The organism is Actinoplanes sp. NPDC051388 (assembly GCF_055586225.1).
The window spans coordinates 57672-114587 of sequence record NZ_JBVJIP010000025.1 but is presented as its reverse complement, the minus strand read 5'-3'; the positions used below and the strand labels follow the sequence as shown (position 1 = coordinate 114587).

General features: G+C 67.9%; 49 protein-coding genes and 6 pseudogenes (2 of these 55 running past the window's edge). 30 read left to right on the top strand and 25 right to left on the bottom strand.

Translation table 11 applies throughout. The annotated features are described in order from the left end of the window. Positions 1-285, top strand: the final stretch of a protein-coding gene (locus ACZ6TI_RS42700; RefSeq protein WP_465350995.1) for a response regulator transcription factor. It extends 405 nt beyond the left edge of the window; only the last 285 of its 690 coding nucleotides appear in the window; its start codon lies off the left edge, out of view; the stop codon is at positions 283-285. Positions 286-295: 10 nt separating this feature from the next. Here ACZ6TI_RS42700 and ACZ6TI_RS42695 read toward each other — a convergent pair whose 3' ends face one another. Beyond that, positions 296-649: a response regulator gene (locus tag ACZ6TI_RS42695; protein WP_465350994.1), complete on the bottom strand. Its 354-nt coding sequence runs from the start codon at positions 647-649 to the stop codon at positions 296-298. 169 nt (positions 650-818) lie between these two features. Here ACZ6TI_RS42695 and ACZ6TI_RS42690 point away from each other — a divergent pair, with 169 nt between their 5' ends. Further along, positions 819-1751, top strand: a complete 933-nt coding sequence (locus tag ACZ6TI_RS42690; RefSeq protein ID WP_465350993.1) for a serine/threonine-protein kinase — start codon at positions 819-821, stop codon at positions 1749-1751. Here ACZ6TI_RS42690 and ACZ6TI_RS42685 read toward each other — a convergent pair. From ACZ6TI_RS42685 to ACZ6TI_RS42670, 4 genes are all read right to left on the bottom strand, one after another. Continuing rightward, a complete protein-coding gene (locus tag ACZ6TI_RS42685; RefSeq protein WP_465350992.1) occupies positions 1744-1974 on the bottom strand; it encodes a hypothetical protein in 231 nt (76 codons plus the stop codon). The two genes, ACZ6TI_RS42690 and ACZ6TI_RS42685, sit on opposite strands and share 8 nt — an antisense overlap. Positions 1975-1977: 3 nt before the next feature. Continuing rightward, positions 1978-2703: a hypothetical protein gene (locus ACZ6TI_RS42680; protein ID WP_465350991.1), complete on the bottom strand. Its 726-nt coding sequence runs from the start codon at positions 2701-2703 to the stop codon at positions 1978-1980. 99 nt (positions 2704-2802) lie between these two features. Beyond that, the gene (locus tag ACZ6TI_RS42675) at positions 2803-3705 is read right to left on the bottom strand and encodes an NAD(P)-dependent oxidoreductase (protein WP_465350990.1); all 903 of its coding nucleotides are present in this window, start codon (positions 3703-3705) and stop codon (positions 2803-2805) included. Between the two features lie 108 nt (positions 3706-3813). Continuing rightward, positions 3814-4542, bottom strand: coding sequence for a YoaK family protein (locus ACZ6TI_RS42670; protein WP_465350989.1), 729 nt, complete (start codon positions 4540-4542; stop codon positions 3814-3816). A gap of 327 nt (positions 4543-4869) precedes the next feature. On the opposite strand from ACZ6TI_RS42670, the gene ACZ6TI_RS42665 reads away from it, so the two are divergent. Then, the gene (locus ACZ6TI_RS42665; protein ID WP_465350988.1) at positions 4870-5520 is read left to right on the top strand and encodes a signal peptidase II; all 651 of its coding nucleotides are present in this window, start codon (positions 4870-4872) and stop codon (positions 5518-5520) included. A 23-nt stretch (positions 5521-5543) separates the two neighbouring features. Further along, positions 5544-7502 (top strand): GAF domain-containing protein, encoded by a 1959-nt coding sequence (locus ACZ6TI_RS42660; RefSeq protein ID WP_465350987.1) that lies wholly within the window; start codon positions 5544-5546, stop codon positions 7500-7502. A 38-nt stretch (positions 7503-7540) separates the two neighbouring features. On the opposite strand, the gene ACZ6TI_RS42655 is transcribed toward ACZ6TI_RS42660, so the two are convergent. Both ACZ6TI_RS42655 and ACZ6TI_RS42650 read right to left on the bottom strand, forming a co-directional pair. Next, entirely contained in the window at positions 7541-8446 is a 906-nt protein-coding gene (locus tag ACZ6TI_RS42655; protein WP_465350986.1) for an NAD(P)-dependent oxidoreductase, read from the bottom strand. Beyond that, complete coding sequence (locus ACZ6TI_RS42650) at positions 8443-8577, bottom strand: hypothetical protein (RefSeq protein ID WP_465350985.1); 135 nt, start codon at positions 8575-8577, stop codon at positions 8443-8445. The genes ACZ6TI_RS42655 and ACZ6TI_RS42650 overlap by 4 nt, the downstream gene beginning before the upstream one ends. Before the next feature lie 272 nt (positions 8578-8849). On the opposite strand from ACZ6TI_RS42650, the gene ACZ6TI_RS42645 reads away from it, so the two are divergent. The 5 genes from ACZ6TI_RS42645 to ispH all read left to right on the top strand — a co-directional run bounded on the left by ACZ6TI_RS42645 (position 8850) and on the right by ispH (position 13645). Then, entirely contained in the window at positions 8850-9350 is a 501-nt protein-coding gene (locus ACZ6TI_RS42645) for a hypothetical protein (protein ID WP_465350984.1), read from the top strand. Positions 9351-9401: 51 nt separating this feature from the next. Beyond that, complete coding sequence (locus ACZ6TI_RS42640; protein ID WP_465350983.1) at positions 9402-9770, top strand: response regulator transcription factor; 369 nt, start codon at positions 9402-9404, stop codon at positions 9768-9770. A 74-nt stretch (positions 9771-9844) separates the two neighbouring features. Further along, positions 9845-10816, top strand: coding sequence for a PrsW family intramembrane metalloprotease (locus tag ACZ6TI_RS42635; protein ID WP_465350982.1), 972 nt, complete (start codon positions 9845-9847; stop codon positions 10814-10816). Beyond that, the gene (locus ACZ6TI_RS42630) at positions 10777-12363 is read left to right on the top strand and encodes an MFS transporter (RefSeq protein ID WP_465351025.1); all 1587 of its coding nucleotides are present in this window, start codon (positions 10777-10779) and stop codon (positions 12361-12363) included. Before ACZ6TI_RS42635 ends, ACZ6TI_RS42630 begins: the two co-directional genes overlap by 40 nt. A gap of 310 nt (positions 12364-12673) precedes the next feature. After that, entirely contained in the window at positions 12674-13645 is a 972-nt protein-coding gene (gene ispH, locus ACZ6TI_RS42625; RefSeq protein WP_465350981.1) for a 4-hydroxy-3-methylbut-2-enyl diphosphate reductase, read from the top strand. A 117-nt stretch (positions 13646-13762) separates the two neighbouring features. Here ispH and ACZ6TI_RS42620 read toward each other — a convergent pair whose 3' ends face one another. Continuing rightward, entirely contained in the window at positions 13763-16630 is a 2868-nt protein-coding gene (locus ACZ6TI_RS42620) for an ATP-binding protein (RefSeq protein WP_465350980.1), read from the bottom strand. Positions 16631-16916: 286 nt separating this feature from the next. On the opposite strand from ACZ6TI_RS42620, the gene ACZ6TI_RS42615 reads away from it, so the two are divergent. Continuing rightward, entirely contained in the window at positions 16917-18281 is a 1365-nt protein-coding gene (locus ACZ6TI_RS42615) for an IS4 family transposase (RefSeq protein WP_465350979.1), read from the top strand. Positions 18282-18516: 235 nt separating this feature from the next. Here the strand turns inward: ACZ6TI_RS42615 and ACZ6TI_RS42610 are convergent, their stop codons facing one another. Continuing rightward, the gene (locus ACZ6TI_RS42610) at positions 18517-19206 is read right to left on the bottom strand and encodes an alpha/beta fold hydrolase (RefSeq protein WP_465350978.1); all 690 of its coding nucleotides are present in this window, start codon (positions 19204-19206) and stop codon (positions 18517-18519) included. A 255-nt stretch (positions 19207-19461) separates the two neighbouring features. Here ACZ6TI_RS42610 and ACZ6TI_RS42605 point away from each other — a divergent pair, with 255 nt between their 5' ends. Then, a complete protein-coding gene (locus ACZ6TI_RS42605) occupies positions 19462-20397 on the top strand; it encodes an AraC-like ligand-binding domain-containing protein (protein ID WP_465350977.1) in 936 nt (311 codons plus the stop codon). Between the two features lie 192 nt (positions 20398-20589). On the opposite strand, the gene ACZ6TI_RS42600 is transcribed toward ACZ6TI_RS42605, so the two are convergent. Further along, positions 20590-21456 carry an LLM class flavin-dependent oxidoreductase gene (locus tag ACZ6TI_RS42600; protein ID WP_465350976.1) on the bottom strand — a complete coding sequence of 289 codons (867 nt, stop codon included), beginning with the start codon at positions 21454-21456 and terminating at the stop codon, positions 20590-20592. Positions 21457-22158: 702 nt separating this feature from the next. Further along, a complete protein-coding gene (locus tag ACZ6TI_RS42595; RefSeq protein ID WP_465350975.1) occupies positions 22159-22707 on the bottom strand; it encodes an NADPH-dependent F420 reductase in 549 nt (182 codons plus the stop codon). 333 nt (positions 22708-23040) lie between these two features. Here ACZ6TI_RS42595 and ACZ6TI_RS42590 point away from each other — a divergent pair. Further along, positions 23041-24160, top strand: a pseudogene (locus ACZ6TI_RS42590) (IS30 family transposase); the annotation flags it as partial. 867 nt (positions 24161-25027) lie between these two features. Here ACZ6TI_RS42590 and ACZ6TI_RS42585 read toward each other — a convergent pair. The 3 genes from ACZ6TI_RS42585 to ACZ6TI_RS42575 form a co-directional block, all read right to left on the bottom strand. Continuing rightward, positions 25028-26062: a lysylphosphatidylglycerol synthase transmembrane domain-containing protein gene (locus ACZ6TI_RS42585; protein ID WP_465350974.1), complete on the bottom strand. Its 1035-nt coding sequence runs from the start codon at positions 26060-26062 to the stop codon at positions 25028-25030. Between the two features lie 16 nt (positions 26063-26078). Beyond that, positions 26079-26348 (bottom strand): DUF5999 family protein, encoded by a 270-nt coding sequence (locus ACZ6TI_RS42580; protein ID WP_465351024.1) that lies wholly within the window; start codon positions 26346-26348, stop codon positions 26079-26081. 446 nt (positions 26349-26794) lie between these two features. Continuing rightward, positions 26795-28198 carry an MFS transporter gene (locus tag ACZ6TI_RS42575; RefSeq protein WP_465350973.1) on the bottom strand — a complete coding sequence of 468 codons (1404 nt, stop codon included), beginning with the start codon at positions 28196-28198 and terminating at the stop codon, positions 26795-26797. Between the two features lie 593 nt (positions 28199-28791). Between ACZ6TI_RS42575 and ACZ6TI_RS42570 the strand changes: the two genes are divergently transcribed. Both ACZ6TI_RS42570 and ACZ6TI_RS42565 read left to right on the top strand, forming a co-directional pair. After that, complete coding sequence (locus ACZ6TI_RS42570; RefSeq protein ID WP_465350972.1) at positions 28792-29007, top strand: hypothetical protein; 216 nt, start codon at positions 28792-28794, stop codon at positions 29005-29007. 235 nt (positions 29008-29242) lie between these two features. Further along, positions 29243-29611: a hypothetical protein gene (locus ACZ6TI_RS42565; RefSeq protein ID WP_465350971.1), complete on the top strand. Its 369-nt coding sequence runs from the start codon at positions 29243-29245 to the stop codon at positions 29609-29611. A 27-nt stretch (positions 29612-29638) separates the two neighbouring features. Here the strand turns inward: ACZ6TI_RS42565 and ACZ6TI_RS42560 are convergent, their stop codons facing one another. After that, positions 29639-31777 carry a GAF domain-containing protein gene (locus tag ACZ6TI_RS42560; RefSeq protein WP_465350970.1) on the bottom strand — a complete coding sequence of 713 codons (2139 nt, stop codon included), beginning with the start codon at positions 31775-31777 and terminating at the stop codon, positions 29639-29641. Positions 31778-32542: 765 nt separating this feature from the next. On the opposite strand from ACZ6TI_RS42560, the gene ACZ6TI_RS42555 reads away from it, so the two are divergent. From ACZ6TI_RS42555 to ACZ6TI_RS42530, 6 genes are all read left to right on the top strand, one after another. Beyond that, positions 32543-33019 (top strand): hypothetical protein, encoded by a 477-nt coding sequence (locus tag ACZ6TI_RS42555; RefSeq protein WP_465350969.1) that lies wholly within the window; start codon positions 32543-32545, stop codon positions 33017-33019. A gap of 76 nt (positions 33020-33095) precedes the next feature. Further along, the gene (locus tag ACZ6TI_RS42550) at positions 33096-33434 is read left to right on the top strand and encodes an STAS domain-containing protein (RefSeq protein WP_465350968.1); all 339 of its coding nucleotides are present in this window, start codon (positions 33096-33098) and stop codon (positions 33432-33434) included. 321 nt (positions 33435-33755) lie between these two features. Next, complete coding sequence (locus ACZ6TI_RS42545) at positions 33756-34724, top strand: aldo/keto reductase (RefSeq protein WP_465350967.1); 969 nt, start codon at positions 33756-33758, stop codon at positions 34722-34724. Between the two features lie 249 nt (positions 34725-34973). Continuing rightward, the gene (locus tag ACZ6TI_RS42540) at positions 34974-35648 is read left to right on the top strand and encodes a sensor histidine kinase (protein WP_465350966.1); all 675 of its coding nucleotides are present in this window, start codon (positions 34974-34976) and stop codon (positions 35646-35648) included. 102 nt (positions 35649-35750) lie between these two features. Continuing rightward, positions 35751-36404, top strand: a complete 654-nt coding sequence (locus tag ACZ6TI_RS42535; RefSeq protein WP_465350965.1) for a DedA family protein — start codon at positions 35751-35753, stop codon at positions 36402-36404. A gap of 432 nt (positions 36405-36836) precedes the next feature. Then, positions 36837-38924, top strand: a complete 2088-nt coding sequence (locus ACZ6TI_RS42530; RefSeq protein WP_465351023.1) for a heavy metal translocating P-type ATPase — start codon at positions 36837-36839, stop codon at positions 38922-38924. Between the two features lie 556 nt (positions 38925-39480). Here the strand turns inward: ACZ6TI_RS42530 and ACZ6TI_RS42525 are convergent. Both ACZ6TI_RS42525 and ACZ6TI_RS42520 read right to left on the bottom strand, forming a co-directional pair. Next, positions 39481-39873 (bottom strand): annotated as a pseudogene (locus ACZ6TI_RS42525) (transposase); the annotation flags it as partial. Positions 39874-39895: 22 nt separating this feature from the next. Then, positions 39896-40993 (bottom strand): IS110 family RNA-guided transposase, encoded by a 1098-nt coding sequence (locus ACZ6TI_RS42520; RefSeq protein ID WP_465350964.1) that lies wholly within the window; start codon positions 40991-40993, stop codon positions 39896-39898. A 359-nt stretch (positions 40994-41352) separates the two neighbouring features. Here ACZ6TI_RS42520 and ACZ6TI_RS42515 point away from each other — a divergent pair, with 359 nt between their 5' ends. Then, positions 41353-41817 carry a hypothetical protein gene (locus ACZ6TI_RS42515; protein ID WP_465350963.1) on the top strand — a complete coding sequence of 155 codons (465 nt, stop codon included), beginning with the start codon at positions 41353-41355 and terminating at the stop codon, positions 41815-41817. Positions 41818-41845: 28 nt separating this feature from the next. On the opposite strand, the gene ACZ6TI_RS42510 is transcribed toward ACZ6TI_RS42515, so the two are convergent. Further along, complete coding sequence (locus tag ACZ6TI_RS42510) at positions 41846-42541, bottom strand: hypothetical protein (RefSeq protein WP_465350962.1); 696 nt, start codon at positions 42539-42541, stop codon at positions 41846-41848. Continuing rightward, positions 42538-42939: a carboxymuconolactone decarboxylase family protein gene (locus tag ACZ6TI_RS42505; protein WP_465350961.1), complete on the bottom strand. Its 402-nt coding sequence runs from the start codon at positions 42937-42939 to the stop codon at positions 42538-42540. The genes ACZ6TI_RS42510 and ACZ6TI_RS42505 overlap by 4 nt, the downstream gene beginning before the upstream one ends. Before the next feature lie 319 nt (positions 42940-43258). On the opposite strand from ACZ6TI_RS42505, the gene ACZ6TI_RS42500 reads away from it, so the two are divergent. Continuing rightward, on the top strand, positions 43259-44353 hold the full coding sequence (locus ACZ6TI_RS42500) for an integrase core domain-containing protein (protein ID WP_465350960.1): 1095 nt from the start codon (positions 43259-43261) through the stop codon (positions 44351-44353). A gap of 14 nt (positions 44354-44367) precedes the next feature. On the opposite strand, the pseudogene ACZ6TI_RS42495 reads toward ACZ6TI_RS42500, so the two are convergent. The 3 genes and pseudogenes from ACZ6TI_RS42495 to ACZ6TI_RS42485 form a co-directional block, all read right to left on the bottom strand. Further along, a pseudogene (locus tag ACZ6TI_RS42495) lies at positions 44368-44559 on the bottom strand (transposase); the annotation flags it as partial. Between the two features lie 87 nt (positions 44560-44646). Continuing rightward, positions 44647-44829, bottom strand: coding sequence for a ferredoxin (locus ACZ6TI_RS42490; RefSeq protein WP_465350959.1), 183 nt, complete (start codon positions 44827-44829; stop codon positions 44647-44649). Positions 44830-44840: 11 nt separating this feature from the next. Further along, complete coding sequence (locus tag ACZ6TI_RS42485; protein ID WP_465350958.1) at positions 44841-46034, bottom strand: cytochrome P450; 1194 nt, start codon at positions 46032-46034, stop codon at positions 44841-44843. Positions 46035-46354: 320 nt separating this feature from the next. On the opposite strand from ACZ6TI_RS42485, the pseudogene ACZ6TI_RS42480 reads away from it, so the two are divergent. Continuing rightward, positions 46355-46543: pseudogene (locus tag ACZ6TI_RS42480) on the top strand (IS110 family transposase); the annotation flags it as partial. Positions 46544-46600: 57 nt separating this feature from the next. Here ACZ6TI_RS42480 and ACZ6TI_RS42475 read toward each other — a convergent pair. Next, positions 46601-46885 carry a DUF6881 domain-containing protein gene (locus tag ACZ6TI_RS42475; protein WP_465350957.1) on the bottom strand — a complete coding sequence of 95 codons (285 nt, stop codon included), beginning with the start codon at positions 46883-46885 and terminating at the stop codon, positions 46601-46603. A gap of 122 nt (positions 46886-47007) precedes the next feature. After that, positions 47008-48753 carry a DUF6119 family protein gene (locus ACZ6TI_RS42470; protein WP_465350956.1) on the bottom strand — a complete coding sequence of 582 codons (1746 nt, stop codon included), beginning with the start codon at positions 48751-48753 and terminating at the stop codon, positions 47008-47010. Positions 48754-49292: 539 nt separating this feature from the next. On the opposite strand from ACZ6TI_RS42470, the gene ACZ6TI_RS42465 reads away from it, so the two are divergent. The 4 genes and pseudogenes from ACZ6TI_RS42465 (at position 49293) to ACZ6TI_RS42450 (ending at position 52000) form a co-directional block, all read left to right on the top strand. Next, complete coding sequence (locus ACZ6TI_RS42465; RefSeq protein WP_465350955.1) at positions 49293-49478, top strand: hypothetical protein; 186 nt, start codon at positions 49293-49295, stop codon at positions 49476-49478. Between the two features lie 162 nt (positions 49479-49640). Beyond that, positions 49641-50627, top strand: a complete 987-nt coding sequence (locus tag ACZ6TI_RS42460) for an NAD(P)-dependent alcohol dehydrogenase (RefSeq protein WP_465350954.1) — start codon at positions 49641-49643, stop codon at positions 50625-50627. 231 nt (positions 50628-50858) lie between these two features. Beyond that, positions 50859-51740: pseudogene (locus ACZ6TI_RS42455) on the top strand (IS630 family transposase); the annotation flags it as partial. Positions 51741-51799: 59 nt separating this feature from the next. Continuing rightward, complete coding sequence (locus ACZ6TI_RS42450; protein WP_465351026.1) at positions 51800-52000, top strand: hypothetical protein; 201 nt, start codon at positions 51800-51802, stop codon at positions 51998-52000. A 46-nt stretch (positions 52001-52046) separates the two neighbouring features. On the opposite strand, the pseudogene ACZ6TI_RS42445 reads toward ACZ6TI_RS42450, so the two are convergent. Continuing rightward, positions 52047-52172 (bottom strand): annotated as a pseudogene (locus ACZ6TI_RS42445) (transposase); the annotation flags it as partial. Positions 52173-52715: 543 nt separating this feature from the next. Between ACZ6TI_RS42445 and ACZ6TI_RS42440 the strand changes: the two are divergent. The 3 genes in view from ACZ6TI_RS42440 to ACZ6TI_RS42430 are tightly spaced (each overlapping or abutting the next) and all read left to right on the top strand, a layout consistent with a single transcriptional unit that may run on beyond the window. Beyond that, entirely contained in the window at positions 52716-54227 is a 1512-nt protein-coding gene (locus ACZ6TI_RS42440; RefSeq protein ID WP_465350953.1) for a hypothetical protein, read from the top strand. After that, a complete protein-coding gene (locus tag ACZ6TI_RS42435; RefSeq protein ID WP_465350952.1) occupies positions 54214-54981 on the top strand; it encodes a hypothetical protein in 768 nt (255 codons plus the stop codon). Before ACZ6TI_RS42440 ends, ACZ6TI_RS42435 begins: the two co-directional genes overlap by 14 nt. Beyond that, positions 54978-56916, top strand: the beginning of a protein-coding gene (locus ACZ6TI_RS42430; RefSeq protein ID WP_465350951.1) for a hypothetical protein. The gene runs 2450 nt beyond the window's last position; the window shows 1939 of its 4389 coding nt (coding positions 1-1939); its start codon is at positions 54978-54980; its stop codon lies beyond the right edge, outside the window. Before ACZ6TI_RS42435 ends, ACZ6TI_RS42430 begins: the two co-directional genes overlap by 4 nt.

The window sequence follows — 56916 nt, the reverse complement described above, 5'->3', positions numbered from 1 at the left end:
CGGATCGCCAAGGGCGGCTCGGTGGTGGACCCGGCGCTGGTCCAGGAGCTGGTGGGCGCCCGCCGTCGCGACGACCCGCTCGCGGTGCTGAGCGTGCGGGAGCGCGAGGTGCTGGCGCAGATGGCCGAGGGGCGTTCCAACGGGGGTATCGCCCGCCGGCTATGGGTTACCGAGGGCACGGTGGAGAAGCATGTGCGCAGCATCCTGGCCAAGCTCAGCCTGCCCGAGACCGATGACGATCATCGCCGGGTCCTCGCCGTGGTGGCTTTCCTCGACGCCCGCTGAACCCGTCCGGTCAGGCCGGTCGGCCGAGCAGATCACGGATGGCGTCGGCGGACAGGGTGGCCTTGGGCAGGAACCCGATCGCCGGGCTCGCCGCGATCAGCTCGGCGTAGTCCTGTTTGGCATGAGTGGAGATCAGGATCACGGGCCCGGTGGACCCGTTCGAGCGGCGGTGGAGTTCCCGGGCGACCTCGAAGCCACTCTCAACGCCGAGCTCGATGTCCAACAGCGTGACGTCGGGTCGCAGATCCCTCACTCGCCGTAGTGCCTCGGCCCCCGTCGAGGCCACTCCGACAACTACGATCCCCTGGCCTTCCAGGACGTCACGGGCAGCGTCAAGGAAGAGCGAGCTATCGTCGACGATCACGCAATGAAGCATGTCCCCAGGATGCCAGGCCCCGGCGCCGGCGGCCTTGCAGCTACCCGGACACTCCCTCGGCACCGAGGCTGGCCTGTGCATATACCGGCCAGCCGGTAGTCAGGTTGGGCGCTCGCCGTGACGACAGGCGACCCGCCGATCGCCATCGTGATAGAGCATGAAGGCCCTCTCGTACGAAGCCGGCCGGAGCTCCCGCCGCACGGAGCGCCCGCGTCCGGGCGACCGGCTCACGGTCGCCACCATCGCGGCGGATCAAGCAGGCGGCTCGGTGCCCGAGCCTGCCGGCCGGCTTGTGGCCGGCCGTTACCGGCTCTGGTCCGTGCTGGGCCGCGGCGGCATGGGATCGGTGTGGCTCGCCGAGGACGAGCTGCTGGAACGCCCGGTCGCGCTCAAGCAGGTCACCTCGATCGACTCGCTGTCCGAAAAGTCCGGGAAGGCGGCCCGTGCGCTTGCGCTGCGGGAGGCGCGTGCCGCCGCCCGGGTCGACCATGTCGGTGCGGTGCGGATCCACGACGTGGTCAAGGAGAATGGTGACCCGTGGATCGTCATGGAGGCGCTGTCCGGGCGGACGCTGGCCGAGACGATCAACGACAAAGGGCCGCTGCCGGTCGACCACGTGACGACGATCGGCCTGTGCCTTCTCGACGTGCTGCAGGCGACCCACCGGGCCGGCGTCATCCACCGCGACGTCAAACCCGGCAACGTGCAGCTCTGCGACGACGGCCGGGTCGTACTCACCGACTTCGGCATCGCCTACACGTCGGCCGGCGAGTCCGGCCCCCCGACCGGCGGTCTCGCCGGCAGCCCCGGCTATGTGTCGCCGGAGCAACTCCACGGCGCCGAGCCCGAGCCGGCATCCGACCTGTTCTCACTCGGCGCGACGCTGTTCGCGGCTGTCGAGGGAAAGTCACCCTTCGACAAGGGCGACCTGTTCGCCACGATTCTGGCCATCATGGACGCCACGCCGGCGCCGTTCCGGCGTGCCGGTCGGCTGCGTCCGGTCATCGAAGGTCTACTCGCCACGGAACCCGATCGGCGGTGGAGCATCGACCAGGCCCGTGCCGCCTTGCGGGCATCCGGCGCTAGCTGACGCGGCGAAGGCTCACACCGACCACGGCGACCGCGGCCAGTGGCGGTAACCACCAAGCGGGCACGGCAACCGTCCGCAGCAGCCAGGTCAGCACCAAGGCGGTCGTCACCGTCGCGGCGATGGTCCAGTCGTCGCCGATGATGAAGCGGTACCAGAACCTTCCGAAGCCCTTGAGCCAGGTCAGGCCGCGGGCACCTGCGCGGTTGAGCGGGGGAGGAGCCATGGTTCACCTCGAGTACTGGGAGACGGTCTTGCCGGAGCGCTGCCGCAGACGCCCGATGTACCAGCCGGCAGCGAGCACGTACCACCCGATGAGGGCGAGGAGCGCCTGGTCGCCGCCTGGCCACGCCACCCCGAGCCCTTGCACCGCCCAGAACGTCCCGAAGCTCGACAGCAGCGTTCCCACCAGGAGTTGCAGGGCGCTGCGGGGAATGCGCTGCACGGCCCCGCGGGCGAGCACCCCGGCGCCCGCGATGATCACAAAGGCGGCGGCCGCGCCGAGCAGCGCGGTCGGGAAGGCCTGCGCGGTGGCGCCGAAGCTGACCACGATGAGCGCGATCTCCAGGCCCTCGAGCAGCACACCCTTGAACGACAAGACGAACGCGGTCCAGTCGACCCCGTGATCGGGGATGTCCTCGGTGGACGCGGAACGAGCACCCATGCCGCGGAGACCGTTGGCGCTGACTCGGCTGATGCCCTTGCGAAGCCACTGCAGGCCGAACACCAGCAGAAGTGATCCGACCACGAGCCGCAGGGCGCCGATCGGGACGAGGGTCAGCGCCGTGCCGAGCGCGGTGACGAGCACGGCCAGGACGGACAGGCCGGCGGCGGCGCCGAGCCAAGTCGACCGCCACCCCCGGACGCTGCCGACACCGACCACGATGACGACCATCTCGATGACCTCGACGGCCGCAGCCAGAAATGTGGTGACGAAGACCGACGAGGGACTCACCGGAACTTTCCTTTCGCACGGTCGACGGGAGCGCAGTGCTAGGTCCTGTTTCAAATTCGGTCGCGTGGCTGGTTCCCCGGAGGTGAATTTGAACAGGGCCTAGGCGCGGTGGCTCGTGTCGCCCAGTGCCAGCCGGGCGGCGCTGATGTCCTGGCGGCCGTGACCCGCGGCCACGGCGGCGTGCCACTGGCTGGAGAGCGCGGCGAGGAGCGGCGGGGCATCGCCGGGCGCGGCGCTGATCGCAAGATCGACGTCTTTGAGCGCCCATTCGAGCGGGAACTCGGCGCCGAAGTCGTTCCGGTCCATCTTCTGGAGTTTGGCATCGGCGATCGGCGCGTCGAGTGGTCCGCCCTCGATGACCTCGGCCAGTTGCTGGTGACCGATGTGGAGTCGATCGGCGAGTTCCATGGTCTCGGCAACCCCCTCGATGAGGATGGACATGTAGGCGTTGACGACCAGCTTCATCTGGCTGCCCTTGCCGGCCTCACCGAGCCACACGGTCCGACGCCCGAGGACGTCGAAGACCGGGCGCGTCCGGTCGGCCGCCGCGGTGGGTCCCGACGCCAGGATCAGCAGACGACCCTGCTCCGCCGGTCCTTTGCTCCCCGACACCGGGGCGTCCACGAACATGACCCCGGGCCGCTGCCCGGCCAGCCGGTCCCTCGTCCGCAGGGTCGCCTCGACGCCGATCGTGCCCATTTGCGCCCACACACATCCCTCCGCGAATGCGCCGATCACCCCGTCGTCGAAGATCACCGAATCCAAAGCGTCGGCCGTGGGCAGCATCGTGATCACCACCGCAGCGCCCCGGATCGCGTCCCTTGCGGACGAGGCGACCACCGCGCCGGCGTCCGCGAGGGGACCGGTCGCAGCCGTCGACCGATCCCATACCCGGGTGTTCAGGCCCGCGGCGACCAGGTTCCGGGTCATCGCCGAACCCATGATCCCGGCGCCGATCACCGCGACCGTCGCGGGTGTCTTCCGGCCGTCGATTTCTGCCATGACAGCTCCCTTCGCTCTGTGCTGACCTGTCCAGAGTTGCGGAGCGTTGTGCGGACCCGCATTGCAGCTAGCCGTGATTTCGCGGCGGCCGGCAGTCCGGACCGTTCGCTATCGCCAGACTTCGGACCCGGGCGAGCGGGCGCTGCCGTACGCGGTCGCGGCGCCGACCAGCAGCAGGGCCGCGGCCAGCCACAGCGGCGCCGAGGTCGTCACCAGTCGCAGCAGCACACCGCCGATCAGGGCGCCTAGCATCATGGCCAGGACCGAGAGCACCCGGCGGACTCGTACCGGTGTGGGGGAGGCGTCCGCGACCAGGCCGGTGACCGTCATGGTCAGGACCGTGGTCGTCAGGTCGGGCACGCCGAGCCGGCGCACGACCGCGTTCTGACCACCCATGGCCAACGCGAGCAGCACCACCAGGAACAGCCGGGTCACCGTCAGTCCGGTGCCCGCGACGGCCACCACGACGGCCGACGCGAGCACGAGTACGGCTTGGAGCGAGCAGGCGACCGCGAGCAGGAAGCCGCGGTGTGGCCGCGGTTCTCGGCCGAGCCGGCCGCCGAGCGCCGCGCCGGCCGCGAACGCGACGATCGCGAAGAGACTCGCGACCGCTGATATCTGCCCGGCGCCGGCCATGGCGAAGCCGAAGAACACGATGTTGCCGGTCATGTTGGCGACGAAGACGTGGCCGAGAGTCAGGTAGCTGAACGCGTCGACCAGCCCGGTGACAACGGTGAGCCCGATCAGCAGCCGGGGCAACGGCCCATGCCCGGCCGCGGCGTCCGACGGCTTGCCCGGCAGGGCCGGTTGGTGCGGTGTGCGTCCGAACCTTGTCATGTCACCCTCCGTCGCGCCTACTCGCGGCGGCGTGTGCGCCGCCCCGGGCAAGGGTGGCGCTCCGGGCTTGGGGGCGACCTCGTGGCCAGTGTCCATCTCGTCTTCCCGCTGGCCGGAATTCCGGTGCTCGCCGGGTCACGGGTTCCAGTCAGCCGGAAGGCGGGACGGCCGCTGGCCGTGATGGCCGGGACCCGTCCGGACACCACCCTTGGCTGGGACGGGTGTCGCCGGCAGGCCGGACTGGGGAGACGAATGACCAACCACGGCACGACGACCGCGGCTGTCCCGGCGGTCCAGCTGAAGGAGAGACTTGGGCAGCGATCGACGGTGCTCACGCTGCTGACCGCCGTCGTCATACTTGATCAGTCGACGAAGTGGTGGGGCTGGCGGCACGCCCCTGCCGCGATCATCAACAGCGGCGGCAACCAGCTTGTCGGGGAGACGGTCAGCGGCTGGTACGCGGATCCAGCCATCGGCGCCGTGCTCGACCTGTTGGATTTCGGTTTGTTGACCATCGCCGTGTCCGTCCTGGTGCGCCGCCGGCGCCCGGTTCACGTCCTGGCTCCGGGCGCAATGATGGCCGGCGGGTGGATCAGCAATCTGCTCGACCGTTTGGGGACGCACTACTGGACGGCCCCGGGCAGTGTGCGTGGCGCGGTCGACTTCATTCACCTGGGTGACCGGTATTACAACGTGGCCGACTTCTTCATCGTCGGTGCGACTCCCGTGTTCCTGCTGGCGGTCATCGGGTCTTTGGGTATACGGGCCGCGAACGGGCGTGCCACGATCCGGCCGGTGGCCGTGACGACGCAGCGTACGGCGGGGAGACGGATGACGGCATTGGTCGGCATCCTGGCCCTCTCCGTCGTCGTAGCGACCGGCGCCGTGAACTACGGCGGAGTCCGCGAGCCGCGCACGCCGGCCGGCGCCGACCTGACAAATCAACGCGGACTGCCGAGCGCATCGTTCTTCCGCTAGCGTTTGCTGGTGGACGCGATGAGATGGCACGGCGCCGGCTGAGCCTCCCGCCCAGGCTGTCCGGCCTGGCGGCAAGTGTGGCGGCGGTCGCTGCGGTGACCGGCGTCGTCGCGCTGCTCCAGCCGCACGTTCCCGTGCTGAACCTTCTGGTGCTTTACCTGTTCGCGGTCCTGCCCGTGGCGGTCTTCTGGGGAGCACGGCTCGCGGCGCTGACATCGGTTCTGAGCATCGCCGGCTTTGCGGTCCTGTTCCTGCCACCGGGCTCGATCTGGGGGGCCGGAACGCCGAACGTCGCGGCTCTCGCGGTGTTCCTGGTGACGGCCGTGGTCGTCGGGGAGCTTGCGGCTCGGTCACGGCGAGCGGCGGTGGTGGCGAGCCGGCTGACCGAGCAGCAGTCGGCGTTGCGCCGGGTCGCCACCCTGGTTGCGCAGTCGGATGCGCCGTCGACAGTGTTCGAGGCGGTCACCCGGGAGGTCGGCGTGCTCTCCGGCGCCGATCTGGCCCGTATGGAGCGCTACGAGCCGGACGGGACGGTGACCGGCGTCGCCTCGTGGAGCAGAGTGCCGGATCAGTTGGTCATCGGCACCCGGTTCGAACTCGACGGACTGAGCGTTGCCCGCGACGTGCAGCAGACGGAAGGTCCGGTCCGGCTGGAGAGTTTCACGGGGGCGACGGGCGCGATCGCGCAGGAGGCTCGCGGAATAGGCATCCGCTCGTCGGTCGGCTGTCCGATCATCGTGGCCGGGCGCCTGTGGGGGGTGATCGCCGCGTCGACCAAGAATGAGCAATCCTTCGCCTCGAACACGGAGTCACAGATCGCCAGCTTCACCGAGCTCGTCGCGACCGCCGTGGAGAACGCCGAGGCGCGGGCGGAGCTGCGCCGGATGGCCGATGAGCAGGCAGCTTTGCGGCATGTGGCGACGTTGGTCGCCCGGGGCGTGGCGCCCGATCTGGTGTTCGCCACGGTGGCCGAGGAGGTGGGCGCGCTTTTCGCTGCGGACGCCACCGCGCTCGTCCGGTTCGAGGCAGGTGAAGAGGCCACGTTTCTGGGGGGCAGCGGGTGGTTGTCGCCGCAGCAGCCGGGCTCGCGGTTCAAGCCGCCGCCCGGCCACGCTCTGGCGACGGTGCGGGAAACGGGCCACGCCGCCCGCACCGGCGAGGATGTGACACTGCCGGAGGACGTGGCTGCGGAAGGCATCTGCTCCACGGTGGACGTTCCGGTCGCGGTCGAGGGCCGTCTCTGGGGAGCGATCAACGTCGCGTCGCGTAGCGGACGGCTTCCCGCGGACACCGAGCAGCGGATGGCCGACTTCACCGAACTCATCGCGACGGCGATTGCGAACGCCGAGGCGCACACCAAGCTGACACAGTCACGTGCGCGCATCGTCGCCACCGCGGATGAGACCCGGCGGCGGATCGAACGGGACCTCCATGACGGGGCCCAGCAACGGCTCGTCTCGCTGGCGCTCGAACTGCGCCTCGCGCAGGGCACAGTGCCCGCTGATCTGCCGGCGCTGCGCGACGGCATCGGTCAGGCCGCCGACGAGCTGACCGCGGTACTGGACGGGCTGCGCGAGATGTCGCGAGGCATCCACCCGGCGATCCTCTCCGAGGGCGGCCTCCGCCCGGCACTGCGCACCCTCGGTCGTCGTTCGACCGTCCCCGTCCAACTGACCGTCGAAGCCGACTCGCGGTATCCCCCCTCGGTTGAGGTGGCGGCCTACTACGTTGTGTCCGAGGCACTCGCCAACACCACGAAGCACGCCGACGCATCGCACGCCGAGGTAGTGGTCGAAGAGCAGGACGGAACGCTGCACCTGCGCATGTCCGATGACGGTGTCGGCGGGGCGTCACCCCAGCGGGGTTCCGGCCTGGCCGGGCTGCGCGACCGGGTCGAGGCGCTCGGTGGATCGATCGATGTCAGCAGTCCCGCTGGACACGGCACGGTCATCCGGGTGCGCCTCCCCACCGACCCCGGCTGACTGACCAGGCCGCCGTGCGTCGCTGACGCCACAATGCCTCAGCCGGCAGAGTTGCCGTCCGCCATCTGCTTCAGGACGGCGAAGAGGGAGGCGATGTCCCGCCGCTCATAGCCGAGGCGGCCCGCGACTTCGAGGATCTCATCGGCGCGGCTCGCGGTGGGCAACGGGATCTTCAGCTGTCCTCCCGCGGCCAGGGCGAGCTCGATGTCCTTGTGCATCAGCCCGACGTCGAACCACGCTTCCTCGGGGAGGTGGAGCACGAGCGGGGCCCGGGCCTTGAGCATCGGCGAACCGATCGGGCTGTCGGTCATCACCTGGAGGGCGACCTTGCGGTCCAGCCCGGATCGGTCGGCGAGCAGCAGTCCCTCGGCGAGGGCGAGCATCTGGACGGCGAGGTTGATGTTGATGGCCAGCTTCAGCGCCAGACCGTGCCCGTTGGCGCCCACGTGCGTCGGGGTGCCCAGTTCCCGCAGGAGCGGCTCCACGCCGCGGTAGACGTGCTCATCGCCGCCCACCATGATCGTCAGGGTCCCGGCGCGAACCTGCGGAACGCTGCCCGACACCGGCGCGTCCAGCAGGGAAGCTTCGCGCGCCGCAACCCGCGTGGCCAACACCTGGCTCGCGCGCGGGCTCACCGTGCTCATGTCGACCCAGATCGTTCCCGGCCTGAGCCCAGCCAGAACACCATCCGCTCCGGATGCCACCGCCTCCAGCGCCTCGTCGTCGGGAATGGAGGTGAACACGACCTCGGCGGCATCGGCGACCGCGCGGGCGGTGTCGCGCCAGCGCAGCCCCTCCGACACCAGGGTGAGCGCCTGCTCACGGGAGCGGCTCATCCCGTATACCGGGTATCCGGCCTGTAGGAATCTGGTCGCCATCGCGCCGCCCATGTGACCGAGACCGATGAAGCCGATCCGAGGAATCCCGTTGGTCGGCACCGTCATGCTCCGGTCTCGATGATGGTGAAGCCGAATTCACATCCGCCGCCACCGATCGCCCAGGCGCCGAATCCGATGCGTGTGATCTCCATGCCAGTCCCGCCGAGGGAAGCCGTCTTGAGGCCGGTGGTGTTCATCTCGCTCCTCACCGTCGCAGGTTGCGGACGGAGTCTGATGGCCACCCGCAACTGCATCCAGGTTCTCGCGGCCCATCCGGTGTGTCATTGCGGTCAGTGGCACTCCTGGTGGAGTGCTGGCAGGAGCAGCGGAACTCCGGCTGGTAGGTACTCGATTTGGCCGCTGGTGGTGCAGACCAAAGCAGCTCCCGGAGGGACCGTGAGTCGAGGTCTCGAGGACAGCGGGAGGAACAGCCGTGAAGATGCAGCCGAAAGGTACCTGGCGCCGACGAATGCTCGTCCTGTTCGCCGTGGTGATCGGCGGCGGGGCACTCGCTGTGGTGACCTTCGGCCGATCCGCGCCCGACGGCGTGGTAGTGATCGGTCACGGCCTGCTGCTGGTGTTGGGGATGATGGCGTTGCGCGCATCGGTCGTCCACGTTCGCCGGAGGCTGGCGGCCGCGTGGCGAGCCGCCGGGGACCGTCGTGCGGCCCGGACTCCGCAACCCACCAATCCGCCGATCGAGCGGATCGCCGTGGACCTGCGACGGCTGCTGTGGCAACACGACATGTTCTCCCGACCGAGTCGGTCGCTCAACCACGCTCAGCGCTTGGCTGTCCTGGAGGCCGCGATAACCGATTGCGCCATCCAGGCGGCCCGCGCTCTCGATGTGCCGTGCCCGGCTCGGCCGTCCTGGGGCAGATACGACCGGCCCCAGCTGCGCCGGCTGCTCCGCGGGCTCGCGGCTGAAGGTCTGGTCCTGCCGACCGAGGTCACGTTGCTGACCTCGTGATTCCGGCTACCTGTAGTGCGCAACGATCGAGCCGAGTGCCATGCTCATGGCGTGGTACTGCGCTGCTTCATCGTCGACGACAACGAACGGTTCCTGGCCGTCGCCACCGCCAGCCTCGAACATGATGGGCTGGTGGTGGTGGGAACCGCGCGGACGACGACGGAGGCCTTCGAGAAGGTCGAGGCGGCGCGGCCGGACGTGGTGCTGATCGACATCAACCTCGGTACGGAGAGCGGATTCGATCTGGCCCGGCTGCTCGTGAACCGTTACCCGGAGTTGCGAGGCCGGCTGGTATTGATCTCCACGCATCAAGAAGAGGACTTCGCCGAGCTCATCGCCGCCAGCCCGGCCGCCGGTTTCCTCTCGAAGGTTCAGCTGTCTGCGACCGCGGTCTGCGACCTGGTGCGACCAGCGGCGTGATTTACCGCTAGCCGGTATGCACGACGGCCGCTGGCAGCGACGCCGGAAGCGAGGGACTTTGCCAGTCTGAAGGCATGACACAGCTGATGGAGACGAGGCAGGGTCCGCGCGCTGCGGAGCGACGGGGGCCGGTCAGCTGGGTACGGATTCTGCTCGGCGGTGGCGTGTTGTGGATCGCGACCGTGGTCACCAGCTTCATCACCGGCAACGTAAACCTCGTCCCGACGGTCATCCTGCTGGGCAGCTTCCTGGTTCCGGTCACCTTTGTGGTGCACGCCTTCGGCCGTACCGATGGGGTGCTGACCGCTCAGCGCATTTTCGTCGCTTTCGTCTGTGGCGGCGTGCTGGGGGTGTTGGGCGCCTCGGTCCTGGAGTCCGCGATACTGCCCCACGCGTCCGGGCTGGGCTACCTCGGCGTCGGGTTGATCGAGGAGGCGGTCAAGCTGGCGGCGCTCTGGTGCCTCGCCCGCCGGCTGCCCCGTTACACCGTACGGGACGGGATGGTGCTGGGCGCGGCCGTGGGATTCGGCTTCGCGGCGCTGGAGAGTGCCGGCTACGCCTTCACCGCCATGTTCACCTCCGACGGGTTGTCGCTGCTCAATGTGGTGGAGACGGAAGCGCTGCGCGGCGTGTTGGCACCGGTCGGCCACGGCCTGTGGACCGCGATCCTGGGCGGTGCTCTGTTCGCCACCGCCGCCCACGCCAGGCGCCGCCGGCCCCGGCTGCGCGTCTCGCTGGTGGGTTGGTATCTGGTCGTGTCCGTGCTGCACGCCCTCTGGGATGCCGCGGCCGGCATGGCGGTCTGGCTGACCCTGGTGCTGACCGGCGGCTCGGCACAGTGGACTCTTGTTCGGGTGGGCGACCTGCCCGACGTGACCCAGGCGCAGGTGCACCTGTCCACCGTGCTGACCTGGGTACTGATGGGACTCGACGCCGTAGTGGGCCTCCTGATCCTGCTGGTACGCCGCAAGCGGATTCAGGCCCGCACGTGGTCGTCCGCCGGGGGATTGCCCGCCGGTCCGGCGACGGTGGAGGCACCGAGGTGACGGCAGCGCTCGCTGCGACCCGCGCGACCGGCTACCCGGGGCGCTGGCGGGCGTTGGGAATCAGCCAGGCTGCAGCGTTCATGGCGTTGCTCGACGTGAGCATCGTCAATGTCGCCCTGCCCTCCATCGAGCGTGGGCTCGACGCCTCGGCCGGCACCGTGCAGTGGGTGGTCTCCGGCTACGCGTTGACGTTCGGGCTGGCCCTGGTGCCCGCCGGGCGCCTCGGCGACAGCCTCGGCCGACGTCGGATGTTCCTGATCGCGCTGTCGGCGTTCGTGGTGACCAGCGCGCTGACCGGCATGGCGCCGACGATGGGTCTGCTGATCGCGGCCCGGCTCCTGCAGGGCATCGCCGGCGGCATGCTCGTACCGCAGAATTCGGGTCTGATCCAGGAGCTGTTCGAAGGCCCGGAGCGCGGCCGTGCCTTCGGTATTCTCGGCGCCACCGTGGGGCTGGCCACTGCGGCGGGGCCGGTGGCCGGTGGACTCATCCTGACCGCCGTTCCCGGCCCGGCGGATTGGCGGTGGGTGTTCTTCATCAACGTGCCGATCGGCCTGGCCGCCTTACTGCTGGCCCGGCGATTCGTGCCGGCGGCCGCCGGTCGCCGGCCGGCCCGCGCCCACCTGGACGTGACCGGCGCGCTGCTGCTCGGCGCGGGCATTCTCAGCCTTCTGCTGCCCCTCGTCGCGGCCGACGACGGCGGACTGGGCGGACTGGCGTGGCTGTTCGGATTGGCTGTCCTGCTCCTTGCCGGCTTCGTTCGGTGGGAGGCGCGCACCGCGCGGCGCGGGCGGCAGCCGCTGCTCGATCCGAAGCTGGTCCACGTTCCCGGCTATGCCCCGGGAGCGGCGATCGGGCTGGTGTATTTCCTCGGTTTCACCGGCATCTGGCTGGTGCTGGCGATGTTCTTCCAGCACGGTCTCGGCTATTCGCCGCTGCGCTCGGGCCTGGCCGTGACCCCGTTCGCGATCGGGGTGGCGGTCTCCGCGGTGATCGCCGGGCGGCTGGTGCCCCGCCTGGGGCGCTGGCTGACGGTGTGTGGACTGGCCTTCACCGTCGCGGGGCTGGTGGTGACGGCGGCGCTGCTTGGGGTGTCCAGCGGCTCCACGCCGATCTGGATGGTCGCGCTGCCGTTGCTGTTGGCGGGCCTCGGCGGTGGCATGGTCACCTCGCCTAACATGACGCTGACACTGCAGGGCGTGCCGGTCGACATGGCCGGTGTCGCCGGCGGCGCGCTGCAGACGGCGCAGCGCATCGGTTCGGCGATCGGGACAGCCGTGTTGGCCACGATCTTCTACCACCTGCTCGGGAGGGCCGGCGACGGCTATCACGCCGCGGTGCGCGACACCCTGCTGTGGGCGTCCGGGTTCATGCTGCTGGCGCTGGGGCTCGCCGTCGCCGACCTGATGGCGCACCGGCGCGGCCAACTGTCGGCCAGGGCCGGTTCGATTGCTGTACCCGATGATGATCCGGCTGGTCGGCGCTCTGGGGCGGCTGGTCCGAAGTGTCACGGCTGTGCTGGCGGAGGTCCTCATACTGCGTCATGAGGTGGCAGTGCTCGGCGGCAGCTGAATAGCCGGCCCCAGATGTCCGGACCGGGCGATCCTGCCCCGGCCCGGCCGGGTGATGCCCTCGACGGTCCGGGCTCACCGGATCGGCACCCCAGCGACGCTGCTGGCCTGGTACAACACCTCGCGCAAGGCAACCCGCAGTGGGGTCACCGGCGATCCAGGGCGAGCTGTCCGACCCGACGTCGAGACCGTTGTGGCGCTATCCAGCACGACGACTGTCATTTGGCGGATGTCTGCACGGCCGCGGACCGGCACGGTGAGCTGACCCTGACAGGGAGGCGAAGCCGTGAGCGAGAGCACCGTTCACCAAGTCCTGCTCGCCGCTCCGCGCGGCTTCTGCGCCGGCGTCGAACGGGCGGTGACGATCGTCGAGCGCGCCCTGGAGGTTCACGGGCGTCCCGTGTACGTGCGGCGGCATATCGTCCACAACCTCACGGTCGTGGCGAGGCTCAGCGACCTGGGTGCCATCTTCGTCGCGGAGACGGCCGACGTGCCGTCGGGAGCGGTCGTGATCTTTTCGGCGCATGGGGTGGCGCCGACCGAGTACGAGGAGGCGGCGCGGCGGGACTTGACGGTCATCGACGCGACGTGTCCGCTGGTCACGAAGGTGCATCGGGAAGCCCGGCGCCTGCGGGACGCCGGCTACGACGTCCTGCTTGTCGGCCAGCCGGGCCACGACGAGACCATCGGCACGCTGGGCGTCGCCGCGGGCAGCATCCAGATCGTCGATCCATCCGCGGCGGTCGCCGACGTCGACGTACGCGACCCTGCCCGGGTCGCCTGGCTCTCGCAGACGACCCTCTCCTTCGGTGAGACCGGATCCGCCGTGCGTCAGCTACGCCGCCAGCTACCGCAGCTGACTGATCCGCCGAGCGACGACATCTGCTACGCCGCAGAGAACCGGCAGAACGCCGTCCGGGAAATCGCCGGGCAGGCCGATGTCATCCTCGTCGTGGGTTCGGCCCATTCGCACAATTCGGCGATGCTGGTGCGGGTCGCTCGGGAGTACGGGTCAGCAGCGGCATATCTGGTGGACGGGCCGGAGGACGTCGATCCACGCTGGCTGGCCGCCGCGTCCACCGTGGGCGTGACGGCTGGCGCCTCCGCGCCCGCCGACCAGGTCGCCGCCCTGCTCGACTGGCTCGCCGGACAAGGCTACGGCGACGTCCGCGAGGTAACGGTCGCCCGCGAGACCCAGCGATTCGCCCTTCCGGCGCCGCTGCGCAAGGCCCTCGCCCAGCAGCGTTCGTCTGCGTAGGCGTCAGATGGGCGGATGATTTCGCCCGCCGCGGCGGCCAGCGGATTCGACCAGGTGTCTTCGTCCTACCGATGGCCAGCGCGGAACGGATCACTCGAGCGCGTGGATGGCAGCGTGTCACGACGGCGATGTGCGGCGCAGGACCTCCCGGGTGATGTCGACCCGGGAGCGCACGCCGAGCTTGGTCAGGATGTGGGAGACGTGCGTCTGCACCGTCCTGCGGGATAGGAAGAGCTGTTGGGCGATCACCGGCGTCGAGAGGCCCTCGGCGACCAAAGCGGCGACCTTCAGCTCGGTCTGGGTGAGTGCCGGCCATCCGTGGCGAGCGCGTTGCGGCCGCGGCCCCCGTACACCGCGCCGTACGCCGTAGCTGCGCAGCCGGTGCTCCGCGCGCCGGATGTCCCACTTGGCGCCCAGGTCGCCGTAGAGGTCTATAGCCTCGTCCAGGACGCCTTTTGCCAGGGCCGTGGATCCGTAGTCGGCGAGCACCGCGGCAAGGTCCTCCAGACTGCTCGGCAGCTCGGCTGCCGGGCCGATTGTCCGGTAGTGCTCAACCGCCACCCGCAGCAGCGCCGGATCACGGTTGTACAGTCCGTCGCAGCGCAGCGCCGCCACGGCCGCCCGCGCCGGTGTGCTCTCCGCATCGGCCTCCGCCCGGCAGGTCCGTACGGCGGCGAGACAAGCTGCGGAATCGCCTGCGGCGATCGCCAGCCGGGCCAGCATCGGGAGCCACTGGTGGGTCAATGTCATCTCGGCGGGGCGCCGGGACAGAAGCGGCGACAGCGCGTCCACCGCTGCTGGGAGGCTGCCGGCCTGTTCGAACGCCAATGCCCTGGCGGCCAGCAGGAAGTCCCGGTTCTCCCGGTCGCCGATCGTCAGGATCGGCATGTCGGAGCCTTTGCGAAGGTGTTCCTCGGCGGTGAGCCGCTCGTCGCGGCGGCCCGCTATGACCGCCGCGACGCCATGGTGCAGCAGGATCGGCCCGCGTTCGCGGAGGCCGGCGTACGTCACGTCGCCCGCGTCCTGGTCGGACGCGGTCAGCTCGACCAACGCGTCGTCCCATCGGCCAAGCCAGTAGAACAGGACGGCCGACGTCAGGTTCGACGCCGCGGCGCCGGCGTGCTCCACCCGTCGCCCGAGGACGTATCCGTGTCGCATGGTCTGCTCGGCCTCGGCCCAGCGGTCGAGGTTCTGCAGGGTGAAGACGCGTCCGTCCAACGCGAACGCCCGGAGGTCCGCGTTGTCGCGGTCGACGCCGAGGACGTTCAGCGCCCGGTCCAGGCAGTGCAGGGCGCGCGCGTGGTCGCGCCGCACCGAGTGGTGCAACCAGAGACCGGTCAGCGCGTAGGCGGTGGCGAAAGGGTCGTCGGCCTGCTCGGCTACGGCCTGCGCATTCTCGGCGCTGATCCGGGCGGCGTCGAGGTCACCGAGGCCTGCGCGTTGGAACATCGCCAGGGAACCCAGTAACCGGGCGTGCCACCGGTGGGGCAGATTGTGCTGGATGAGTGCCCGTTCCACCGTCTCGCACGCCGCGTCGTTGTGACCCAGGCAGAACAGCGCCCGGGCCAGCACCCAGTTCATCTCGGCCCGGTGGTCCGGGTGGACGGCAGTGCCGAGGGCAAGGCGGGCCGCGGCCGCCGCGTCGTCGTGACGGCCCATCCCGAGCAGCACCCGGGCGAGGGCGATCGCGAGCGCATCCCGGTTGCCGTCGTCGACCCTGGCATGATCGGCTTCCCGTTGCAGCAGCTCGGCGGTGACGTCGGGGGCGGTCGCCGCCAAGGTCGGCGCCGCCTCGGCCAACCAGGAGCGGGCCCAGCCGTCACCTGGCCGCGCGGCCAGGAGCAGTTGTTGCGCCACCCGGAGTTGCTCCGCGCCCGTGGCCTCCAGCGCCTGCGCGGCCTCACTGTGCAGGGCTTGCCGCAAAGCGACGGGCATGGCCTCGTAGAGGGCCTGCCGGATCAGCGGGTGCCGGAACACCAGCCGTGCTCCGACGCCGACGAGCAGGCCCGCCGCCAGCGCGTCCTGCACTCCCGCGGACAGGTCGGAGGCCGGTCGGTGAAGCAGCGCCACGAGGTCGGTGACGGCGAACTCACCGCCGAGCAGAGCTGCCGCGTTGAGCATCTCCGTGGTGTCGTCCGGAACCAGGTTCAGCCGGTCGCCCAACGCCGCCGCGAACGACGCCGGGACACGTTCCAGCAGGTCGGCAGAGGGCTCGGTGTCCAATGGAATCACGGCGCCGTCCAGGTCGCGGCGCAGCGCGTCGATGAGTTCGGCAAGGTACAGCGGATTGCCCATGGCCTGTGCCGCCAGGCGGGTCAGCCCCGGCCCGGGCGGCGCACCGGTCATCCCTGTGACCAGCGCGGTGACGTCGGGCGGGTCGAGCGGATCGAGCCTGATCACTGTCCCACCGCGGCGCTGGACGGCGCGTCGCAGCTCCCGCAGGTTGTCCCGGCGTGGAGCCCGCCGGCACGCTCCGACCAGCAGCAGGGGGAGCTGGTCCACCGTGAGCGCCAGGCGATGCCAGACCATGATCGACGCGTCATCGGCCCAGTGCAGGTCGTCCAGGACGATGACGGTCGGTGCCTCGGCACAGAGCTCGTCCACGAGAGCGACGAGCTGTTCGGCGGTGCCGGAGACCACATCGTCCAGGGCCAACATGCCGGTCCGGCGGTCGCGCATCAGCTGTGCGATGCGCGAGCGCCGGGCATCCGGGGAGTGCGCCCGGACCCCGAGGCAGTCGAGCATCGCTTGTAGGGGAAGTCGCTGGGACAGATGGTCGGCGGTGCCCCACAGCACCTCGAAGCCGCCGCTGTCGTCGGCGGCCTCCGTGCCCATGGCAACCAGGGAAGACTTGCCGATCCCCGGTTCGCCCTCCACCCACACCACCGAGCCACGACCGTCCGCCAGCAGGTCGACGGCGGAGCCGAAGATCGCGAGCTCGGCCCTGCGGCCCACCCATGTGTTCGGGCGTACGGCATGCGACACCACAGCAATGTATGTCGCCACGACCTGGTCGGCTACAGCTGCGTAGTCACCTTGTTACTCCACCGAACCGGTGAGCCCTCCGTCGTCCTCGAACGTTGTCGGCGCCGTGAAGCGGCCCCCGGGATCCGCTGGACTAGCCGCAACGCCGTTCAGTTAGGCGGTGGTGTGGGGTGTCAAGGCGTGTCTAAGACGTAAAGCAGCGGAGCTCCGGTATAGAGGGTGGTCACTCTAAGACGCCCTTGAACCTGGAGCTCCGCTGGCCGATCAGATTGCCATAACTCGGACGGTGAGGGTAGCTGCGGGGGTGTTCGCGCCGGGGCATCTCGGTGAGCTGACCCGGCTGGTGCCGTTCGAGATGGTCGATGATGTCCTGGCCTCGACCGGGGCTGTGCAACGCCGGGTGCGGCTGCTGCCCGCCCGGATCGTGGTCTATCTGTTGCTCGCGTCCTGTCTGTTCGCTGAGCTGGGATACCGGCAGGTCTGGGATCGGCTGACCGCGGGCTTGTCCGCTCTGGCGCTGGTCTCGCCGAGCGGCAGCGCGTTACGGCAAGCGCGGCAGCGACTCGGACCGGCTCCGATGCGGGCCTTGTTCGATCTGCTGCGCGGGCCTGCCGCGACCACCGCCACCCAAGTGCGGTGGCGGGGGTTGCTGCTGACCGTGCTCGACGGCACGTTCCTCACCGTCGCGGATTCGGCAGCCAACGGCCGCCGCTACCGCAAACAGCGCGGCAACAACGGTGGGTCCGGCTATCCGCAGATGCGGTTAAGTGCATTGCTGACCTGCGGAACCCGGTCGGTGCTCGACGCCGTGGCCGGCCCGGTCAGCGTGGGGGAACTCGACCAGGCCCGGTCCCTGGCCCGCAGTCTGCGGCCGGGAATGCTGCTGCTGGCCGACCGTAACTACGCCGCCGCCGGCCTGCTGGCCACGCTGACCGCGACCGGGGCGGATCTGCTCATCCGCTGTAAAAGCAGCCGCAACCTGCCCGCGCTGCGCCGCCACCGGGACGGGTCCTGGCAATCAGTGATCGCCGGCCGGCCGATCCGGGTGATCGACGCGCAGATCGCCATCACCACCACCGCAGGCCGCCGCACCGGCCACTACCGACTCCTGACCACCCTGCTCGACCCGGCCACCCATCCCGCCGCAGAGCTGATCCGGCTCTACCACCAGCGGTGGGAGATCGAAACCGCCTACCTCGAACTGAAATCCAGCATCCTCGGTGGCCGGGTCCTGCGATCGCGCACCCCTGAAGGCATCGACCAGGAAATCCATGCCCTGCTGATCACCTATCAGATCTTGCGCACCGCCATGGTCGACGCCACCGACAGCCAGCCCGGCCTCGATCCCGACCGGGCCAGCTTCACCACCGCCCTGCACGCCGCCCGCGACCAGATCGTGCACGCCGCCGGTGTCATCACCGACACGATCATCGACCTGGTCGGCGTCATCGGCTTGCACGTCCTGGCCAACCTGCTACCCGAACGCCGTCTCCGCACCAAAACCCGCATGATCAAACGCTCGAACAGCAAATACCAAGCCCGCGGCCCCAACATCGACGACGAAGCTACCCCGCCGCCACCAGCATCGACATCATCAGCCCCGGACCTTGACCACCACGGCTCAGCCCTAACTGAACGGCGTTGGGACTAGCCGACCTTCATTCGCGTGCCTGCGGCTCGACGCTGAACCCTGGGATAGCGCCACGAGTAGCCCGAGCCCGGCGGCTGGTTCGCGCCACAGCGGACCTGGCGGCCGGGGAGCACTCAATTGGTGCTTGGGCCACTTCGGCACCGGCTTGGGTAGGTGGCAGCTGCTTCTCCGTTCAGGCTCGTAGGAGGTGGCCCTGGTGTCGTGACGCCGGGGCCTCTGTGAATCGCGGCCGGGTTCAGGTCGTGATGGCCTTGGCGGCGAGGCGGATGACGTCGGCGGCGGTGGTCGGCCGCGAGACGTAGATCGCGTGGCTGCCAGGTGCTTCGCTGGTTGTTGCGCCTGCCCGTTCCGCCATCGCGCGCTGTGCGGGTGGTGGGATCATCCGGTCGTCGGTCGCGACGAGATACCAGCTCGGCTTCGAGCGCCACGCCGGCTCGGTGATCGCCCCGGCGAGCGCGTCGACGCCCCATGGCACCTGTGCGGCGGCGAGGAACCGCCCGTCTTCCGGGGTCAGATCGGCGGCGAAGGATCCGTGGAACTTAGACTCGTCGAGCAGCAGGAATCCCTCTCGCGGCGGCAGGATCGGCGGGACTGGAGCTCCGGGCGCAGGGTCGGCGATCAGCGTGTTGACAGACTCCCCGGCATCCGGCGCGAACGCGGCGATGTAGACGAGGGCGGCGACCGCCGGGTGCGTTCCGGCTTCGCTGATGACGGCCCCGCCGTAGGAGTGGCCGACCAGGACGACGGGACCGTCGAGGTTGTCGAGCACCCAGCGGGTTGCAGCGACATCGCCCGCGAGAGAAAGCGTGGGGTTCTGGACGACGATCGTCCGATAGCCCTCGGCGGAGAGCGCGTCATACACCCCCCGCCACCCCGATCCGTCGACGAAGCCGCCGTGCACCAGTACGACCGTAGGACCGCTCATGGTGATCTCCTGTCACAGAAAGTGCGACGTCCGCGCACTGACGACCTGGTCAGCGCCAGCGTCCGCGTGCCGACGCTGCGATTCGCGGACGGGGGTGCACACGGTACGGACGCGAGTGCACCCTCGCGGCCGGGCGTTGACGGGTTCGACCGCCGGTGCTGTACTTGTGCTGCATCGGCAAGGAGCGGGGATGCAGATACCGTTGTCAACACCAAGACGGTCGACCGCTCCGATCGCGAAGGCTTCTGGCACCAAGTGCTCGCCGACACCTTCGCCCCCGTCCAGCTCGAGGGGTGGGCCGACTACCGAGATCCTGCCGCCCGTCTGACAGGAACGCGGCGCGGCCGGCTCCTGTTCGCCGAGCTGGAAGCCACCCCTCACGTGCACAGGCGCACACCGCGTCAGATTCGCCAAGCGGATGCCATGTACTTCCAGATCGCGGTCCTCACCGGAGGTGCCGCGTCGCTGCAGCAGGACGGCCGGTTGGCGCAGGTCACGCCCGGTGACGTCGTCGTCTACGAGAACTCGCGACCGTTCACCTGGACCTTCAGCGAACCCTGGGCGGTCGCCGTCCTCTCGATCCCCCGTGAGGCGGTCAGGCTCACCGAATCGGAACGGCGCGCCATGAGCGCGCGGCGACTCTCCGGGCGAGACGGTCTGTCCGGTGTAGTGGCGCGATTTGTGCTGGACCTCACCCGACACGCATCCGAGATCCGCGACGCGCAGTCGGAACGCGTGCTGGCGCAGGCGAGCGACCTCGCGATTTCACTGCTCGCCACGCCCAGCAACGCGGAGTATGCGGACGCCCAGCGTCGGACCATGCTGGGCCGCATCAAGGGATACATCGCGACGCACTTTCGTGATCCGGCACTGAAACCGGACGAGATCGCGGCGGCCGCGAACATCTCGACGCGTTACCTGCACAAGCTGTTCGAGGGGGAGCACGAGACCGTCGCCCTCTACCTGCGCGGCGTGCGACTGGAGCGGGCACGAGACGACCTGCTCGACCCGCGCCTGACCCGACGCAGCACCGCCGCGATCGCGCACGGCTGTGGATTCGGTGACATCAGCGGGTTCAACCGCGTCTTCATGGCGGCATACGGCATCAACCCGAGCCATCTGCGGCGCGGCATCCCGCCGGAACACGTCCGTCGTCCCGGTATCCAGACCATCAACAAACTACACAGATAGGCAGTTGTCAATCTCAAGGAGATCCGATGCGCCTCCGGCGGCTGGCTACCAGCGCGGTGCGGCGCAGCCCCGACCCGGCCGCGACACTTTCCGCCGTACCCGTGCTCGTGTATATGTGATCGCATAGCGCAGTTCATCGAGGGTCTGGCACACACTGGCCTGACGGGTTCACGTGGGGTAATCGGCTCTTTCTCAAACGGATCCGACTGGTCCGCGGCGGATCTGGGCACGCACGTCGTCGGGACCGATCTCCCAGGGCAGCCAATCGCGGACGATCCAGGTCACCCCGACTCGTTCGTACTGCTCAACCTCATAGGCGGCCTTGGCGGGTTCATTGAGGGGCAACTGGTGACTGATCACGAGATCGAATGGCTCACCGCTGGGCCTGTGTCGTTCGACGTAGCGGCGGACCTCCTGGACGTCCTTTGGTGCGAACGGGATCGCGGCAAAGCCATCGGCTGTCGGAACTACCTGTGGCGCCGGGAACGCTCCTTGCCACTGGGCGGCGCGGCGCATCGGTCGCTTCCGTGGCCAGTAGCCACCGATCCACACCGGAACCTTGCTCTGGACCGGGCCGGGCCGGAAGACCGTTCTCTCGATCGTAAAGTGCTGACCGTGATGCTCGAAGGCCGCCCCTGAGCAAAGGCCGGCGATGACTTGCAGGCTCTCGTCGAGAAGACCCGCTCTTGTCCGGGGATCCGAAGGTAGGCCGAAATGCGCGAAGTCGGCCTCACCCGCATATCCCAACGCGGCGCCGAGGATGAAACGCCCCTGAGACAGCCGGTCCAAAGTAACTACCTGCCGGGCGACGTCCCATGGGTGACGGCGCGCCAGTTGCGCGACCATCGGCCCGATCTTTACCCGCGTCGTTCTGCTGGCCACCACCGCCAGCACGGCCCACGGGTCGAGCACCGGCGGCATCGTCGTGACGTCGAAAAGCAACGTGTCCCAGACGAACACGCCGTCCCAGCCGGCTTGCTCGGCCTCCACCGCAAGCTCCGTGAGCAGGGCCGGGTCTGCGAACTCTCCAATGATCGGAAGGTTAACTCCGTGATACATGCCCATCTCCTGACAGCTCGGTAGACAAATCGGCCTCCAACCGGTGGTCGGTGCCAGCCCACGCCGCATCGGCGGACAGCCGGGCCGCACCGATCGAATAGATCCGCCGGTCGCCGTGCGGTTGGTCCGGCACGGCTTCCACATCGACGATCACTGTCCGGTCCACCCGTTCGATAGGTGAGGATGCCGGTGGCCTTCGCAGTTTTTCGTCGTGTCGGCTGGAAGTCGAACCCGCTCCAGGTGATTGACACCCGACAACACCAGCGTGCCGGGACGGCGATCCCCGCACAAGCCGCTGCTGGCGCATGGTGGGCGGACCGCAACCGATGCCTAGCCGCCCGAATGATCTTCTGCTCCACCACTCCTCCGTCGCTGAGCTCGACCTTCGACCGCAGTGAGACGTAGCCCGCGGAGAGCCGCGTGCACCACAGCCGCGTTCGGCAGCGACCCGCTGCCCGGCGTATCGAAATCCTGCTACCTCACCCAATAGCGGCGCAGCGAACCGGTCCGACGTGACCCGACAAGGCACGCCGGACCGGCCCGGCGGAGCGCGGCGACGGGCCTGACGAGCGACGTGACAGTCCGTAAGTGACCCGGTGGGTGCCGGGTGGGTACGCACGCCTCGCCCACGCAGGCGCAGATCAGGTTCTGACGAGCTGGTCACCTAGCCACGCGGTCGGGATACCCGGATGTTCATGTTGATCAGAGTTGTCCGGGGCTGGCCATGCGATAGAAGAAAGGCCCGAATCCAGCGGAGGCGACGGCTTGGATGAGCGGAAGGTGGTCCTCCAGCATGCGGGCGTGCCCGAGATCTCCGACGAAGACCGGGTCGAAGCCGGCGTCGACGATCAGCCGCTCGGTGACCTGCCGGGCCTCCGGGTCGGCAGCAAACAGGTTTCCCGGCCGGACCCGCTGTTCACCGATCTGGTCGTAGAGCACCGCCCAGTTGGTGTTGAAGCTCTTGGCGGTCGGCCCACCGATGATGGACTTGACCTCGTGCGCCTGGGACACGAACTGGTCGGAACGCTGCCCATACGCGTTGGTGGCATCGATGGTCACCTTGCCGGCGATGCCGGTCACGGTCGCCAACGCCGCCGCGATTGCCTGGCCTGGCACGGCGACCAGGACCACGTCGGCCGCCGATCCGTCACCGCCGTGACGCCCCAACGTGATGACCTCGTGCCCGCCCTTCGACCAGATCCCGGCCAGCCCACCGCCGATTCGACCCCGACCAACCGTGACGATCTTCATGTACGCCCCCCATCGGTTGCCTTACCACGACCCCCGGGGGCCCCGTGTTCAGATCCTTCCACGATCTCGGCAACCGGAACACGAAGCCCAGACGCCAACCCGTCAGGCAGCGAGCCCGCCTTGGCAAGATCCACCTCACGATACGTTACGAACCTCGGAAGGGGAGATCGCTCGGGGTGGGGCCAGCCGTGACCGCTTGAGTTCCAGGGAACGTCGCAACCACCTGATCATCTTGGGAGTTGCTGTGGCACCGTCTGGTCGTCTTCGAAAACTGCCTGGGCTCGCCCCGTTAACGGCGCAACGTGATCTCTACCTTGAGCTCGTGAACGAGGCATGAACAACTCGGCGGCGTGCCAGATGGTCGGCGTCAACCGCAAGACCGGCAACCGGTGGTTCTACGGGGGTACGACCACCGACCGAGCCGGACACAAGCGCGCCTACCCGCCGATCACGAAGTTACTGTCGCAGTTTCGCCGCGGTATCTGCACCAGGACGAGCGGATCGCCGTGGCAGACGCGTTCGCGGTGGGTGAGTCGATTCGTTCGATTGCCCGCTGGCTGGATCGTGGCCCGTCCACGATCAGCCGGGAGATCAAGCGCAACCGTGAGCCGGGTCGCGGCGCTTACCGCCCGTTCGCCGCCGAGCAGCGCGCCGTCGACCGCCGGCCACGCCCGAAGACCGGCAAAGTCGCCCGCCACGACGGGCTGCTCGCGTTCGTACAGGAGCGCCTGAATCGGCGATGGAGCCCCGAACAGATCAGCAACGTGCTGTCGGTCGAGTTCACCGGCCGCCCCGACATGCAAGCCGCCACCGAAACGATCTACCAGGCGATCTACCGCACCCATCGTGCTGACCTGCGGCGGGAGCTGCCGTTGTCGCTTCGCTCGGGGCGCATCGGACGACGACCCCGGCGCCGCCCGGCCCGGCGCACCCACCGGTTCGTCGACCCGGCCGACATGGTCGATCAACTGCTGTTCGACGCCATCGACCGGATGATCGCCGGCCATGGGGAGGGAGACCTCATCATGGAAGCCACAACAGGTCCGCGATCGGCACGCTCGTGGAACGCACCACCCGCTACGTCCTGCTGCTGCACCTGCCGGACGGACACGGCGCCGCTCAGGTCCGCGACGCCCTAATCGCCGCGCTGTCTGCGTTACCGGCCCATTTGACGAGGTCGCTGACGTGGGATCAGGGTGTGGAAATGAGCAGCCACAAGGGATTCACCACCGCGACCCGAGATTCCGGTGTTCTTCTGCGAACGCGCGAAACCGTGGCAACGTGGATCGAACGAGAACACGAACGGGCTACTGCGCCAATAGTTCCCCAAGGGCACCGACCTCACCGCCACAGCGCCGACCACCTCTGCGCAGTGACCGCTGAACTCAATGGCAGACCCCGTAAATCCCTCGCCTGGAAAACTCCGCAACAGCGCCTTGCTACCCTGCCAACCGGTCGTCTGACGGCCTCTGTTGCGACGATCCCGGAATTCGTCCCGTCTGGGTGGGCCAACCGAGAGGATCTGGCACACATTCCGTGAAGCGTGACTCGGCATGACGACTGCCTTGAACAACTTGCGGTGTCCGTTCGATGCCCGAGAGCCCGTCTCGGCTGCTCATCGAACACGCTCCGCGGCGCCGGGAGCCGGGTGTGACCCACGTCGGCCTCACGTCTGGTCAGCAGTTCAGGAATGTGTGCCAGAACCAACCGAGACCGTCAGAACCATCCTCAGCCATCCACTCCAACTGCTCCCGAGTGCGGGCGTCGGCGGGCAACGCGACGAGACCGTCACCGAGGCGGGCCACGCCGACCCACTCCAGCGCCCGCCACCGCAACCGCGGTCGCGACGGCTCACGAGGAATCCGATACGCCAACCGCACCCACTGGCCGACCTCCGTCACGCGGACCACGTAACCACGGTTACTAGATCAGAAGAAGTCTCGGCGCGTCCGACCGCTGCCATGGCCGCATTCACTCCAGCGGCCCGCCACCGCGTCCGCACCGTTGCCGTCGTACGGACATCTTCCCGGCTTTCGTAGCCGGTGCGGATCATCTCGCCGTGGCTGATGTCGCGGTCGCGCACACGGCTTCGCGGCCAGCAGCCAAGTCGGCTATCGGCCGCCAGGAAACGCGGCACTCCGGTCAGCACCAGAGCACGACTGCGGCACCCGGTCCAGCACCCGACGCCGGTGCGGCAAGTGAAAGTCGATCGTATACCGGTCGGCTACGCCGACGTGACGAACAACCCGAGCTTTCTCTGGCTTCGAACGCCGTCTGCCCCGGCGCTGGCGGCCCGGGGTGTCGCTGTGACACGGGGTCCTCAGTCGACGGTCAGCTCCGGCCTACGAGCGGCGCGCCGACGCCAGGCGGTGGTAACCCGAGAGGCGCGAACGTGTCCGGCGCGGCCCAGAGCCATCCAGCAGCCAAGCCCGATAGGAAGAACCGCCCAGCACGATAGCACCCGGTAGATGATGATCGCGGCCGCCGCGGCGGCGTAACCGGCGCCGGCCGCGGTCAGACCGACGAAGAGGCTGGCCTCTATGATGCCCACGCCACCAGGGGTAACCGGCACCTGACGGACCAGCTGGACGGTGACGTACGCGGTCGCCACCGCGAACGCCGGCACGGCCACACCGACCGCGCGGATCGAGGCGAGCAGGCATGCGAGATCGGCGAGCCAGTTGAGCAGCGCCAGGCCGGTGACAGCCAGCCATTGCCTGAACGTCAGGGCGCGAGCGAGTGTGCCAACGTGCCGCAGAGCCTGGATGGGGTGGCGCAGCGAAGCTTCAGCGGGCAATGTGCTGTCGTCGAACGACCGGGCCGCCGCGACGGGATCGTGGTGTCCGCGTGCAGCCATTGCAACGGTCGCCGCAAGGCCGGCGACGGTAGAGGCTGCGATCGCCCCCGCATTGCGGCTGCCGGACGAGACGGCCGACGCGAGTGCGTCGCCCGCGTACAGCAGCGCCAGGCCGACGAACGAGGCGACGCCGGCCAGGAGCATCACGGCGACGGCCACCGGACGGTTCGCTCCACGGGCGCGGAACTGGCGGAAGGCGTACCCGGCGGAGACGGCCGAGCCACCTGGAAGGCTGATCGAGATGGCGGATCGGGCGTACGTGAGTGCCTGTGAGCGAGTCACGGACATCCGCACGTCAAAGGCGGCAAGGAGCCGGCGCTGTTGTTCGGCGAATGCCGCCATCGACGCCGCCTCCAGAACGCCGGCGGCGGTCAGCCACCATCCGCTCGTCCCGCGCAGTGCCGCCCAGGTCGATGCCGGTGCGGGGAGCTTGTCCCGCAGCGAGAGGACAGCGAGGAGGGTGACTGCGGCCAGCAGCGCGAGTCGCCACGCGGCCACCGATCGCCTCACTGCTTCAGGCCGGTACGGGTGCAGGTGCCGTGGACGGGCGGTGCGTTGGGTTCGCGCAGTGGTCCGGGTGGTTCTCGGGGGTGTCATCGAAGACGATCATTCCGTTGCAGAGCATGCTCCAGCCCTGTTCCGGATGTCGGGCAATGGTCCGGGCAGCGGCCCGGTCGGGGCGTTCCACCGGTGGGCACGGCGGTTGGTGGGAACACGTGACGTTCACCTCGCTGTGGTGTCCCGGACCGGAACTGTCGTCCCTCTGCTCCCGTTGCTGCGGCATGTCGTGAGTGTCGATCGGATGACGGGTGAGTGTCGTCGTGGCTAGCGGCATCTTTGGCGTACCGCCTCCCGCCATTGTCTGATACCGGCTAGCGGGAGTTGGCCCGCGGCCGGAGGTCGATCTCGGACAGGGCCGCACGGGCTTGCCCGGCGTTACCCCGTCCGGGTCGAACTGGCCCGATGGATAGCCGCGATCGAGCAGTCGTCCGCCCGGCCCGTCCGCACAGTGCGGTTGGTGCGTGGCGAGCGCGACGGCGAAGATCGGCGCAAGCGTCGACAGAGAGCCGTAGATCAAGCCGCTGATGGCAGGTTGCGCGCGTTGGAGCAGAAACGACTGCCCTGCCGCCGATTCGGTCGCCTTAATCATTCCTCCATGACTGGCCGAGCTTCTGCCGACGGCCATGGCGTGTGGCCGCTGCGTGCTTTCCAGCGGCGCCATTCCCCGCTTCACGTCGTGCGATGCTGGTCTGGTGAGAACGCCGTGGCACCAGGCGCTCTGGGTACCGCGGTGACAGGTACCAAGGACAAGGGCCGGGCCACGGCTTCGAGCGGCATCCGTTCTGCGGGGACCCCGAGGAACAGCTCGATGACTCCACCGAGGATCATGACTCCGGCGCCGATCAGGTAGCCGATGAAGAGTTTGGACGGGTCGGCGCCGTTGCCGATGAGGTGGCCGTAGAAGATCGGGCCGACAGCGCCGAAACACTGAGCGATGGCAAAGAAGACGGCGATGGCCTTGGCCCGTACCTCCAGTGGAAAGATCTCGCTCACGGTGAGATAGGCGGCGCTGGCTCCGGATGATGCGAAGAAGAAGATGACACACCACGCGATCGTCTGGGTCAGCGCGTTGAGCAGACCCTGGTCGAACAGGTATGCGGTGAACGCGAGCAGGACGCCGGAGAGGACGTATGTCCCGGTGATCATTTGTTTGCGGCCGATCGTGTCGAACAGCCGGCCGATCAGGAGTGGGCCGGCCAGATTCCCGACCGCGAACGCGATCAGGTAGATCGGTGCGTCCGACGGGTTGACGTCGTAGAACTTGGTCAGCACCAGCGTGTAGGTGAAGAAGATCGCGTTATAGAGGAACGACTGAGTGATCATCAGCGTCGCGCCTAGCACTCCTCGTCGCCAGTATCCAGTGAAGATCAGCTTGAGGAGGGTGAGGTAGCCGGCGAGCGGCGTCGGCCTGATCTCGATCGCTCTGCTCTCGTCGACCGGGGGGAGTGGAGCACCGGTCGCTTGTGCCTGGCCCTCGATGGCTGCCATGGTCCGGTCCGCTTCGGCTGCCCTGCCGTGCATCAGCAGCCAACGCGGGCTTTCCGGCAGGTTGCGCCGGACGAACAGGATGACAACCGCGAGTGCGGGCCCGATCAGGAAGCCGAGTCGCCAGCCCAAAGAGGGCGCCAACACCTGCAGGAACAGCAGTGATCCGAGAGTGCCGAGGATGGCGCCGGCCCAGTAGGTGCCGTTGACGGCGATGTCGACGCGTCCCCGGTAATGGGCGGGGATCATCTCGTCGATTGCCGAGTTGATCGCCGCGTACTCGCCGCCGATGCCCATACCCGCGATGAAGCGGGTGGCATAGAGAAAGGCGATCCATCCGGCGCCGCTGCCCAGCGTCAGCGCGGTGAGACCACTGCCGATCAGGTACACCGCCAGCGTCACCATGAAGAGGTTCCGCCGGCCCAGCCGATCGGACAGCCGCCCGAAGACCAGTGCGCCGACAACCTGTCCGACGAGGTAGACAGCGGCGACGGCACCCACCGCGGTCGAGCTCATGTGCAGCGTGTCCGTCTGAGTCAGGGCTCCAGCCACGGAACTGGCGACCGTGATCTCCAAACCGTCGAGCACCCACGCCACCCCGAGTGCCGCGACCAGCCTGGTGTGAAAGGGCGTCCACGCAAGCCGGTCCAATCGGGCAGGTATCGAGCTCCGCACCACTCCGTCAGATGCCGGAGACCTGGTAAGGCGCATGGCTGTGCTCCCGTCCGCTGTGGGGTACTTCGCCTTCGGACAGCGTGCCGCCGTGCTGGGCGCCCGGCATCACGGCCAGCATCCGTCGTCGCGTGACGCTGACTGCAGCCTCGGACCCCCGCTGGCCGGTAGCGGAGCACATCACCGTTTCGGGGATGGCACCCGTCTCACGCCACCTGGAACAGCAGCCTTCCTGTTGGCAGGGGTGTCCAAAGCCCGCTGGCCACGATGCGGCCGAGGCGCCACCAATGCGATCTTTGGGCACAAGGCGGTGAAGCGGAGGTGGGTAAGGACAAGGCGCGCTGTGCCGACTACGTCGAACGGCGGACCGTCCGTGACTCAAGCGCATCGGGAATCCTTTTCAGCGCCGGTGTAAAGCGGTCGTCGTCAGGGAGACCCGACTCAGCGACGACGACCCGTCCTAGAACGAAGTCCAAGCGAGATGGCGTGAACGCAAAGGAGCGAGAAACATGAGCGCTGGAGATGAGCTGACCGAGGAATACGCCAGTCGCCTGGCGCTCACAGCGGTCACGGCGGACCTGGAGTACTGGGCGCGCAACGCCTCGATCGGCGGCCACGTCGGCCTGAACGATCTGATCCAGATCCTCGACCTGATACGCCTTGCCAGCGCTCTCGATTTCGACAGCTGCGACCTGCCCTTCTTGACGAGCGGGCGCAGGGACTGACGTGCCCGCGCAGGTGCATCCGCAGCCGTTTCGAGGCGGCTGGAACACAGGTCTCGACGGTGGCCGGGAAGACTCAATGGCGCTTGACGGCGGAGCTCGACCCTATGAATGGCTGCGATGACATGGGCGGCGGCGATCCGCGCGAGCGGTGGATCCGAGCCCAGGCGGAGCAGGCAGCCCACAACGGCTGGCCTCACCCCCCGCCCGTGGAGGCGGCACAACAAGACCTTTCGGTATGCCGGGCAGATCTGCCGCATCGGCCGTCTTCTTCTTCACCCTCGCCGGGTTCGTCGCGATGATGGCCACCGCGGCCCGCCCCAAGGCGGCGCTGTTCGCCGTCCTTGTGACGGCGGTGCCACGCTTCTTCTTCTCCGGTCTGGCGGCGGCCGGCACCGAGGCATTGACCAAGACGGCCGGCGAATTCGGGTACCTCCTTGCCGCCGTTGCGATCCATACGGCCTGGGCGCTGCTGTTGGAGGACGTGCGCGGGCACCCCGTCCTGCCAGTCGGGCGAACGGGGCCTGCCAGAGATGCCATCGAAGGACCACTCGCTGCTCAACTGACAGCCTACGAGTACCTGGCCGGTATCCGTCGAACGCTCTGACACCCCGCGCGGTGGTCCCTGCTCGAATCAATCCAACGGCAGCGAAACGTGTACGGCTGTTCCAGCCCCGGCCGCGCTATCGACGGTGATCGTTCCGCCCATTGCCTCGACTCGGTCGTGCAGGCCGATGAGACCGGAGCCGCGGGCTGGATCAGCGCCGCCGACGCCGTCATCGCGGATCGACAGGCGAAGCGTCGCGTGCCGCTGTTCAACCGCGACGCGTACGGCGGAGGCACGTGCGTGTTTGACCGCGTTCGTGAGCACCTCGGAGACGACGTAGTAGCCCGTCACTTCGATTCGCTCCGCGAAGCGTCCAGAGGTGGAGATCTCGAGTTCTACCGGAATCGCGCAGCGGCGGGAGAGCGCCCGTAAGGCGGGCCCGAGCCCGCCTTCCGACAGGATCGCCGGGTGGATCCCGCGGGAGATCTCGTGCAGGTCGACGAGCGCGGCCGTCACCTCGCTCGACGCGCGAGCCAGCATCATCCGGAGGTCGTCCGGTCCGGCCGAGGCATTGGCCGCTGCTGCGCTCAGTTCCAGGGCGAGGGAGACAAGCCGCTGCTGCGCCCCGTCGTGCAGATCACGTTCGATGCGGCGGCGAGTTTCATCCGCGGCCGTGACGATGCGGGCGCGGGAATCATGGAGCTCTGCCCGTGCGACGGCGTTCGAGATCGCAGTCGCTGCCAGCTCCGCAAAACCCATGAGCCGAGACTCGGTGTCCTCGGTGAACACTTGAAGCCCTGTCAGACTTGTGAGGATCAACCCCCAGACGCGACCCTCTACCACAATGGGGGCGCCGACCGTTGAACCCGTCGCGGCGCCAAGAGCGCTCGCCGGCTCGACGGCTGGCCCGGAAAGTCCCTCGTAGCTGTCGATTCGGCAAGGGCGACCCGACTGCTGCACCCGGGCCGCGACGCTGTCGCCGTTAAGCTCGACGCGAGTGTCGACGGGAATCGCGTGGTCTCCACTCGTCCAGGAGGCGGTGACGGTCATCGTCTCGTCGGGCTCATAGCGGCAGACGGCTCCGCGTCCTGCCCGGAGAAGCCGAGCGACCTCCTCGGCGACCGTCGCGAAGATCTCGTCCGCGGTTGCCTGGCCGGCCACCATCGTCGCGACGCGCCGTAGCGCGGCCTGCTCCTCCGCGAGCCGACTGAGCTCGAGCTGCGATCGTCGCCACTCGGTCAGCTCCGAACGAGCGTCCGCCACTTCTTCCTGGACGACGGCTGTCGGGATCGGCTCGGGCCGGTGGCGTGAAACCCGGGACTCGGGGAACCCGTGGACAATGTAAGCGTCTTCGCGGTCGAGCGCCTCTGCGAATCCGGGTCGTCCACCCGGGAGCACGACGACACCACCGCCGATCGGAATCTCGACCCGCTCGGCGTGGAGGAATCCCTCGGGATGATCTGCGATGACTCGCCCGCCGCGACTGACGAGCGCGAGCTTCCCTCTGCCAGACGCCATGCGTTCCAGGTAGCGGACACGCAGTTGCGCGTCGCGCACCTGCGCCCGGACACGCAAGTCCGCCTCGACTGCACGGGCAGCTGCGAGGGCGGCGGGGAGGCTGTCCGGATGCGCGGTGGTAATCAGCCCGGTGAGATCGATGACTCCGAGCAGCCTGCCGTCTTCGGGATCGTGGATAGGCGCGGCCGAGCAGGTCCAGCCGTGGACCACCTCGCTGAAATGCTCGGCCGCGTGAACCTGCACCGGATGGTCGGCCGCCAGGGCGGTCCCGATCGCATTCGTACCTGCGCCGGCTTCGTTCCAGAGAGTGCCCTCGACGAAGTTCATCGCGTCGGCCGCGGCGGAGCGAACCCGCGCGTCGCCGTCGAGCCACAGCAGCAGACCGTCAGCATCGCTGACGACGATCAGTTGCTCGCTTTCGTCGGCGACACGCCCGAGCCAGCGACGAATCAGAGGCGCTGCCGCCTCGAGCGGATGGGCCTCCCAGCGGTCCCTGACCTCACGGCGATCCGTGAACACGGTCGGTGCGCGTGAGCGGGAGGGGCTGATGCCGGCGACCTCGGAGCGGCTCCAGGATTCGGCGATCGGTGCGCGCACCCGATCGAGGCGGCCGTGACCAAGGTAGTCGTACCAGATCTGCCGAAGCTCGCGCGCCCGCAGCGACGGTGACTCCGTCGCGTTGATCGCGATCCAGGGGTTAGTGGGCATGCTGCGGTCCCGTCCTGTCGCCCCACATGCTAGCCGCCAGCCGAGGCTGCGCCCAAGTTGGTCGGGGGATCCGCCGCGGCGTCGCGCCGCGCGGTCTTCGCGGCCGGTCCGCCACGTTCCGTACCAGTGTCGAACGCGACGCTGTAGCCGCGGAGGCGACCTTTGCTGCAGCGAGTGGTTCCCGCTGCGTGGAGGGCTTGCTGGTCCGCTTGGTTTTTGCATGTCGGCCATGCCTTCGACGGTGGTGATGATCCGGCGCGGCACGAGCGCGCCGGCGGACTCACCTACCGGCTAGCGGGAATCAGAGGACTCGGGCCAACAGCAGGCGGGAACGGCCGCTGGCGGCAATGCCAGACAGGCATCCGCGCGGGGAGGCTGATTGGCGACCGACTCGACGGAGCAGACAAGTTCGATGAGCGCCTCGATGCCGGCCCAGCAGTTGATCGAGGTCCCAAAATGCAGCTAAGCGGCGGCTGGCAGACCCGCTGTAGGCCCATCGAGAGCAGGAGTTCTCCAGTGCCTTCCCGAAAGCTCACCGGTTCCCTTGCGGCAGGCGCCGCAGTCATCGCTGTGGCGATCGGTGCCTACGCCGCCGCGCACCCAAGTTCCGGCAGCAGCATGTCAGGTGCCGCTGCCGGCAGCGGCCCGTCAAATGTCGCCTCCGGCGATCCCGGATCCCGCGGCGGGGGATCCAACGCTCGGTCTGGACCGGCTGCGGGGGGATCATCCGGCACCGTCGACAGCGTATCCACGTCGAGCTTCGCCATGACGACATCAGCGGGTCAGAACGTAACCGTAAACGAGGCGTCCACCACGACGTACCAGAACGGAACGAGCTCGACCTCGGCCAGTGCCATTGCCACCGGCGAACCTGTCCTCGTGTTGGGCACGACCAGCGGAACGACCATCACGGCCACGCAGGTCATCGTGCAACCGACTGGCGGCGTCGGATCTGCGCCTTCCTCGGCGGCGGCAGGGGTGGTCCCTTTCCAGCAGGGTGCGCCGAGCATCGCGAAGCAGGCCGGTCAGATCCCGGCGAATTACACCGAGGGTTCGGGGACGATCGTCAGCGGAACGACCGCAGACAAGGCGACCGAAGCCGCGCTGGCCACCTACCCGGGGGGTGTCGTCGACCGTGTCGTGCAGCTGAGTAACGGCGAGTACGAAGTCCACTACATCGGCGTGAACTGGCCGCACCACATCTTCGTCGTCCAGGACTTCACGGTCGTCGGCGCCGACTAGCTCTCGCCCTCCCTACAGACCGACGAACTGTGCCTCTTCCGGTCACTGTCAATCACCCAGGCCAAAGGCGGGCGACATGCCAGATCCGCACACCTTCTTCATCACGGTGACCGTTATGCCGGAGCGGCGGCGTGCAGACCTCGTCTTGTCCGGTGATATCGATCTACAGACACGCCACGTACTCGCCGCCGTCGTCGACCTGCTCGCCGACGTCGCACCACAGACGACGGTGGTCGACCTCGCCGCCGTTACCTCCGCCGGCTCCGTCCTCGCGAGCCTCCTGGCAAGGGTCCGCACCGCCATCCCGGCCGGGTCCCTGCTCGTGGTATCAAACCCGACGCCGACGACACACAAGGTGCTGCAATTAACGGGCATGGAACAAATAGCAACAATTCTGAATAACGTGTGCGCATGACGATGTCAGGCGCACGGTCCTGGCCTGGTAGGTCTTGCCGACCGCGTCGAGGCTCTGGGCGGCTCGATCCAAGTCCGCAGTGGTGCCGGCGCCTGCGCGCACATCACCGCGAAGCTTCCACTCGAGAAGATTCAGGATGTCGTCAACGGCGCGGAATACGGCGCGACCTGTCGTGGTGTCCGTGCCCATCCCGGCCACCCGGGCCGCGGTACTCCCGGACTTCGAGCCAGGATGGAAGCAATCCGGGACGACGCCTGAGCTGCGGCGGAACACCATTGCGGGACTGACGTAGGTCAGATCAATCGCAGAAGGGAAAGCAGCATGCGACAGGTTCGGCTAGGACAAACCAACCTCCAGGTCTCCGCGATCGCGTTCGGGACCTGGGCCTTCGGTGGGGACTGGGGCGCCACCGATCTCCGGGAAGGCAAGAACATCATCCAGCACGCCCTGGAGCTGGGGATCAATCTGTTCGACACCGCGCAGGGCTACGGGTTCGGCGTGGCCGAACAACTCCTCGCCGACGCGCTGCGAGGTCGGACGAAGCGCGAAGACGTAGTCATCGCCACCAAGGGCGGGCTGCGTATGGACGGCGACCGTCTGCTCCGCGATGCCAGCAGGCAGTCGCTACGCGATGGAGTCGAGTCCAGCCTGCGCAACCTCGGCACCGACTACATCGATATCTATCACCTTCACTGGCCCGACTTGCGCACCCCGCCCGAGGAGACGGCCGAGGTGCTCGAAGAGCTGGTCGGCGAAGGAAAGATCCGCCATGCCGGCGTGTCGAACTACGATGCTGATCAGATGCGGGCGCTCGGCCGCTTCGGACGGATAGAGACGCTGCAGCCGCCATACCATCTGTTCCGCAGGGACATCGAGGACACGATCCTTCCCTTTACCACCGAGCACGACATAGGCGTGCTGGTGTACGGGCCGATGGCCCATGGTCTGCTCTCAGGCCGGATGACCGAGTCCATGACGTTCGATCCCGACGACTGGCGCAGCAAGAGCCCGGACTTCGCCGGCGAGACGTTCCGCCAGAACCTGGCGGTGGTGGAGCGGCTGAAAGGTCTGGCGCGGGAGCGAGACATGAGCCTTCCGCAGCTGGCGGTCGCGTGGACGCTCACCAATCCCGCCGTCGACGTCGCCATCGTCGGCGCGCGCCGACCCGCCCAGCTCGAGGAGACCGCCTCGGCGGCCGACATCGAGGTCTCCGCGGCCGACCTTCAGGAGATCGACGCGATCCTCGCAGATGCCCTGCCGGTATGGGGCCCGCATCCAGAAGGAATGTGAGGAGCGACCCAAAGATCGCAAGCCGGCGGGTCTTGGCCTCCGGATCTCGTGACGTCCACGCGTTCCGCCGACTCGAACCCGAACCACTGACCACCCGCCTCGGCGAGGTTACCGAACCTGCCCGCAGTATCGGCCGCATAGGAGACTCATGAACAGCCTTGGAAAGCCCGGCACATCGGCCAGGTCTTCGGCCAGACCATCGGCAACCGGATCCGGATCACCACACTCACCGAGGTCCCCGGTCTGTCGGTGATCAAGATCGACCCGCAGGCCGCGGCGATGGCCTACCGGGACCGCATCGTGGCGCCGCTGCGCGGCACCGCCACCAACGACGTCAACCCACCGCCCGGCACCGCACCGGGCGTGGTCTCGGTCTATCTGAGTGGGCATCACCTCGACCGGCCTCTGGCCCGGGCCGGGCCGTTCTTGCTCTGGCGGTTCCTCGACGGGCCGGGCTGGACGCGGGCTCACCCCTACTCCCTATCCTCTGCGCCGGCCGGTGATCTGCTGCGGATCACGGTCAAGGACCTCGGCGACGGCAGCTCGCGCGTCGCGACCCTGCGACGGGGCACCCGGGTGCTGGTCGAAGGGCCATACGGTGCGCTGACCGCCGATCGTGGTGCCGGCGAACGGACGGTCCTGCTGATCACGGCAGGGATCGGCATCACCAGCATGACCGTCGAACTCGGCGCGGACCACGACACGGTCACCGTCGTGGTCCGGGACGACGACACCGGCTTCGACCCCACCGACACCGAACGGCTGTTCGCCCGCCTTGCCCGTGGCGGCCACGGCGATCACCGCCGCTTCGGTCTCGGTCTCGCGCTCGCCCGGGAGGTCATCACCGGGCACGGGGGCACCATTGAGGCGTGGGGCCGTCCCGGGCAGGGCGCTGCCTTCACCATCCGCATTCCCGCGCCGTAAACCACAACGGGCCGAGCCGGAGCGGCACCCCGCAAACCTGAAACGGTCGGTTGAGGTCGCCTGGCCGGACAACATCAGGAGAACCCGACGGAAGGAACACGTATGCAGACCGTACCGCTCGCAGTAGGCCCGGCGTTCCTCGATCCGGAGTGGCTGATCTCCGCCTTCGGCCTGATCGGCATCCTCACGATCGTTTTCGCCGAGTCGGGTCTGCTGATCGGCTTCTTCCTGCCCGGCGATTCCCTGCTGTTCACCGCCGGGCTGCTGGTGGCCGGCGGCACCTACTTGTATCAGCCGCTGTGGCTGACGTGCCTTCTGGTATCGGTCGCCGCGGTCCTGGGCGACCAGTTTGGTTATCTGTTCGGGCGCCGTTTCGGGCCAGCGCTGTTCCGGCGCCCCGACTCACGATTGTTCAAACAGGACAACCTGACCCGGGCGCAGGGCTTCTTCCGCAGATACGGGGCCCGCTCAATCTTGCTGGCGCGGTTCGTGCCGATCGTGCGAACCTTCACGCCGATCGTGGCCGGGGCAAGCCACATGCAGTACCGGAAGTTCCTGGCATACAACGTCGTCGGTGGCACATTATGGGCCTGCGGCATCACGATCCTGGGCTACTTTCTGGGGCAGGTGGCGTTCGTGAAGGACAACATCGAACTCATCCTCATCGGCATCGTGGCGGTGTCGGTCGTGCCGATCGGCATCGAACTTCTGCGCAGTCGCCGTCGGGCCCGAGCCACCGCCGCCGGGCCGCGCTGATAGCCAGCACGACAGCCCCGTACACACCCCACCTACCAGCCAGATGCCCAGCAAGCCCGCGCCGAGGTCTTCCCGCCCATGCCGTCGCGGCCGTGACGGCATGGGGCGATCGGTCTCCACGCTCATCACCTCACACATCTTCCACGGTAAATACCCCATTAGGGACGGTAAACCACCCCCGACGGGGCTGGTCGCAAGGGCCGACGTCCGGGACCGAGGCGCATGGGGCTGCCGTGTCCGGTCCGGGTGTGACGCTCGAAACGTTCGCCGGATACCCCCGCGGGTATGTGCCCGGTGTTGGAGGTGGTCGACATGCAAGCTGACAAGCACGAGCACGAGGTCCGCGACGGCGGTGCACCGCGCGCGGCGAGCGGCGTGTCCACCCACGACCACGCCGGCCACTCCGGCGCGTCTGAAGCGCCGGCTCGCCCGATGCCCGCGTCCGAACACCACCCGGCCGGATACGACATGCCGGGCCACGCCGGTGGGCATGCCGCCGGACACCAAGGGCACGACAAGCACGCCGGGCACGACCCGGAGGCGTTCCGCCGCAAGTTCTGGTTGAGCCTGGTCCTCACGCTCCCGATCGTCGCGACCAGCCACATGATCATGGACTGGTTCGGCTACACATTGGACTTCCCCGGCATGAGCTCGGTCGGGCCGGTGCTGGGTACCGTCGTGTTCTTCTACGGCGGGTGTCCGTTCCTGCAGGGAGCGGTCCGCGAGGTCCGGGACCGGGCGCCGGGGATGATGCTGCTGATCTCGATGGCCATTACCGTCGCGTACACGGCGTCGCTGGTGACCAGCCTGGGCTGGTTCGACCTGGACTTCTGGTGGGAACTGGCCGCGCTGGTGACCATCATGCTGCTCGGGCATTGGCAGGAGATGAAGGCCATCGGGCAGGCCCAGGGCGCCCTCGCCGCCCTCGCGGCGTTGCTGCCCGACGACGCCGAACGGCTCACCCCGGAGGGCACGATCGAGCGCGTACCGGTCGCCGACCTGGCCGTCGACGACACGGTCCTGGTGCGCTCCGGCGCCCGCGTTCCGGCCGACGGCCGCATCGTTGAAGGCGCCGCCGAGCTCGACGAGTCCATGATCACCGGTGAGTCCCGGCCGGTGGCCCGTGCCGTGGGTGACCGGGTGGTGGCCGGCACGGTCGCGACCGACTCGGCCCTTCGGGTTCGCGTCGACGCGGTCGGGGAGAACACGGCCCTGGCCGGCATCGGCCGCATGGTCGCGCAGGCGCAGGCCGCCGGCGGTCGGGCGCAGGTCCTGGCAGACCGGTTCGCGGCCATGCTGTTCTATGTCGCCGCCGCCGCGGCGTTGGTGACGTTCGTCGTCTGGTGGGCGCTCGGCAGTCTGGACCAGTCCGTGGTCCGCACGGTCACGGTTCTCGTGATCGCCTGCCCGCACGCTCTGGGCCTGGCAATCCCACTGGTTATCGCGCTGTCCACGGCGCTGTCGGCCAAGGCCGGCATCCTGGTCAAGGACCGGCTCGCGCTGGAGCGGATGCGCACCGTTGACACGGTCCTGTTCGACAAGACCGGCACCCTCACCAAGGGCGCGCACACGGTCACCGCGAGCACCCCGGCGGATGGTTTCACCGTGGACGAGGTGCTGCGCCTGGCCGGCGCGGTCGAGGCCGACAGCGAACACCCCCTCGCGCGGGCGTTGACCGCCGTGGCCCGCGGGCGCGGCCTTGCGGCGGCGGCGACCGACTTCCGGTCGCTGACCGGGCGCGGGGTGCGGGCGCAGGTCGATGGGCACGTGTACGCCGTGGGTGGCCCCGCCCTGTTGCGCGAGCTCGACGCGACCGTGCCGCAGGAACTGGCCGGTCCTGCGGAGCAGTGGTCACGGCGCGGCGCCGCCGTGCTGCACCTGCTCCGCCTCCACGAAGCCGGCGGGCCGGTGCAGGTGATCGGCGCGTTCGCGCTGGAGGACGAGATCCGCCCCGAGGCACGCCAGGCGATCGACCAGCTGCGCCGCAACGGCATCCGGAAAATCGTCATGATCACCGGGGACGCCCGGCCGGTTGCCGAGGCTGTCGCCGCCGACCTGGGTTTCCGCCCCGGCGTGGACGAGGTGTTCGCCGAGGTTCTGCCGGCCGATAAAGACCGCGCGGTCGCCGAGTTGCAGGCCCGCGGGCTGAAAGTGGCGATGGTCGGCGACGGCGTCAACGACGCCCCGGCGCTGGCCCGCGCCGACGTGGGTCTGGCCATCGGGGCCGGCACCGATGTGGCGATCGAGTCGGCTGGCGTCGTCCTGGCCTCTTCGGACCCGCGCGGGGTCACCGGAGTGATCCGGCTTTCCAAGGCTTCGTACCGCAAGATGATTCAGAACCTGGCGTGGGCGGCCGGCTACAACGTGATCGCGATCCCCCTGGCGGCCGGCGTGCTGGCCTGGGCTGGGATCTCGTTGAGCCCGGCGATCGGGGCGGTGCTGATGAGCGCCTCGACGATCGTGGTGGCACTCAACACTCAGCTGCTGCGCCGGGTCCGGCTGGCCCCGCAGGAGCAGTAGCCAGCCCGGCCAGCGCGGATGGCGCAGCCTCGGCCCTGTACGGGCAGGTCCCGGTTCCACAGCGGCAGCCGCGGACCGTTATCGACGTAGAACCCCGTGAGCAGGGCGATATAGGTGCCGCCCAGACCGCGGGGCATTGTCACTTCCTTGGCGGCGAGACCGAGCCGACACCGCAGGCGCTGCGGGCCGCGGACAGCCCGGTGTGGGGTGCCACTTCAGGGTGATGGCGCTGGCCTGGGCAAATGCCGGTGCGGCACGCTCGGTGAGGTGGTGGTTCATACGATCGCACCGCTGCTCGTTCGGCGAATTCTGCGTGTGCTGGGGTGTGGTCCGATACCCGACGCAGATGCGGTAGAGATCGCGGTACTTCGGCACCAGCTGGCGGTACTACACCGCCAGGTGGTGCGTCCGCGGTACACCGTGGCCGATCGGGCGTTGTTGGCCGCGCTGGTGAAACTGCTGCCACGGCAACGGTGGGCGGTCTTCCTGGTCACACCGGCGACGCTGCTGCGCTGGCATCGGGAGCTGATCGCCCGCCGGTGGACCTACTCGCCGGCGGGTCGTGACCGGCGCCGGCCTGCATGTGCAGGGCGTCGACGAGGCGGTCGTTGTGGATGAACCGGGCGTGGACGGTCTTGGATTTGCCGGACTGGCGGGTGATCGGTGCGGTGCCGGCGTAGTTCTTGCGAGACTTGGCATCGGCGTAGCGGCCTGCCGCGTCGCCGAACTCTGCGAGCACCCGGGCGCCAAGGATCACGCCGATGCCGGGCTGGCTGAGGTAGACCTCAGCGTCCGGGTGCTGGCCAAAATGGGCCTCGACCTGCCCGTCGACGGTGCGGATCTCGGTGTTCAGGGCTTGCAGGACCGCGACGGTGGCGCGGACGGTCGCGGCGTAGGCGCCGGCGACGACGTCGGATTGGCTCAGGTGTTCAGTGCGCAGGGCCTGCTGGGCGCCGATGCCCTTATGTTTGTCAAGTCGCTGACGGGGCGTGGGTGGCGAGATCGTGTTGTTGGATCAGCTGGTAGATCTCGCGGGCGATGTAGCGCTTCAGGCAGCGGATGGTCTCGCGTCGGGTGAGGCCTTGGGTGGCGCGTCGGTCGAGGTAGTCGCGGGTGCGTTGGTCGCTGCGGGAGCGGGTCAGGGCGATGCGGTGGAGGGCGGCGTTGGCGCGGCGGTCGCCGCCGCGGTTGAGCCGGCGTCGGCGGGTTTTTCCGGAGGATGCTTCGATCGGGCTGACTCCGCAGAGTGCGGCGAACGAGGCTTCGCTGTTCATGCGGTCGGGGTTGTCGCCGACGGTGATGGGTAGGGCGGCGGCGCTGTCCGGGCCGACGCCGTGACGCTGAAGCAGTTGCGGGGCGTGGGTGTTGAGCACGGCGGTGATCTGCTGCTGCAGCTGGCGTTCCTCGATGGTGAGTGCCTGGATGCGTTGGGCCAGGAGGCGCAGGGTGTAGACGGTGGCGGTGGCTACGTCGGTCGGGCTGAGCGTCGGCAGGTTGGCGCAGTGCCGGATCAGGGCGGTGCGGCTCAACCCGCTCAGCGTGTCGCGCAGGGCCGGGTCGGCGCCGGCGAGGACGGCCTTGAGTTGGTTGATCGCTTGGGTGCGGGACTTGACCGCGGAGGCTCGGGCCAGTCGGAACATGCGTAGCGTCTCGACCGGCCCGTCGCCGGTCTTGGCGGTGGTGGTGGCCCGGGCGGACAGCACGGCGTGGGCGGCGGCGGTGGCGTCGACGGTGTCGGTTTTGCCGTGGCGGCGGCGGGCGGCCCGGTCGGGCCGGTTGACCTCCACGACGGTGATGTGTTGCCGGCGCAGGTAGCGGGTCAGCGCGGCGCCGTAGGAGCCGGTGCCTTCCACGCCGGCGCGGCGCAGCACGCCGAGGCTATTTGCCCAGGCCAGCAGCTGCCGGTAGCCGGCCGCGGTGGTGGGGAACGCGGCGGTAGTTATCGGCACGCCGAGGATCGTGATCACCGAGGCGACGTGGGTGTCCTTGTGGGTATCGACGCCGAGGATGATCTCCTCACGGCGCGGGTCGTTCTGGCTGGGCGCGCCGGACTGCGCCATGCTGGTCATTGGTTGTTCGTCTCCCGATCGGCTCGCGGTGGCGGATGGCCATCGCCGGGCCGGCCGGGCGGTCAGAACTGTGACGGTGCCCTGTTCCAGCAAGGCCCCTATCGGGACACGCCCACCGGTCCGGCGGTAGCTCGTCCTCCGCAGCCGACAGCCGACAGATCGGAGCCAAGGCATCGACTGAGCCGGTTGCGTTGCGGGTCAGACCATCGGCCGCGGAAGAGCGGCTCCACAATGTCAGAACCGCCCACCGAGGCTCACAGTTGCGTTGAGCCCTCATCAAGATCGCTCGCCGCAAGGCTTCCTGCGAGATCCCATTGCATCTCGTCTGCCCTGGGCACAGACAGGGCAAATCGGCTTCGATGGCCGGTGCATCCCGCTGCGGACCGACGCTAGTGACGAAGCCTTGTGAAGGATTTACGGCGCTCGCGAGTGTCAATCGCTCAATGCAACAGAACCGCCTGACCGGCCACCAGCGAGCCAACCAGTTGCGCATCGGCTTCGGCCCCGACCGGTTGTCCTTCGATGTGGACATCAACGGCCCCGGCGACCCGTTCGTCATCGACCCGGTGGCGCTCGAGGCGACCTTCGGACCCGGAGACCTGCCACCGTACGGCGAGGTGCTCCGCGGCGTCCTGGACGGTGATCCAACGCTGTCGGTACACGGTGACACGGCCGAACAGTGCTGGCGCATCGTGGAGCCGGTACTGCACGCATGGCGGGCGGATGACGTCCCACTTCAGGAGTATCCGGCCGGCAGCACCGGGCCGGGGAACTCGTTACTGACCCCCGACATGCACCTGCTCCACGCCGATGCCGAGGCCTGACGTCGGGGCCGAGCGACCGGAAGCCGCCCTACTCGCCCGGTCCGGGCCGGGGGAATTTCGGCACGTAGGCACGCCGGAAGCCGGTGATCCGCCGGACGAAAACCGTAGACAGGGTGACGGCGGCGCCCGATGCGACACTCACTCCCAGCGCCACCTGCAGCCACCTCGGCCCGCCGAGCGCTTGGCATACGATCGTGACGAACACACCGCTGATCACCGCGTTGATGAGGCCGACAATCGTGGGTGAACCGGCGAGAAGGTGAGTGAAACCGATTCGCCGGCGGAAGCTGTAGGTCTGCAGGAGATGCGGCTCGTCGTCGTAGGACCCGGTGACCAGGAAATTTTCCAGATCGGGCACCATCTCGACATAGGCGTGCCTCAGGCGGTTCATCCCGACGACGATCCACGTGTCCTCGATATCGGCCTCCAGCAACCGGATGTAGGTCGTGAATCCGACCAGCAGGACCAGCGGAAGCACCAGCAGCGCGACAGTGCGGAAGCTCGAGCCGAACCCGGTTGCCTGAACCACCAAAGACAACGCCACCATGGTGGCCGACAGGATGGTGAGGAAGGTGCCGGTTCGGCTGAAGATCTCCTGCCAGATGAGGCCGCGGGTCGCCAGCAGGCTCCAGTGCTCCACTCCGAGGATCTGAGCACGCAGCGAAGCCTGGCTCTCCGAGCCGTTGGACGGGGGCGGGGGCGTGCGGGCCGGGATGTGTGTCATGACTCTCCCGCGATTGTCGGAGGTTCGGTTGTCGTCATGTCCGCCGGATCGTGCACCGGCATGGCACCCTCGGCGAGTTTAAGTCGTGTCCAGATGTTCATGTTGATGACGACGGCGACGATCTCCAGGATTTCCGTCTCGCTGAAGTGCACGACCAATTCGTCGTGGACCTGTTGCAGCCGCGACGCCGCGTCGGTGTCGGCCGCTCGGGTCAGAACCTCGGCATAGTCAAGCGCGGCGCGTTCCGCGTCACTGAACAACCGCGTCTCCCACCACGCGGTCAGAATGTCTATCTTGGACTGAGCGATGCCGGCTCGCCGGGCGGCTGCGTGATGCACCATCAGGCAGTAGGCGCAGTTGTTGACCTGCGCGACGCGCAGTCGCAAGAGCTGCGCCACGGCCCGGTCGGTTCTGTTGCATTGAGCGATTGACACTCGCGAGCGCCGTAAATCCTTCACAAGGCTTCGTCACTAGCGTCGGTCCGCAGCGGGATGCACCGGCCATCGAAGCCGATTTGCCCTGTCTGTGCCCAGGGCAGACGAGATGCAACGGGATCTCGCAGGGCGCTGTTGCGTTGCGGAATCCGTGGAGACACCGCCATGCAGGACCGGCGTCAGATCGCTCCGGCGAGTTCAGTGAACGCCGCGGCGACCCTGTACCGCTCGAAAACAGGGTTTCAGGGGTAGACCTGCGGTTCTGTGCGCTGCCGGTTGCTCGATGGGCGGCAGTCTGAACGGCATGGTCCTGTCGTTCGGATACCTGGTCCTTCGTCATGTGCTGCAGTTAATCGTTTTGGGATTGCGAGGCGAGCGGGCGATCGAGATCGAGATCCTGGTCCTTCGCCACCAGGTCGCGGTGCTGCGCCGTCAGGTCAACCGTCTAGATCTGGAACCGAACGACCGGGCGGTGCTCTCGGCCCTGGCTCGGTTGCTGCCCCGCCGGCGGTGGGCCACTTTCATGGTCACCCCGGCCACCCTGCTGCGCTGGCACCGCACCCTGATCGCCGGGAAATGGACCTATCCCCGGCGCCGGCCGGGCCGCCCACCGATGCGGGCCGCCATCCGGGCGCTGGTCCTGCGCCTGGCGACCGAGAACCCGAGCTGGGGCCACCGCAGGATCCAGGGCGAACTGGCCGGCCTGGGCTACCGGGTGGCGGCCAGCACCGTGTGGACCATTCTGACCAATGCCGGAGTGGATCCGGCACCGCGGCGGACCGGGCCGACCTGGAAGCAGTTCCTGAGCACGCAGGCCAAGGGGATCCTGGCCTGCGATTTCCTGCACGTCGACACAATCGGGCTAACCCGCATCTACGTGCTGTTCCTGATGGAGATCGGCACCCGCCGGGTGCACGTCCTCGGCGCGACCACCCACCCGACCGGGGACTGGGTGGCGCAGCAAGCCCGCAACCTGATGCTGGACCCGGGGGAGCGGGCCGGGCAGTTCCGGTTCCTGATCCGAGACCGGGACGCCAAGTACACCAACGCGTTCGACGAGGTCTTCACCAGCGAAGGCATCGAGGTACTACGGAGCCCACCGCGAGCGCCGCGGGCGAACGCCTACGCGGAACGCTGGGTGCGCACGGTGCGTCGGGAGTGTCTTGATCGGATGCTGATCTACCACCCTCGGCACCTGCTGACTGTCCTGGGTGAGTTCGTCGCGCACTATAACGAGCACCGGCCCCACCAGAGCCGCGACCAACGCCCACCCGGGGCCACGGACACGGGGCCCGCCATCGTTGATCTCGCCTCGGTGCGGGTCCACGGCAGGAAGATCCTCAACGGACTGATCAACGAATACTCGCAGGCAGCGTAGCCCGAACCGCATTTCCGAGCGGTACAGGTTTGGTATTGCCCGTACCGCTCGGGCATGTCCGCCCACGGCGACCCGGTCCGCTTCACCCAGCAGATCCCATTGATCACCTGACGGTGATCACGCCACCGGCCGCCACGTTTGCCCTGCTCAGGCAGCAACGGCTCCAGAATCGCCCACTCGGCATCCGTCAAATCGAAACGCGCCACACTCGTTCAACGATCCACATCATGATCCGTCAGTTACGCCCTAGCGGCGCATCCGTCAGATGCGCCCTGGACCGACGTCGCGGCAGGTCAGGTCGCCAGGCGGATCACCGCCGCAGGGCAACGGTCGACCGCCTGGCGTACCGCCTCGAGCTCGGACGCGGGCGGCGTCTCGTCGAGCAGGACCACGATGGCCTCCTCCTCGTCCTGGTCGAAGACCGCGGGCGCGGTCAGGACGCACATCCCGGCGCCGATGCAGCTGTCGCGTTCCACCGAAACCTTCATCACCAGGCCACCGGCAGCTCGACGGGACCACGGACCACCGTGTCCTGCTTCCAGACGATCTCCTCGAGCGGCACCGCGAGCCGCAAGGTCGGCACCCGCCGGGCCAGCGACCCGAGCACCGTGGTCAGCTCCATCCGCGCGATCTGCTGGCCTACGCACGCGTGTGCGCCGTGCCCGAATCCCAGGTGCGGACCGGGCTTGCGGGTCACGTCGAGCGTTTCGGCGTCGGGGTACAGGGCCTTGTCCCGGTTTCCGGACTGCACCGCCGCCACCACGTAGTCGCCGGCCTTGATCTGCTGGCCGCCCAGCTCGGTGTCCACAGTGGCCCGCCGCAACAGGCCCGTACCGACACCCAGGTAGCGAACGAGCTCCTCGGTCGCCGAGGTGACCAGCGACGGGTCGGCGCACAGGCGGTCCCACTGACCCGGCAGGGTGAGCAGCGCGACCATGCCGTACGTGATCATCGACGCCGTCGTGTCGAAGCCCGCCACCAGCAGCGCCCCGTTCATCGCCGTCAGCTCCGCGTCGGTCAGCGGCCGCTCCGAATCCTGCGAGTGCACGATCATCCGGCTGAGCACGTCGTCACCCGGCGCCGCACGCCGCTCGGCCACCGCCTGGTAGAGGTAGCCGAACAGCGGCTCGAGCGCGGCCTGCAGCTCCTTCGGCGTGGTGGAACCGGTGAACAGCACGGTGGCCGCGTCCCGCATCAGATATTGCCGATCGCGAGGCACGCCGATCAGCTCCGAGATCACGTCGGTGGTGATCGCGGTGGAGAATTCGGAGTGCATCGGGTACGGCTGGGACGAGGCCAGCATCCGGTCGATCGCGTCGTCGGTGATCCGCTCGACCAGCGGTCTGAGCTCCGCGAGGCGGTGGGTGTGCGACACCTGCGGCGCGAAGTTGCGCCGGATCCGGATGTGCTCCGGCCCGTCCAGCTGACTGAATCCCACCGGCGGCCCCTCCGGATCGAAGCCGGACAACACGTGGGATGCCATTCCGGGCCGGGTCGAGAACCGCCGCCCATCACCGAGGACCTCACGCACGCCTGCGTAGTCGGCGACCAGCCAGGCGCTGATCCCGGTCGGGCACATCACCCGGACAGGTCGTGCGGTGGCTCTGAGCTCGGCATACTCGGGCGGTGGATCGAACGGCCAGGCATCTTCCTGCGGAATCGGCAGTGCGGGCGTAGCCATCGCGGAACCTCCACTGTGGGCAACCGGGACAACACGTTACGCCAGATCCGCCAAGGTCAATATGACTTCGTCCGGGATCAATCAGAAGTCATGTTGCCGATCCGTTCGCCACCAGCACCTCGTGTCCGCGCCCGGTGACGTGTGGGGTGCCATTACTCAGCCAAGCCCGTGACCTGGGCTGCATCGGATACTTCGCCAGCGATGGTGTGCTGGAGTTGAGCGTGTTCAAGATTCGACGTGCGATTCCTGAACGCGTTCAAACGACCTGAGTATCTCGAACGGGTTCGAAGACGAAGGGCCAGGTCAGAGGCCCGGATGAGTTTTCGGCACCCACAGGCTCACCCGGCGCCCGCTTTTACTACCAATCCCTTCGCGAGCGTGGCACCGGCCATCAAGCCGCTCTGCGCCAGCTCGGCAACCGCATCGTCGGCATCCTCCACGGATGCCTCAAGACCGGCAGCACCTACAACGAGGCCACCGCCTGGGCCCATCTCCAGCCCACCACTTGACTTCGAAAAACATGGGATGTCTGCCGCGATTGGTGCGCCGGCTGAGAAGCGGGGGCGTCACGCCTTGTCCGAGCGCCAGACCCGTTCGAACTCCGTGTTGGTGATCTCGAAGATGCTCCAGTCCTCGTCGGAGTCGTAGAGGCTGGCTTGGCCGAGACCTCCGTAGCGGTCTTCGTCGTGTCCGGGTCCGTATCGCAGGACGTGGCCAGCGTCGTACATCTCGACCTGACGGATGGGCCAGCCCTCGTCGTCCGTCTCGAAATACCAGAGTGAGTGGCCCCAACTGTCGAACTCATCGCCTCGGGTTTCGTCCCAGCGGCGGCTATAGAAGCGGTTCGGCATGGCCGCACGGTACCGCCACTTCCATATCAGGCTCGATCTGCGTCGGAGAGGACCGGCGCCGACTCGAACGATCCGCGAGCCCGGTTAGCCCTTCCTGCGTCACTAGATCGAGCGCGGGCTCGCTAACGGTGGGTTCGCTGGCGAGGCGGCAGATTGGAGTCGATCAGGGCAATGGTGGGCTTGAACCCGAGGCCAGCCACCCGTCGAGACTCCAGCACCAGGCTTATACGGGAGAACAGGGGAAGGCTGGTGATGGATCGCCCGCGCCAGTCACCCAGGAAGCCGAACACGACTTCCACGCCGTTGCCGGAAAGCTTCGCGGTGTGGGACTGGGAGATCTCCGCCGACAGCCCGGGCGAAGCGGCGTTCGCACGGATCATCTCGTCAAGCGTGCGCCTTGCGATCACCGAGCGCCTCAGCAGCTCGCAACTGTTCGCTGCCTGCAGGAACAAGTGGCTGAGGGTAGAGGATTTGCCTTTCCGCTTCAGATGGATCAGTGCGCCGGACCTGGCCACTAGATCGCTGGCCTCGATGCCGGCCTCATTTTCGAGTCGAATCAGTTGGCGGTCGAGGACAACGAAGGCATGGCATTCATTGGTCCGGATTTTCTCAATGTAGGTTGGCTCGGTCTCCCCGTGGTAAGCAGGGAACGTGACACTGCTGAGCTCAAGCTGCTGCAGTTCGCCGTCGATGGTGCGCACGAAAGAGCGGTCGACCCGGTAGAAGTCCCCGTCGTAGGCGAGATATTGCTCATCTCCGATGATCATGTCAGCGCAGATGCAGTCAATCAGCCGTACCTTTCCCAGAGATTCATGAGAATCGTCCAAGAAGCGCAGGTCGGCCGTGAGGGTACGGACCGGATCGCTGCTGCGACACACATGTGCTGCGATCGTCTCTATGGTCAGGTTGACCCGGCTGGCTTGGTACCGGCGTTCACCGGGGAAGAGGATGAAGTTGATCGGCCGGTCGTCCTCCATGTCCAGGTCGTCGGGCAGGATGGCGTCCACTGATGCGGGAATTGGCTCGGTCCGTAGCTGCTCGATCAGATGGTCTTGAATGATCGCCGCGATGTCGTCGTTCTCAACCATCTTGATGTTGTCCACCCACGGTAGCGCCTCTGAGTAGTCGGTGGCGCAGGACAGTTGCATGAGCGAGACAGACAAGTCGTGTAGGTCGGTCAACGCGTGAAGGTCCGCGTTGAACCGGGCGCTGCGCCCGCCGCGGATGGATTCGGTGAACGACGGCGTACTTAGGCGGCCCCCGATCGATGCGAGCAGGTCGCTGCGCCGGTCGATGCGGAAACCGTCGATGGGGATGTCTCGCGACGCCCGATGTCCGGTCTGTTGAAACCACGGAGCGGTGGTCCGGTAGCCGATCTGACGAAACTGCGGTGACTGCCTGTTGTCGCGTTGCTGCGCTATGGACCCACCCTCAGCAGGTGCCTTTAAAGCGAGCATGTTGAGCGCGATTGTGAGGCCGAAGCGAGAATCCTGGGCCGAGCGTCGAATGGCGCGCGATCCAGTACCAAAGGACCAGGCCAGCCACCGCAGTTCCGCATCACCGGGATCGCTAATCGCGCACAAGACGATCGCGCCGTAGTTCAGTGAGGGCTCCTGAAACACCAATGCCGTGACGTGCTGGCTGAGGAAATGCTGCCATCGAGGAGCGGATCGTGTTCGGGCAATGATGACGACGAAAATGTCGCCTGGGCGCGCCGCAGAGATGGTGCCGGCCTCCTCCCACGGAAGAGAAAACCAGTCGTTGCCGTCCAAATAGGCCAGAGTTGGAAGTGGGTCGAGGTCCAGATCGGTGAAGGCGTCGAGCGGCTCGACGGCGCGCTTGAGCAGGAACGCGTTCAGGCTGAGCACCGGCGAGCACCCCTCATTGCACTGGGACATACTGTCGCAACGCCGAGAGTAGTCAAGGCAAAGCGGAGTGTCATCAGGCTTCTCATGAATGACCGGTATAAGCTACTTCCCAATGTCGGTTCGTACGCATGTTCGGATGGCCACTGTCTGCGGTCTAAAGCGAACGGCGACTGCACGGGCCTTACAGCTTGGGCTTGCTGGCGGGTTCGCTGCGGCGACCCACGGCCCTAGGTCTGGACCAAGGCAGCCGACCGGATCCTCGAATTCATCAACGCTACTGCGTACGCATGAACGACTCACGACACTAGGTCGTCGTCGGTCCAGTCGGCGAAGCGCCGGCCGGGAAGGCCCCGGTTGAGGGGGCCGAGCCCCCGCGGGACGCACCGAGCCGCTCCGCAAGCGGCGAGCCGTCCTGGTCCTGGTCACCGCTCTGCATCAAGCCGGTGTCACAAGTGCTGAGCTGGCGACGGCTGTTCCGCGTTCCCGCTTCTTGCCGGTGGAGGGGGACCCTGGCTGGTGAGCAACTCGCCATGGCCTTCATGAGCGCTTACGTCGGCTCGAACAAGCGGCTCGGGCGATGGTTCATCGAACGGCCGCTGCACGATGACGGCAAGACCTGGGTGCTGTCGAAGATGTGGGGCACCAACACCGAACCCGTTCTCGAACACCTGCTCACCCTCGCACCCACCGACGGTTACGGCTACGAGGCGGTCTCCGACAACTGACGCAGCCAACGCCCGTCAGGCAACCGCCGATATCACTCCGGATGGATGCCCGCTCATGCCGATGAGCGGGTGTTCCGCTCGTTCTGCGTGAGGGTGGTCGTCCTGGACTCGAGCTGATCGTCCTCAGCGGGCGCACAGAGGGTCTGCCGCATCATCGTCGGCATGCGAGCGGTGATGTTCGACCGGTATGGTCCGCCCGATGTGCTCACCCAGGTCGACCTGCTGACGCCCGTGCCCCGTGCGGACCAGGTGCTGGTCCGGGTGCACGCCACCACGGTTACCTCGGCCGAATGTGGGATGCGCCGGGGCGAGCCTCGGTGGGGGCGGATCATCATCGGTCTGCGTCGCCCGCGCCGGGGTATCCGGGTGCTCGGGTTGGAGTTCGCCGGCGAGGTCACGGCGGTCGGGTCGGCGGCGTGTCGGTTCGGGGTCGGGGATCGGGTCTTCGGCTTCACCGGCTTCGGCGTCGGCGCGAACGCCGAGTACAAGAGCCTGTCCGAGCGGGCGTCCATGACGACGATGCCGGCGGACGTGACGTACGCACAGGCCGCGGCCACGGTCGATGGATTCACCACCGCTTGGTACTTCCTGCACGATCTGGCCGAACTCCGACCTGGACAGAGAGTGCTGGTCATCGGCGCCTCCGGCAGTATCGGCGCGTATGCCGTCCAGCTCGCCAAGCACCTTGGCGCCGTCGTGCACGGCGTGTGCAGCGGCCGGAACGTCAAGCTGGTCGAGTCGCTCGGCGCGGAACGGGTGTTCGACTACACCGTCGAGGACTTCACCGTCAGCGGCGAGCGCTACGACGCGGTCTTCGACACGGTAGGTCGCAGTTCGTTCGCCCGGTGCCGGCCGGTGCTGGCACCGCGAGGCTGCTACCTGCCGACAACAGGCCTGGTGAACAATGTGCTCGCGGTCCGCACGGCGGTCACCGGTGGCCGGCGGGTCCGGACCGGGATGTCGGTACGCAAGCACGCGGCCCTGGCCGCGTTGCGCGACCTGCTCAGCGATGACCGGCTCCAGATTGTCATCGACCGGAGCTATCCGCTGGCCGAGATCGTCGAGGCCCACCGGTACGTCGACAGCGGACACAAGGTCGGCAACGTCGTGATCACTATCGTGGACGCGGGACACCCTGCCCTGCCGTGATCTAGGAGGGGCGCGCCACAGCCGAACAGCCCGGGGACGCGACCGTCGATCCCTGATCGGCAAAGACGAGCTGCACGCCGAGATCTCGCACCGCCTCGGCAGGCATCCGCTCATGCCGCCTCGAGGGCGTTGGTGCTCTTGCTAATGCCCTGACTACAAACGTTGGCCGGGTTGGGTGACACACCGGGCCGGGTCCGCTGTGCGGGACTGGTGTCGGTTGAAGCTGTCGGGGTGGCAGAACCCGTGCGAGTACGCCGATTAAGTGATCCCGAAGGTCAGAAGCTGCAACGTCTCGTCCGTCGTGGGACCGGCTCAGCGGTCCGGCTGCGCCGGGCGATGGTCGTGCTCGCCTCTGCCGACGGCAACAGCGTGCCGGTGATCGCCCGACTGGTCCAGGCCGACGAAGACTCCATCCGCGATGTCATTCACCGGTTCAACGAGATGGGGATGCCCAGCCTGGACCCTCAGTGGGCGGGTAGCCGTCCCCGCCAGATCAGTCCTGACGACGAAGCATTCATCGTCTCGACGGCCAACACCCGCCCGACCAAACTCGGACGGCCGTTCACCCGGTGGAGCATCCGCAAACTCGCCGATTACCTCGCCGGCAACGGCGACCGCAGCGTGCCCGTGGGCCGCGAACGGCTACGGCAGTTCCTCCGCAAACACGAGATCACCTTCCAACGCACGAAGACATGGAAGGAATCCAACGACCCGCAACGGGAGACGAAACTCGCCCGGATCGAGCACGTCATGCACCACTTCCCCCAGCGGGTATTCGCCTTCGACGAGTTCGGCCCCCTGACCATCCGCCCGCAGGCAGGCTCCGGCTGGCAGCCGAAGAACCATCCGGACCGGCTCCCGGCGAACCATCACAAGCTGCACGGCGTCCGGCAGTTCCACGGCTGCTACTCGATCGGCGACGACACCATGTGGGGTGTCATCCACCAGCAGAAATCCGCGGTCAACACTCTCGCCGCCCTGAAATCGATCCGGGCCAAACGGCCGGACGGCGCCCCGATCTACGTCATCCTCGACAACCTCTCCGCGCACAAAGGCGTCGCCATCCGGCGATGGGCGGCCCGGAACAAGGTCGAACTCTGTTTCACCCCTTCGAAGCCCTACTCACGACCGCGCGGCTGTCGCCCAACCGCAACGACTTCGCCCTGATCGCGATGCTCGGCCTGCTCGGGCTACGGATCTTCGACGCCTGCGGCGCGAACATCGCCGACCTCGGCGAGGAACACGGCCACCGGGTCCTGAAGATTCGAGGCAAGGGCGGCAAGACGGTGCTGGTTCCGTTGCCGCCGGCCGTTGCTCGCGGCCCTCGGCAATGCGGACCTGCTCGCGCAGCTCCTGCAGGATCCGCTCGGTGACCTGGCGTTGCTCCCACTGCTGAAACTGCCAATACACCGTCTGCCAGGGCGGGAAATCGACCGGCAACTGCCGCCACGAGCAGCCAGAACGGACCACATACAAAATCGCGTCCACGACCGCCCGCCGCGGATGCTTCGGGATCCGACCCGGTGACTTGATCAGCGGGAGCATCGGCTCCACGATCTCCCACTGCCCATCGGTCAAGTCCGACGGATACCGCCGCTCACGCTCCACCCCAACACCTTCACGGCGTCACGAACCACAACGTGGACACGCCGTGCGACACCACTCTCGAACACTCACTGAGGCCGACAACGCAGCGCCGGCCGGCCCGGCCGCGTTGGTGATCGCCGCAGGTCCGCGCTGGGCGCGGGGGCCGGCACGATGCTGGCCTTCCTCGGGCGGCGGCAACACGTCGAGTACGAAGGCCGTGCCATCTGCCCGCCCACCATCGTGCAGTAGGCGGCTGATCTCATGGGATTCAAGCCGGCAACGCAGCTACCTCGAGGGGTAGCCCACGATCCTAGGATGTTCGCCGCTGGTGACCTTGACGCCACCAGCCGAGCGAGGTCACCGGGGGCGGCAAAGTCAAGGATTCACCACAATGACGCTCTGGCATACAGTGCGTAGCGTGTCCGTCTTGTTGACGATCCGTTGTCACCTGCCCTGTCAGCGGCCGGGCTCGATGAGCGGCGGATCGCGGGAAGGCCGGGCATGAGAGGAACCGGAGTTCCGTCGTTGGCCGGGTCAGCCGGTCGGCGCCGTCGGGCTCTGGCGCACCTCGCGCCGATCTTCGACCTGCATCTGTACCGGGCTCGTAATCCCTCCGGCGTCGCTTGGGCGGCCTACGACGTGATCGCGCTGGTTCAGGTCACCGTGGATGTGGTGGCGCTGTCGTCCGGCCTGGACGGCAACCTCGGTGCACCACGTGAGCTCGTTCTAGCCGAGATGTCCCGGACGGCAGCCGCGATGGCTCCCGGCCGCCCCGCCGACGAACATGCGCACGTCGCGGCGCACGTTTTGGATCATCTGCTACGCCACGGCGAGCCGAGCCCGTACTTCGACGTGGAGTACGCCGATCCGGACGCGGGCTGGAAGATGGTCATGTTGCCCGTGCGGGTGTTGTATGAGACCTTGGCTGCCGATGGCGCATCGCTTCACGTGAACGTGGACAACAGCGCGGTGGCGCTTCTTCTGATCGCGACGAATCGATCCCTGGAGGATGAGCACGAGGCGGTCATCGCCGTGATGCAGGCCCAGGCCGACAGCGGTCGGCTGGACGCGGCGATCGAGTCGGCCGGCGACGCGTTGACCCTGTCGCGCACCTATGCCGCCAACGTGCGCCGGATGATCGTGGAGGCGGAACGGGACGTCACGCGCGTCGACTACCTACACACTCTGCGCCCGGAGCTGGTCGCGGCGACTATTCACGTGGAGCGGCGTATCCACGTCGACGGGACGCTGTTGCGTCACCTGGAGAGCCTGCGGGCGGACGCCTCCGACGAGGAAGACCCGGCGGCCGTACGGGCGTTGAGTCGTGCCGCATCGCGGCTGGGTGACGCAGTGGAAATCCTCGCCGAGCTGCAGACCGATGTGATCGGCGCGACGCCGCGTTGGCGGGACGCACAGGCAGCCCAGGCCTTCACCGCGATGCCCGCCGGTGACATCGACCCGACCGCGGACGTGCTGTCCGCGCTGCTGACCGGTGCTCAGCTGCCGCATGGCGCCGATTGGGGCCCACCCATCGCCGGGGTGCTGCTGAACTTCACGGCGCTTACCGATCGGCTGCTCGCGGCGCCCCGGCAGACAGTCGAAGACGACGGGACAGAGGTTGCAACCGAGGCGCTGGAGGACGCCGACGGCGTCTACGAACAGTTCCCGGAGCAGTTCCACAACGTGGCGCATGCCCTGCGAGCGCGCCGTATTTTGCCTGGGGACAAGGCTCGGCTGGCAGACCTGCTCGCTGACTGCGACGAGTTGTTCGCGAATCCGCAGGTGCCGTTGGTCGCGGAACTGGTCAAGCTCTGCGGGTCGTTGCGGACGGCGCATCGCCGCCTGCGGCTGCTCCTCGTGCTGGACGCGATGATGTTATGGCGCCCGGACGGTGCGCCGGACTTCCAGGACGACTGGTGGGCGATCGACGACGGCAGACGCGCGCGACACCCAGACCTTGATCTACCTGATCTGCTCGTCTATCGCACGGAGGCGCAGGGTGTCAGTTCGTGACGAGGCCCGCGACGCGGGTCTCCTCCTCCGCTACGGGCTGGACGCGGAAGCGGCTCCCGGCCGTATCGATGTCTACAGCCGACTGCTGGACCGCTACCACACAGACCCGGACCTGCGAAGCGTGTTCGATGAGACAGCGGCAGCGATGGGGATACGGGTGCTGGGCGCCGACCGGGTCGCCGGGCTGGTGCTGACCGCAGAACCCGACTCGCCTCTGGCGGTGAAGGACACCAGCGGCTGGCTACGCATCCGTGGCGTGGCCGACCGCATGGTGTACGGATTGGCGTTGGGTGCCGCCGCGGCCTGGTGCTATCCCAATGCGCGCGCCGTGCGCGACCCCGGCACCCGCCGGCTCACCGCCGTCGACGTGGACCGGCTCATCCGCGAGCACGCCGCCGCGATCGACACCGACGACGCTGAACCCGACGAAAGGCTCGGGGAGGCGTGGCGTGAGTACGCCCACAGGCGCAAGCAGGTCGCCGAAACCCCGACCGGGCAACTCAAACGCGACTGCACACTACGGATGTGCGAGGACGCCTTGACGATGCTAGCCGCGTTCGGCCTGCTCGTCGTGGACCGGACGATGCGCGCACCTCGAAACGAGTTGAAGGTGTGGCGTTCCACCGACCGTTTCCGTGCCCATGCGGCTGCCTCCGGGGGACCCTTGGTCTGGCAGACGATCATCGGTACGGGCCTGCCGGATCGTCTTCAATCCCAGCCAGCAGCGAAACCAACGGGTACGGACGAACTGTGACCCAAACAGGCTGGCGGCTGGAGCGCACCTACCTGGCGGGGGCCGGCTTCCGCGAGTCGCGCTTGGAAGGTTTGGACATCCGGTGGTCCGACCCGCTCGAACCCACCGGCCACGCGGCGCTGTGGGCGGACAATGGCAGCGGCAAGACCACTATCACCGCGTTGCGGTTCGCCCTCTATCTGCCAGACGCACGTGATTTCATCCGCGGCGGTTCAGACCGATCGCTGGCCAAACTGGTGCGCTCCGGCGACGTCTGCCACGTCGTAGAGCAGGCAACACGGGTGGTCAACGGCGAGTTGCAGCGCATTGTCATCGGCTTTGTCGCGCACTGGGCCGACGGAGTGCAGGACCTCGAGAACCCGTCGAAGCTGTTGCGCCACTTCTATGGATGGGTCGGCGGCCAGCATGATCCGACCATCGACACCCTGCCGTTTCGCACGGACACCGGACGATGGGCAACACGCACGCAGTTCACCGACCTACTACGCGGCATACTGCCGCATGGCGGAGCCTTCCCGCCCCATACCCCGGCAGAACACCAGCGACGGTGGCGCGACTGGCTCGTAGCCGCGGGCATCGACCTGGAACAGGTCCGGTTTCAGACGGTCATGAACGCGACCGAGGGCGGCGTCGACCGGGTCATGCGGTTCCACGACTCCGACGCGTTCGTCAGCTGGCTGATCGGAGCCATCACCCCCACCTCCACGGTCGAACAGATCCGTAAGAGCATTGACGTCCTGCGCACCAACGCCGCCGCCCGGCCTCGCTGGGCTGACGAGCTCGGCCTGTGGGAACGGCTCAGCGACCCGCTGCTGGGCCTGGCAGTGGCTTACGAGGACGTTGCCGCCCGCCGGCGTGCACTGGCCACTGCGGAGGCCAACGCCAGCAGCGTCATCGCCGATGCGGACACCACGATCGCCGGACTGTGCCTCGAACGAGACACCGCCACCGAGCGGAAGGGACAGCACGACCAGCGCCGACGGGAGGTGACCGCGACTCTGCGCCGCGCACAGGCCCACCGACTACGCATGCAGATGCGCGCAGCCCAACTACGCTCTGAGGCAGCCGCTGCCGAAGCTGAAACGCTGCAAGAACGCAGAGACGAGGCAGCCGCGATGCTGGCCGCCTGGGACATCGTCACTGACGTCCTCGAGGCCACCTCCGCGGCCGGCCAGCTTGCCCGCCTCACCGAACGCCTACAGGCGGCCGAGAAAGAACACTCCGTCCTTCATCAGGACGAACTCCGCTACCGCCACGATCTCGCCCGGCTCCTCACCCATCACCGTGACCAGGCCGCCAATCACCTGATGCAAGCCCGGGCCCGTAAACAGCAAGCCCAACGCATACTCAGCGAGGCAGACATCGAACTGCAGGCCGCCGTCGGTGAGCACGCCACCGCTGCAGAGAAGACGCGGCAGGCCGAACTGACCGTCACCCACGCCGAGCAGACGATCGCCGACGCCGTGACCAGTGGACTGCTCGACGAGGGAGCCGACCCGGCAACCGTCGACCAGACATGGGCTCAGCGGGTCGCCGAGGCCCGCCTGGCCCGGGAAACCGCCGGGCAGAGGCTCCGCGACATCGGCTCCCAGATCGCCGTTGAGCAGCGACGGGAATCCGACGCGCGTCAACGCGCCGCCACCGCCCGCGCCGAGGCTGCCGAAGCCGACCGGCGCCTCCGCGAGGCCAGTCACCGCGTCGAAGAGCTCGCCCGCGACACCCGGCTGGTGAATGTCGTCGGCAACATCGACACCATCGATCTATGGGCCCAGCGGATTATGCTCAACGACGCCTGCACCACACACATCTCCACTGCCGACGCCGACGCAGCCACAGCTCGGGCCGAGCTCGCCGCCGCGCAACGCGTCTTGGACTCCGTCGGCGAAAACGGCCTGTTACCCCCGCCCGCCATCGCCGAGAAAGCCGCCCGGCGGT

Bases quoted from the DNA above. Each gene is read 5' to 3' on its own strand.
- ACZ6TI_RS42690 (WP_465350993.1), top strand. From the start codon at position 819: ATGAAGGCCCTCTCGTACGAAGCCGGCCGGAGCTCCCGCCGCACGGAG.
- ACZ6TI_RS42685 (WP_465350992.1), bottom strand. From the start codon at position 1,974: ATGGCTCCTCCCCCGCTCAACCGCGCAGGTGCCCGCGGCCTGACCTGG.
- ACZ6TI_RS42675 (WP_465350990.1), bottom strand. From the start codon at position 3,705: ATGGCAGAAATCGACGGCCGGAAGACACCCGCGACGGTCGCGGTGATC.
- ACZ6TI_RS42670 (WP_465350989.1), bottom strand. From the start codon at position 4,542: ATGACAAGGTTCGGACGCACACCGCACCAACCGGCCCTGCCGGGCAAG.
- ACZ6TI_RS42660 (WP_465350987.1), top strand. From the start codon at position 5,544: ATGGCACGGCGCCGGCTGAGCCTCCCGCCCAGGCTGTCCGGCCTGGCG.
- ACZ6TI_RS42655 (WP_465350986.1), bottom strand. From the start codon at position 8,446: ATGACGGTGCCGACCAACGGGATTCCTCGGATCGGCTTCATCGGTCTC.
- ACZ6TI_RS42650 (WP_465350985.1), bottom strand. From the start codon at position 8,577: ATGAACACCACCGGCCTCAAGACGGCTTCCCTCGGCGGGACTGGCATG.
- ACZ6TI_RS42645 (WP_465350984.1), top strand. From the start codon at position 8,850: ATGCTCGTCCTGTTCGCCGTGGTGATCGGCGGCGGGGCACTCGCTGTG.
- ACZ6TI_RS42635 (WP_465350982.1), top strand. From the start codon at position 9,845: ATGACACAGCTGATGGAGACGAGGCAGGGTCCGCGCGCTGCGGAGCGA.
- ACZ6TI_RS42610 (WP_465350978.1), bottom strand. From the start codon at position 19,206: ATGAGCGGTCCTACGGTCGTACTGGTGCACGGCGGCTTCGTCGACGGA.
- ACZ6TI_RS42600 (WP_465350976.1), bottom strand. From the start codon at position 21,456: ATGTATCACGGAGTTAACCTTCCGATCATTGGAGAGTTCGCAGACCCG.
- ACZ6TI_RS42595 (WP_465350975.1), bottom strand. From the start codon at position 22,707: ATGAAGATCGTCACGGTTGGTCGGGGTCGAATCGGCGGTGGGCTGGCC.
- ACZ6TI_RS42580 (WP_465351024.1), bottom strand. From the start codon at position 26,348: ATGCCGCAGCAACGGGAGCAGAGGGACGACAGTTCCGGTCCGGGACAC.
- ACZ6TI_RS42570 (WP_465350972.1), top strand. From the start codon at position 28,792: ATGAGCGCTGGAGATGAGCTGACCGAGGAATACGCCAGTCGCCTGGCG.
- ACZ6TI_RS42565 (WP_465350971.1), top strand. From the start codon at position 29,243: ATGCCGGGCAGATCTGCCGCATCGGCCGTCTTCTTCTTCACCCTCGCC.
- ACZ6TI_RS42560 (WP_465350970.1), bottom strand. From the start codon at position 31,777: ATGCCCACTAACCCCTGGATCGCGATCAACGCGACGGAGTCACCGTCG.
- ACZ6TI_RS42555 (WP_465350969.1), top strand. From the start codon at position 32,543: ATGACGACATCAGCGGGTCAGAACGTAACCGTAAACGAGGCGTCCACC.
- ACZ6TI_RS42550 (WP_465350968.1), top strand. From the start codon at position 33,096: ATGCCAGATCCGCACACCTTCTTCATCACGGTGACCGTTATGCCGGAG.
- ACZ6TI_RS42545 (WP_465350967.1), top strand. From the start codon at position 33,756: ATGCGACAGGTTCGGCTAGGACAAACCAACCTCCAGGTCTCCGCGATC.
- ACZ6TI_RS42535 (WP_465350965.1), top strand. From the start codon at position 35,751: ATGCAGACCGTACCGCTCGCAGTAGGCCCGGCGTTCCTCGATCCGGAG.
- ACZ6TI_RS42530 (WP_465351023.1), top strand. From the start codon at position 36,837: ATGCCCGCGTCCGAACACCACCCGGCCGGATACGACATGCCGGGCCAC.
- ACZ6TI_RS42520 (WP_465350964.1), bottom strand. From the start codon at position 40,993: ATGACCAGCATGGCGCAGTCCGGCGCGCCCAGCCAGAACGACCCGCGC.
- ACZ6TI_RS42515 (WP_465350963.1), top strand. From the start codon at position 41,353: ATGGCCGGTGCATCCCGCTGCGGACCGACGCTAGTGACGAAGCCTTGT.
- ACZ6TI_RS42510 (WP_465350962.1), bottom strand. From the start codon at position 42,541: ATGACACACATCCCGGCCCGCACGCCCCCGCCCCCGTCCAACGGCTCG.
- ACZ6TI_RS42500 (WP_465350960.1), top strand. From the start codon at position 43,259: ATGGGCGGCAGTCTGAACGGCATGGTCCTGTCGTTCGGATACCTGGTC.
- ACZ6TI_RS42485 (WP_465350958.1), bottom strand. From the start codon at position 46,034: ATGGCTACGCCCGCACTGCCGATTCCGCAGGAAGATGCCTGGCCGTTC.
- ACZ6TI_RS42475 (WP_465350957.1), bottom strand. From the start codon at position 46,885: ATGCCGAACCGCTTCTATAGCCGCCGCTGGGACGAAACCCGAGGCGAT.
- ACZ6TI_RS42465 (WP_465350955.1), top strand. From the start codon at position 49,293: ATGAGCGCTTACGTCGGCTCGAACAAGCGGCTCGGGCGATGGTTCATC.
- ACZ6TI_RS42460 (WP_465350954.1), top strand. From the start codon at position 49,641: ATGCGAGCGGTGATGTTCGACCGGTATGGTCCGCCCGATGTGCTCACC.
- ACZ6TI_RS42450 (WP_465351026.1), top strand. From the start codon at position 51,800: ATGCTCGGCCTGCTCGGGCTACGGATCTTCGACGCCTGCGGCGCGAAC.
- ACZ6TI_RS42440 (WP_465350953.1), top strand. From the start codon at position 52,716: ATGAGAGGAACCGGAGTTCCGTCGTTGGCCGGGTCAGCCGGTCGGCGC.